This is a genomic window from Bradyrhizobium sp. CSA112, assembly GCF_029051645.1.
In the GTDB taxonomy this organism is placed as follows: domain Bacteria; phylum Pseudomonadota; class Alphaproteobacteria; order Rhizobiales; family Xanthobacteraceae; genus Bradyrhizobium.
In genome coordinates this window covers 1-55,862 of sequence record NZ_JAACFS010000036.1, presented here as the reverse complement: position 1 = coordinate 55,862, position 55,862 = coordinate 1, and the positions used below count along the sequence as shown (strand labels likewise).

Sequence of the window (55,862 nt, the reverse complement as noted above, 5' to 3'; positions counted from 1 at the left end):
GCCAGAAGGAAACTGCAGCGGGGTTGGTGCCTGGCGTCAACGGCCGGTATAGGCCGGCGGCCGGCTCCCGATCCACGCGGCGATGCCTTCGCCGAGATCGCCGGTCGGCACGACAGCGGCGAATTGCTCGCTCTCGACTTGCAGCCCTTCGGCGATCGCCATGTTCAGCCCGCGGGTCACCGCCGTGATGATGCTGCCGACCGCGAGCGGCGAGTGCCTGACGATGCGGCCCGCCAGCTCGCGCGCGGCCGGCAGCAGTGCATCGTGCGGCACGACGCTGTTGACCAGTCCGATCTCCAGCGCCCGCGCCGGCGAGAACGGATCGCCCGTCAGTAACAGTTCGAGCGCGCGCTTGCGGCCGGCAAGCCGCGGCAGCCGCTGCGTTCCGCCGAAAGTCGGCGGCATGCCGAGATTGATTTCCGGCTTGGCGAAACGCGCGCGCTCGCTGGCGACGGCGAGATGAACGGCCTCGGTGATTTCGCATCCGCCGCCGAACGCCAGACCGTTGATCGCCGCGATCACCGGCTTCCTGAACGCTTCGAGCCGCGCGGTCATGGCTTGTCCGCGCCGGACAAAGTCGCGGATGGCCGTATCGCGACCGCGACGGACGCTGCCGGCGAATTCGTGGATATCGGCGCCCGCGGAGAAGGCGCGTTCGCCCGCGCCGGTCAGGATCACGGCGCGCGCGGTGGTATCGGCTTCGATGGCGTCCAGCACCGCCATCAGGCGGTCGATCAGCGCATAGTTCAGCGCATTGAGCTTGTCCGGGCGGTTCAGCGTGATCAACGCGACACCGTCATTGACAACGAGCAGGATAGGATCGGACATCTTAAGGCTCCGCACAGGTCGAGTGGTCTCGTGCCCCGGACGCAGCGCAGCACCGCGAGTGATGCGCTGCAGAGCCGGGGACCATTCCCCGGCAACGGGGTCTCGGCCCTGCAGTGCGTCACTTCGTGCCACACCCGTGTCCGGGGCACGAGCGTGACACTCCACGACTTCACTGCGAACGACTTCCGCAACAGCGCCGGATTGCGGGATACCCTAGAAGTCCGGCTGCGTTGTGTATATTCACTGGTTAGTATACATATGCTGGATGGCACGATCCGGCGTCCCAACGCGTGAACGCATCATCTCTGCGGCAAGCGCGCTGTTCTACAATGACGGCATCCGCGGCGTCAGTGTCGATGCCGTGGCCGCGAAGGCCGGCGTCACCAAGCGGACGCTGTATTATCATTTCAGGAGCAAGGACGACCTTGTGGCGGCATATCTCGCCGCACGCGATCAGCCCAACCTTGCATTGTTCAGGCAATGGTTTGCTGAGGCCGACGACGGGCTACCGACCCAGGTCGAGCGTATCTTTCGCAACCTCGCGCGCTCGGCGCGGCATCCTAGATGGAAGGGCTGCGGATTCCTTCGCACTTCGGCCGAACTCGCCAACATGCCCGGCCATCCCGCGATGAAGATCGGTGCCGCGCACAAGAAGAAGTTCGAAGAATGGCTGCGTGTGACCTTCGAGACGGCGGGCATTGCGCAAGCCTCGCAGCTCGCGCGCCAGATACTGCTACTGCTCGACGGTTCGTTCGCTGTCGTGCTGCTGCATCGCGATCCCTCCTACATGGAAACGGCGGGCGAGGCGGCGCATGCGTTGATCGAGGCGGCGCTTCCTGTGCGGGCGAAGCGGCGACACGATAGGTCGCCGTCATTGCGAGGAGCGAAGCGACGAAGCGATCCACCTCACGGCAAGCGGAGAGATGGATTGCTTCGCTTCGCTCGCAATGACGGCTAGAATGAACGGCTGCCAAAACAACCGCGCTCGCGCAGCACCTCGAGCACGGCGCCGAGATCCGGCACGACGGCGGCACATCGTGCGCGCGACTCCTCCGTCGGCGTCACCATGTCGGGCACCATGATCGTGATCGCGCCCGCGGCATGCGCAGCCGTTACGCCGTGATTGGAATCCTCGACCGCCACGCAAGCCTCCGGCTTCAGGCCGAACCGCGATGCTGCTAACAGATAGAGATCAGGACTCGGCTTGCCGCAGGCGACATCGTCGCGGGTCAGGAGCGTTTCGAAGCGATGGCGAATGCCGGCGAGCCGCAGATGCGCATCTGCCGTGCGCAGCGATGAGGAGGTAACGATCGCCATCGGGCATTCGGCCGCCTGCAGCGCATCCAGGAGTTCGACCGCGCCGCTTTTCAGCGGCAGGCCAGCGCTTAAGATTTCATCGCGGTTGCTGACGAAAGCCCGGCTAACTTCCGCAAGCGGAAAGCTTTCGCCGTAGCGCGCATGCAGCATGGCCTCGCAGTCCGGCCCGGGCAGGCCAACCATCGCCTGGCACAGTGTTGTGGTGTCGTCGGTGAAGCCATGCGCAGTGAGCGCGGCGAGCAGGCTGTCGAAATAGACCCGCTCGGTGTCGAGCAGCGTGCCGTCCATGTCGAGCAGGACGGCACTGATGTTCCATGGCGCAGTCACGTTGACGCCGCAAGCCGGCCGCGCGCGGCTGCCTTTCGCAAACAGTCCGGGCAAAGACAATCGCTGCCGTCCACCGGCATCGGCAGCCGGAACGCCTCGTCGGAACACCAACAGGGGCCGGACAGGTTGCAGCCGAATTCGGTGCCGCAAGCAGCGCAGGCGAGGCGGCGCGGTGGTCGATTTTCCAAACGATTTGTCATCAACGAGGCCGCATCCTGACGTGGAATTAATCTCGGGTTCACACTGAGGCGCGTTATACTCCGCAGCCATTATATGCCCGGGAAGAACTCAAGGGAAATCCGATGGCCCGCGATTCGCAAGCCGCCCTCGTTGCGCTCAATCGTTTCGGTTTCGGTGCGCGTGGCGGGGCTTCGGGCGATTTTCTCAATGCGGCATCCGATCCGCGCGGCTTCGTCAAGGCGGAGCTTACTCGGGCCAACGGCGTGCTGCTCGAAGTGCCGGGGTTGCAGTCTACCCCGGCGCTCGGCAAGGCCGTGTTCGACTATCAGTTCGAGATTCAGCAGGCCCGCGACGCAGCCGCCAAGTCGGCGCCACCAGCGCCCGAAAGTCAACCGTCGCCGGATACGAAAGCGCAACGGCGGAACCTTTCGCTGAACAGCATCGCCATGGATATGGCGCCCAAGGAAGCGTCCAAGGAACAGACGGCGAAGCCGCCGGAAAATCCCGATGCGGCGATGGCGCCAGCCGAGACGATGCGGCCCAATGCGCCAAAGCCGCCACCGCCACCGCTCAATATCATCCAGAAAACCTTTCGGGCCGAAGCGCTGGCGCGACTGCAGCGGGCCGTCATCGCGGATTGCGGATTTGCCGAGCGGCTGGTGGTGTTCTGGTCCAATCATTTCTGCATTTCCGCCAACAAGGGCGGGCCGGCGCGGATGTGGGCCGGCTCGTTCGAGCGCGAGGCAATCCGGCCCTACGTGCTCGGGCGCTTCGCTGACATGCTGAAGGCGGTCGAGCAGCATCCGGCGATGCTGTTCTTTCTCGACAACCAGCAATCGCTGGGCCCGGATTCGCGCGCCGGGAAAAACCGCAACCGCGGACTGAACGAAAATCTCGCGCGAGAGATTCTGGAGCTGCATGCTCTCGGCGTCGGCGGCGGCTATTCTCAGGAGGACGTAACGTCGCTGGCGAACGTCATCACGGGCTGGACCTATGCGGGAAGGCTCGGCCAGTTGGGCCCGCCGGGCAGCTTCGTGTTCAATGCCAACGCGCATCAGCCGGGCGCGCAGCGGGTAATGGGAAAAATCTACGATGCCCCCGGCGTGGCGCAAGGCGAGGCGGTGCTGGCAGACATCGCGCGGCATCCGTCGACCGCGAAATTCATCGCCGGCAAGTTCGCGCGTCATTTCGTGGCCGACGATCCGCCGCCTTCATTGGTGACGCGGCTCGCCGATGTCTTCACGGAAACCGACGGCGATCTCAAGGCGCTGGCGACGGCGCTGGTGGATTCCGACGAGGCCTGGAAGGCGCCGCTCGCCAAGATGCGCTCGCCTTACGAATTCCTGGTCGCGTCCGGCCGATTGCTGGCGCAGATACCAAACGATCCCGGCCGCTATCTCAACGGCCTCAACGCGTTGGGCCAGCCGCTATGGGCGCCCGCCGGGCCGAACGGTTTCCCCGATACCAACGCGGCCTGGGCGGCGCCGGAAGGCATCAAGCTGCGGCTCGATATTTCCGCGCAGATCGCCTCACGGCTGGCGGAGGGCGTCGATCCGCGCGATCTGCTCGAACTCGTCGCCGCGGACGCGGCTTCAGCCGAGACGCGGCGGACTATCGAGCGCGCGGAATCGCGGCAGCAGGCGCTGGCGCTGTTGTTGATGTCGCCGGAATTCCAGAGGAGATGACGTCCATGGAAACGATAAGCGATTGCTGCGAAAGCCTGAGATCATCGGTCGCTTCGCGACGCGCGCTATTGCTCGGCGGCGCATCCTTTGCGGCGTGGGCATACTTGCCGAAATTCGCGCGGGCTGCCGACGGCCGCGATCCGCGGCTGGTGGTGATCATCCTGCGCGGCGCACTGGACGGGCTCGCCACCGTCGCTCCAACAGGCGATCCCGATTATGCCGGCCTGCATGGTGCAATCGCCTTGTCGTCGAGCGGGCCAAACGCTGCCTTGCCGCTCGACAATTTCTTTTCGCTGCATCCGGCGATGCCGGAATTTTCGCGGATGTATCGCGAGAAGAAGGCTGCCGTGATCCATGCGGTGGCGACGTCCTATCGCGACCGGTCGCATTTCGACGGCCAGGACGTGCTCGAAAGCGGCTTTGCAGGTCCCGGCCGGGTGCAGTCCGGCTGGCTCAACCGCGCGCTGGAAGGCCTGCCGAAAGGCGAGCGGGTGACGAGTGCGCTGGCGGTCGGCCCGACCACGCCCTTGGTGCTGCGTGGCGCGGCGCCGACGGTCGGCTGGGCACCGGTCGCAGTGCCGCAGGCTGCGGAAGATACCGCGATGCGGCTCCTCGAACTTTATCAACACCGCGATCCCGTGCTGGCGAGCGCGTTGAAGCAGGGTCTCGCCCTCGACAAGGCGGCGCAAGGCGACGATATGAAGCCGAAGCCCGGCACCACTGGCGCCGGGGCGATGCGGCTGGTGGCGCGCGGCGCCGCAAAGCTGATGGCCGCCGACGATGGTCCCCGCATCGGCGCGCTCGCCTTCGACGGCTGGGACACGCACGCCAACGAAGGCGGGCCGGTCGGGCGGCTGGCGCAATTGCTCGGCGGCCTCGACGGTGCACTGGCGGAATTCGAAACGGGGTTGGGGGCGCGCTGGCGCGACGCCGTGATCGTGGTCGCCACCGAATTCGGCCGCACCGCGCGCATCAACGGCACGCAGGGCACCGACCACGGCACCGGCACGGTGACGCTGCTCGCCGGCGGCGCGGTGAAAGGCGGCCGTGTGATCGCGGACTGGCCCGGGCTGAAGCCCGCCAATCTCTATCAGGGCCGCGATCTCGCCCCGACCACGGATCTGCGCGCGGTCATGAAGGGCGTGCTGAAGGATCAGTTCGGATTGGCGGAACGCGCGCTGGCGGAGAATGTGTTCCCGGACAGCAGCGCCGTGAAGCCGATGCAGGGGTTGGTGGCGTGATACACCGTCATTCCGGGGCGCATCGAAGATGCGAACCCGGAATCTCGAGGTTCTGGGTTCGTCCTTCGGACGCCCCGGAACGACACCGCTACTTCGTAATCTGATCCACTTCCGCCAGTTCCTCCGCGCTCAGTGTCCAGCCGATCGCGTTCACGTTCTGCTCGACCTGTTCGACGCGGGTGGCGCCGGCGATGACGCTCGATACCTGCGGGCGCGATGCCAGCCAGGAGAAGGCGAGTTCGAGCATGGTGTGGCCGCGGGCCTGTGCGAAGGCCTGGAGCTTTTCGACGATGTCTTCGTTGCGCGGCGTGGCGTAGCGGTCTTTCAGGGCAGGCGCCTTGGCGAAACGGGTGTCGGCGGGGGCCGCGGTGCCGCGCTGGTATTTGCCGGTCAGGAGGCCGCTCGCCAGCGGGAAGAACGGCAACAGGCCGAGCCTGTATTCCTGCGCGGCCGGCAACAGATCCCTTTCGATGCCGCGCACCACGAGGCTGTATTCGTCCTGGCAGGAGACGAAGCGGTTGACGTTCATCTGCCGCGCCATCATCTCGGCCTCGGCAATGCGCCAGGCCGGAAAATTCGAATTACCGATGTAGCGGACCTTGCCCTGGCGGACGAGGTCGTCCAGCGCGCGCAGCGTCTCTTCCATCGGCGTCAAGGGATCGTAATCATGCTGCTGGTAGAGATCGATGTAGTCGGTTTTCAGCCGCGTCAGGCTGGCCTCGACGGCGGACATGATGTAGCGGCGCGAGGCGCCCTGCTTGGTGCCGTCATTGCTCATGGGTTTGGCATATTTCGTCGCCAGCACGATGTCCTTGCGCCGATCGCCGAGCACGGTGCCAAGCACGGTCTCGGAGCCGCCCATGCCCGCATAGATGTCGGCGGTGTCGAACAGGGTGATGCCGAGGTCGATCGCCCTGTGGATCACCTTGCGCGAGGTTTCCAGATCGGTGCGCTGGCCGAAATTGTTGCAGCCGAGGCCAACGGCGGAAACGCGCAGGCCGGAGCCGCCGAGGTTGCGAATTTGCATGGATCGATCCTGTGGGATGGTCGCGGGAGGAGGCGCATTGTGGCCCGCGCCACTGCGCCCCGCAAGAAGCGGCACCTCCGGCGTTCGCGCTTGGCAGCTATGCGGCACAAAAAATGCGGCCCCGGCCAGACGCGGCGACTGACGGGGGCCGCTTGGGGCGCGTGATCTGAGACGGGGGGCCTGATCAGACGCAGGCGCAGCCTAGCCGCGCTTTGTTACGCCGCCGTGACGCGGGGACTTATCCACAGGCTCGATGTCGCCAGCCAACCCCCAGCTCTGACAATTCCGGCGCAATGAATTTTTGAATCTCAGGCGTCTCAAAAAGATTTCAAATAATACGCCCGGCGGGAGGCAAGGAGACAGGTTGTGCCGCCTATGCTAGGATGACCAAGGGTCGAAAAGCGCTTGGGGGGTCAAATGGTCTCCAGCTATCTCCGCCTTCTGGTCTGTGCGGTAGGTCTTTCGGCAAGTGGGGCGCAAGCCCAGCAGAGCAACGACGCAACAACGCTCTTCAACAACGTCAGAATATTCGACGGCAAGGGAACGTCGCTGTCAGAACCAACCAACGTGCTGGTTCGCGGCAATCTGATCGAAACAATTTCCCGAGCGCAGATCGCGGTCGACCGCCGCGCCGACACGCGCGTCATCGAAGGCGGCGGGCGCACGTTGATGCCGGGGCTGATCGACAATCATTGGCACGCGATGCTGGCGCGGGTGACGCCGGTGCAAGCGTTCGGTGATGTCGGCTTCAACAATCTCGTGGCCGGCGACGAAGCGACTGATACTCTGATGCGCGGCTTCACCACCGTTCGCGACGTGGGCGGGCCGGTGTTCGGTCTCAAGCGCGCCATCGACGAGGGCATCGTCAAAGGCCCGCGTATCTATCCGTCCGGCGCCATGATCACCGTTACGAGCGGCCATGGGGATTTTCGCCAGTTAACCGATCTGCCGCGGACGATCGGCGGCATGCTCACCCGCATGGAGCAGATCGGTGGCGCTATAGTTGCGGACAGCCCTGACGAGGTGCGCGTGCGCGCGCGCGAACAGCTCATGCAGGGCGCCTCCCAAGTCAAGTTGACGGCGGGCGGCGGGGTTTCGTCACCCTTCAGTCCGATCGACGTGACCACCTTCACCGAGGCCGAACTGCGCGCCGCGGTCGAGGCGGCCGAGAACTGGGGCACATACGTCACCGCGCATGCCTTTACGCCGAATGCGATCCGGGGGGCTATAGCAACTGGCGTGAAATGTATCGAACACGGCACCCTGATGGACGAAGCTAGCGCCAAGCTGATCGCCGAGAAGGGCGTTTGGCTCAGCCAGCAGCCGCTCCCCGACGCCTTGAGGCTGGGTTTTCCCGAGGGTTCAGTCCAGCGAGCCAAGGCGGATGAGGTCTGGCCCGGCATAGCCAAGTCCTACGAGTTGGCGAAGAAGTACAAGATTAAGACGGCGTGGGGCACCGACGTGCTGTTCTCCCGCGAGCTGGCGCAACAACAAGGGGCAATTCTGGCCTCGCTTACCCGTTGGTACACGCCCGCCGAAGCGCTGGTCATGGCGACGTCGACAAACGCCGAGCTGCTGGCGCTGTCGGGAAAGCGCAATCCCTATCCGGGAAAGCTCGGTGTCGTAGAGCAGGGCGCGCTCGCCGATCTGCTCCTTGTCGACGGCAATCCGCTGGAAGAGATCGGCCTTATTGCCGATCCTGCGAAGAACTTCAAGGTCATCATGAAGGACGGCGTGATCTACAAGAACACTCTCACCAGGTAAGAAATCTCCATCGATCCTTCGCTCGATCGAACGTCAGAACAGCTTGCGGTAAACGACGAAGCCGGAACGCTCCGCCACCTTGTCGTATAGCCGCATCGCGGTGTGGTTGGTCTCGTGCGTCTGCCAATAGACGCGGGAACATCCCGCGAGCTTCGCCTGCTCGTACACGCCGTTGATCAAGGCACGGCCGACGCCCTTGCCGCGCACCGCCGCGTGGGTGAAGAGGTCCTGCAGATAGCAGGTCGGCTCGATCGCGGTCGTAGAGCGGTGAAACAGGTAGTGCGTCAGGCCGAGCAGCTCGCCGCCGCTCTCGGCGACCAGCGCATGCACGGGCTCGTAGGCGTCGAAGAAACGCGCCCACGTCATCGCCGTGATCTCGGGCGCCAGCGCGGTCGGACCCGAGCGGCCGTAGAACACGTTGTAGCCCTCCCACAGCGGAAGCCATTGCGCATGGTCGGGGCGGGTGACGAAGCGGATGGTGAGGTCGCCGGACATTGCGCGTTTCCGTTTTGATGGGAGATGACGCGTCTGGGACGCGGAAGGATGTCTGTTCATTAGTACAGACGCACCTGGCAGCCATCAACTTCGCTGTGGCGCGCTTCTTCTCCCTCTCCCCGTTCTTCACGGGGTCGAGACAAGCGAAGCTTGCTCTTGGAGGGTCGGGGTGAGGGGCTTTCTCCGCGAGATTATCTCTATCGATAGACCTGTACCCCCTCACCCGGATTGCTTCGCAATCCGACCTCTCCCCGCAAGCGGGGCGAGGTTTGAGAGAGAGAGCCGCCGCTATTCTGCGGCGCCGAGGTGCCGGGCAAGGATGCGATAGTTGCCGCGTAGCGCGCGGTAATAGTCGGCGCTGGCCGGATCGTCGGTGTGGCGAACGAGATCGGTGACCGGCGTGTAGCTCAGCATGCGTCCGCCGTCGGGCAGCGCCGTGCAGATGAAGCGCAGCACCTGTCCGTCGGCGAGATCGATGTTGACCGGCGTGGAATCGCCGGTCCTTATCATCTCGGTGCGCTTGGCGATGAAGGCGCCCAGTTCGTCCTCCGGCAGTTGCCAGGCGCCGGTGTCGCGGCCGTGGTACATCAGCGCGATGAAGGGCGGCTTGCTGTCAGCCTGCTCGTCGGACAAAGCAAAATAGTCGCGGAAGGCGCGGTTGATGAATTCGGCGCGGGTATCGGAATCGAGCAGCACGATGCCGATATCGACCTGATCGAGCGCGGCCGACAGGCGTTCGGCCGTGGCATGATGCTTCTTCTCCCATGCGAACGCATCGACCCATTTCTGCCGTAGCAAGCCAGTGATGGCGCGGTGCCGGCGGCGGTGGCCGCCAGCAGCAGCATGCGCGCCAGGTCCGACATGTCGTAACCGGGCACGGCGCGGTGGTTGAGGAAGAACAGCGCGGAAGACGCTACCGCAATGACGGCACTGACCATCCCGGAGGCGATGCCGCCGATGGAGGCGGCAAAGGCGACGATGCAGACGAACAGCGGTGCGGGATTGGGGACGGGAACGACATGTCGATCGACGAGGAAGGCGATCAACGCCGTCGCTGTCGTAAGAGCCGGACCGGAGATTGCGTGCCAGTTTAACTGCATGCCCGTTCTCGCCACTTGCCGGGAATAAGACGCAAGCATGCCTGATTGTTGCGATTGTGCACGCCTTTCTGCCGCCAGTCTTAAGAAAGCGTTGCACAGATGCGGCGTGCTTTCGCATTTTTGAAATCAAATGATATTCGAAAGCCCGAGAAACCGGTTACGAAGCCCGCTGGTCAATCAATCCGCACGACATTTTGCAAGAGCACACCGATGCCCACTGTTTCCCCGACGCTGCTGCCGATCCTGATGCTGTTTGCCTCCAACGTCTTCATGACGTTTGCCTGGTACGGTCATCTGAAATTCAAGGAGAGCCCGCTGGCCCTGGTCGTGCTGGCGAGCTGGGGGATCGCCTTCGTCGAATACTGGTTGGCGGTGCCGGCCAACCGCTGGGGCAGCGCGGTGTACTCGGCGGCGCAGCTCAAGACCATGCAGGAGGTGATCACGCTGGTGGTGTTCGCCTGCTTCTCGGTGCTCTATCTGAAGGAGCCGCTGGCGTGGAATCACGCGCTCGGCTTTGCCTGCATCGCCTTTGGCGCGTTTCTGATCTTTCACAAATGGTGAGCGCTTTTGCGCAGATCATCGTCATTTCGCGGCCGGCGCCACCCGCAATACCCGTCCGTTCGAACTATCTGTGAGCAGCCACAGCGCGCCGTCCGGTCCCTGGCGGACGTCCCTGATACGCTCGTGCAGGTTTTGCAGCAGGCGTTCCTCCGAGGTGACGGCGTTTCCGTTCAGCGTCAGCCGCACCAGCATCGCGCTGCGCAATGCGCCGGTGAACAGGCTGCCGTTCCATTTCGGAAACAGTTTTCCGGTGTAGAAGGCCATGCCGGACGGCGCGATCGACGGCACCCAGTATTTCAGCGGCTGCTCCATGCCGTCCTTGGCCGTCGCGTTGTGGATCTTCGCGCCGGAGTAATCGATGCCGTAGCCGATCACCGGCCAGCCATAGTTCTTGCCCTTGCCGATCAAATTGACCTCGTCACCGCCGCGCGGGCCATGCTCGATTTCCCAGAGCTCGCCGGTGGTGGGATGGATCGCGAGCGACTGGGCGTTGCGATGGCCGTAGCTCCAGATCTCCGGTTTGGCGTCGGCGCGGCCGGCGAATGGATTGCCTGATGGCGCCGAACCGTCGGGCGCGATCCGGATCACCTTGCCGAGATGATTGCCGAGACTCTGCGCCTGATCGCGGTGGGCGAAGTGGTCGCCCAGCGTGACGAACAGATTGCCGTCGTCCGCCTGCACGATGCGGCAGCCGTAATGATTGCCCGATGACAACGGCCCCTGCTGGCGGAAGATGACCTTGACGTCGTCGAGCCGGCCCTTGCCGTCGTCGAGCTTGGCGCGCGCGATCGCGGTGCGTCCACCGCCCTCAGTCCGCTCGGCATAACAAAAATAGAGGGTCCTGTTCTGCGCGAAGGCTTTGTCGATGACGACATCGAGTAGGCCGCCCTGGCCCGACGCCCATACCTCGGGGACGCCCTTGAGCGGCGGCGAGACCTGTCCTTCCGCCGTGACGATGCGCATGCGGCCCGGACGCTCGGTCACCAGCATCGTTCCATCTGATAGAAACGCCAGCGCCCACGGATTGACAAGGCCCCTTGCGATGGTCCGAACCTCGAGTTCGCCCGCCGACGAGTCGAACGCCGGCTGTTCCCCGCGAGTGCCGGTGGCGATCAGGAACGAGACCGCAAGCAGGATCGCTGCCGTCAACGCGGCAGTCACAAGGCCGACAGGTGTTTTCATCCTGGTCGTCCAGTCGCGATGCTGATCATCGCGCGTTCGCTAATGATGCAAACAAAAAGCCGCAACCGTCACGGAATGGGCATCGCGACGGTGGCCTTGATCGACAGCACCGTCAAGGTGACCACGAGGCACAGCGACAGCGTGCCGATCGCGAGCGAGGTGGCGATCGCGCCTAGCAATCGGGAGGAAGCGATGGGCGCACGGCGGCTCTCGAAGCCGACTGTGCCAGGTGCCCGTGTCATGGCCTAAATCCTTGTAACGCGGGACGAATCACCCGCGACTCACCCGTCATCAGGAAAATCTTGCAATGATCACCGGCAATATTGCGGCGATGGGTGGCTGAAAATGGCGGAATAACGGCAAAGGTTAACGTTGTTCCCGCTATTGTTAACCTTTGGAGGCCTGCTCGCGCGAAAGTGAGATGTCGGCTGGCAGGCGCGGGCGGCGGTTATGCGCCGGCGGCGATGTCGGCCTGGTCGTCAATCTCGGCCTCCGGGCGCCAGTCCATGGTCACGAAACCAGGGGTCTGCTCGACCCGCCGCAGCCAGGCGCGGATGGCCGGGAAGGTTGCCAGATCGTAGTCGCAGCGGTCGGCGACGTGGGTGTAGCCGTACAGCGCGATATCGGCGACCGTCAGTTGCCCTGCGGCGAAATAGGCGTGGGTCTTGAGATGGTTTTCCATCACCTGCAGCGCGGCATAGCCGCGCTCCATCCAGTCCTCCAGCGCATGCGTCTGCAGGTCGCGGCCGCCCTTGACCAGCGACAGCCAGAAATAGGCGGCGCCGATATTGGGCTCGAGCGCGTGCTGTTCGAAGAACATCCATTGCAGCGCTTCGGCGCGCTCGACCCGTGACTCCGGGGCCAGCGAGGTGCCGCCGCAAACATACCAGAGGATGGCGTTGGACTCGGCGAGGTAGCGTCCCTCGGCGACTTCCAGCAGCGGCACCTGTCCGCTGGGATTTTTCTCCAGAAAATCCGGCGTGCGGCTTTCGCCTCTGAGAATGTCCACTTCGATTGCTTCATAGGGTGCGTTGAGCAGCGCCAGCGCAAGGCGAACCTTGTAGCTGTTGCCGGAGCGCTGCATCGAATAGAGCTTGTACATCGTCGTTGGGTTCACTCGGATCGAGGGGCGCGCGCTGCGGGCGAATTGCGGAAAGCTTTCGCGCCGCAACGCGGCTAAACAATGATGCCGATACGAATGTGTCGCAAGAGCTGCCGAATGGAAAAAGTCCAAAACCTCTACCGCACTGCACGCGCGCAGAATAATTCCATCAACACGGCGGAACAATAAAGATCACGCTTGCGCGACGCCGGGCGCATGGCTCACGCGGTCGAGCGCCGCACGTCGCAACACCACCCCAAAAAAGGCCAGCTCCACGAGCAGCGCGAGGGGGATGTAAGTGACGCCGGCGATACTGCGCGACAACAGCGGCACGATCCATGCCGCGGCGAGCAGGCTGATTTCGAAATCGCGAAAGCCGTGGCGCAAGCCATGCCGCACAAAGAATGCGATCGCGACCGCTAGCACCACGAGGTCATAGTCGAGCACGTAGGGCGTTGCGAGCAGGCAGCCCAACGCCAGCGCCGCGGCCTTGAGCTCGAAGGCGACGTCGCTGTGCCACAGCCACGCCAGGCTGGCGGCGAGTATGGCGAACAACGAGGCCTGCGCCGCATAGGCGGTCGGCACGTTCGCGCCGCATGCGCGGACCGCGGAGAAGATCGACTGGATCTTCTCCCAGCCGGTGCCACCCTGTTCGAGCACGACCGTCTGCGTGAAGTTCATGGAGTCGGCAAACGCCTGCCAGATGCCGCTGCCAAGCATGGCGAAGCTGATCGCAACTAGCGTGGCAACCGTAGCGGCAGCCGCGCCGACCGTGCGCCACCGTCCGCCCGCCAGGAGTGCAACCGGAATCAGAACGCCGAATTGCGGCTTGTAGGCCAGCAGCCCTATCAGCACGCCGGCAAGCCATGGCCGGCGATCGAGCCAGTGCAGGGCGCCGCCGAGCAGCGCCGCGGTGAGGAATCCGTTCTGGCCGTGGCCGACATTGACGAACACGGCCGGGAAGGCGGCCGCGACCAGCCAGTTTTCGTGACGCGGCAGGATGGCGCGGATCGCGGCGAGGTATGCGGCAAAACTCGCGACCAGCCAGAGCGCCAGGCCCCAGGCATAGGGAACGGCGGCGACGAGAACGGCCACCGCAAAGAAGAACGGCGGGTAGTGCCAGCCGTAGAACGGCACGTCGCGGCCGTCGAACACTGCCTTCTCCGCCGCATGCTGGAGCGCGGGCGCATAGGCGTCTGCAGCGCGGCCCTGCCAGGTCAGCGTGCCCGCGGCATAGACATTGGAAAAGTCGGTGCCGATCGGCTGGCCGTTGCTGCTGATGAGGCCATCGGAAACCGCGATCCATCCGGCAAACACCAGGACGAAGAGGCCGAGCAGGATAACGCTGTAGCCGCGCATGCGCGCCGCCGTCACCCATTCGCCGGATCGCAGCCCTTGCCAGATATGAGTCATTTCACCGCTGGATTTTTGCGAATATTGCGCCGTATTGCTCCGACCGTACCGAGCCGGCTTTAACGTTCCCTAAAGTTTGGCCCTAATCCGGCCAAGCTTCTTGCGATGCAGCGCGCAGCGTCTTAGGGTGCGCCGATCCCATCAGAAAGAGTCGTGCAATCCAGAGTTCACGACGTTTGCCAGGAGATGATGATGCCCTTCCTGTCTGCCTCGCTCGCCCGTGTGAAGCCGTCCGCGACGATCGCGGTCACGGATAAAGCGCGCGCGCTGAAAGCGGCGGGCCGCAACGTCATCGGCCTCGGCGCCGGCGAGCCGGATTTCGACACGCCCGCCAACATCAAGCTGGCGGCGATCCGCGCCATCGAGGCCGGCAAGACCAAGTACACCGACGTCGGCGGCATTCCCGAGCTGAAGGAAGCCATCATCAACAAGTTCCAGCGCGAGAATGGACTGACCTACAAGCCGAACCAGATCATCGTCGGCACCGGCGGCAAGCAGGTGCTCTACAACGCGCTGATGGCGACGCTTAACCCCGGCGACGAGGTCATCATCCCGGCGCCGTACTGGGTCAGCTATCCGGAAATGGTGGCGCTCGCCGGCGGCGAGCCGGTGCCGGTGGTGTGCCCGGCGTCGAGCGGCTTCAAGCTGCGGCCCGAAGATCTGGAAAAGGCGATCACGCCGAAGACCAAATGGATCATCCTGTGCTCGCCGTCGAACCCGACCGGCGCCGCCTACACGCGCAGCGAGTTGAAGGCGATCACCGACGTACTGGTGAAGCATCCGCATGTCTGGGTGATGACCGACGACATGTACGAGCACCTGGTCTATGACGACTTCCAGTTTGCAACGCCTGCGCAGGTCGAGCCGAAACTGTATGAGCGCACGCTGACGGTGAACGGCGTATCAAAAGCCTATTGCATGACCGGCTGGCGCATCGGTTATGCCGGCGGCCCGGCCGACCTGATCAAGGCGATGTCGACGATCCAGTCGCAGTCGACCTCGAACCCGTCGTCTATCGCGCAGTGGGCTTCGGTCGAAGCGCTGAACGGTCCGCAGGACTTCATCCCTGTGCACAACAAGGTGTTCAAGGAGCGACGCGACCTCGTGGTGTCGATGCTGAACCAGGCCAAGGGCATCGAATGCCCGAGGCCTGAGGGTGCATTCTACGTCTATCCGTCCTGCGCCGGCACCATCGGCAAGACCTCGCCATCAGGCAAGGTGATCGCCAATGACGAGGACTTCGTCACCGAGTTGCTCGAAAGCGAAGGCGTCGCCGTCGTGCAGGGTTCCGCGTTCGGGCTTGGACCGGCGTTCCGGATTTCCTACGCGACCAAAACCACCGACCTCGAAGACGCCTGCAAGCGCATTCAGCGCTTTTGTGGCAATTTGAGATAGAGCGTTTTCAAGCGAAGCCTGTCCCGCACTTGATGCGGGATGGCTTTTCGGTTCGCATCAAGAAAACGCGTCAGAAAAAGGGCTGTCAAATCACATCGCGCGTGACCTACAGCGCGATGTTTTGACGGCTTCTTGAGGAAGCGCCATGTTTTCGACACGGCGCTTCCATCCTGTCCGCTCCGCTGAATTTGTTCATCAACATGCGGAGACTGGGACACATGCGACTCCTGACATTGACACTCGCGACGCTTTCGCTGCTCGCGCCGATCGCAAGCGCTGACGCGGCGCCGGTGGTTCGCGCCGGCATCCTGCAATGCCAGGGTGGCCAGAATGTCGGGTTCGTGGTCGGCTCGGTGACGAGCCTCGAATGCGTGTTCCGCAGCGAAGGCCGCCGGCCTGAACCCTATATCGCCAAGGTGCAGCGCATCGGTCTCGATCTCGGCGTCACCGAGCAGACGCAGTTGTCCTGGGCGGTCAGTGCGCCGAACAGCCGGCTTGGGCGCGGCGAACTCGCCGGCAGCTATGGCGGCGTCGGCGCCAATGCATCGATCGGTGTCGGCGGCGGCGGCAACTTCCTGGTTGGCGGTCCCGCCAATGCCTACGCGCTGCAGCCGATCAGCGTGCAGGGACAGACCGGGCTGAACGTCACGGCCGGCATCGCCGGCCTCGAACTGCAGCCGTTCAACGGCTACGCTCCGCGACGGCACGTGCGCCGCCATCGTCACCGCGGCTGAGGATGACATGTTGAGGAAGAGGCCCGCGCGAGCGGGCCTTTTTTGTTGCTGTCATTCCGGGGCGGCGCGGAGCGACGAACTATGGTGCGCAACCTGAGAATCTCGAGATTCCGGGTTCGATGCTGCGCATCGCCCCGGAATGACGAGCGAAATGGAGACGGCTCGCCTTCAACTCCCGCCAATCTGGCACAGCCTGTGATGTTATGGCATAGAACGGCGAGCGCCGCGGGCACGGCCTTGTTATTGCTTCTCTGCTTGCATCACAGTTTTTCAGCCGGAGATTACTTCATGCGTCGTTTCTTCATCTTTGCCGCTGCCGCGCTCGCCCTGCTGGCTTTGTCGATCGGCGGCGCTGCCGCACAGCAGCAGCGCGTGCAGGTCGGCGTGCTGGAGTGCCGCGGCGGCGCCAGCGTCGGCTTCATCGTCGGTTCCGTCACCCATCTCGGCTGCGTGCTGCGCGCAGAAGGGATGCCGGAGGATCGCTATGTCGCCACCATCCGGAAAGTCGGGCTCGACCTCGGTATCACCCAGGAATCGGCGCTGGCCTGGGGCGTATTCGCGCCAGTGGCGCGGCTCGGGCCGGGTGATCTCTCCGGCGACTATGTCGGCGCCCAAGGCAGCGCGACATTCGGCGTTGGCGTCGGCGGCAACGTGCTGGTCGGCGGCTCCGCCAATTCGATCGCGTTGCAACCGCTGAGCCTGCAGGGCCAGGTTGGCGTCAGCATTGCTGCCGGATTGGAAAGCCTGGAACTGCGGCCGGGACGTTAATCGAGGCGGCTTCTTTCCGTCATTGCCTGCGACAAACGCGAAGCGTTTGCGCAAGGGAGCGAAGCGACGAAGCAATCCATCTATCCGCTCTGCCGCGAGATGGATTGCTTCGCTTCGCTCGCAATGACGGGTTAGGGGGACATCCGGGGCTTTATGGCTTGTCTGTTTCCGCGGATATCGTTGTGCTCACGCGGGCTGCTTGCTGGCTGCCCCCTCCGGCACCGGCTAACATAAATCATGAGTTCAAATCATCAGATTGCGTCCGGCCAAGCCAAGCTGGCTGTGAAAGTCGTCGGCCACGGCGACCCTATTGTCTTTCTGCACGCCGCGGTCTGCGATAGTCGCATGTGGCGCGCGCAACTGGATGCAGTCGGCGCAAGCAATAAGGCGATCGCGTATGACCGGCGGGGCTTTGGCGAGACTCGCGCGGAAAAGGAGGACTTTTCTGCAGTCGCAGATTTGCTGGCGGTGATTGACGCCGTCGGAAATGGCGCACCGACGATCCTTGTTGGGTGCTCTCAGGGTGGACGGGTCGCGCTCGACACCGCTCTTCTGCATCCATCCTATGTCCGCGCCCTCGTTCTCATTGCGCCCGCCGCGGGCGGCGCGCCTGAGCCGATCTATCCGCGTGAGATCGACGGCCTGATGGCCGGGCTTAAGGACGCCGAACAAGCCGGCGATCTGGATCGGGTGAACGCAATCAAGGCTCATCTTTGGCTTGACGGTCCACTACAGCCCGAGGGGCGTGTCACAGGTGAGGCGCGCCGGCTGTTCCTCGATATGAACGCCATTGCGCTACGGTCGCCGCCGACCGGGTCGAACCTCGATCTCGCGCCCACCTTCCATCGTCTCGGCGAGATATCGGCGCCGTCGCTCGTAATCTGGGGTGATCTCGATTTCCCGCACATTCAGGAACGATGCCGTCATATCGCAACGACGATGTCGAACGGGTCGGGCCATATATTGACCGGCGCTGCCCATCTGCCGAGCCTGGAGCGGCCAACTGAGATTACGGGCCTCCTCGCGGAGTTCATCGATGGCTGTTCCGAGCGTCGGGCATAGCAATCGGCGCGCAGGGCAGCGCCATGTTCGGTGTTGGCAGTCGGCGGCTACCCCAATTCGATCGCGCTGCGCTGCGCGTGCAGGGCAAGGTTGGCGTCAGCATTGCTGCCGGATTGGAAAGCCTGGAACTCCGGCCGGGGCGGTAGTCAAGTCTCCCCGTCGTTGCGAGCGAAGCGAAGCAATCCATAATCTCTCCGCGGAGATAGACTGGATTGCTTCGTCGCTGATGCTCCTCGCAATGACGACGAAGTTAACCGCTCGATTCCATCACATCGCAGCGCAGCGAATTTTTCCCGCTTGCCAAAATCAAGAGACAGGCGGAGCATCAGAAGTCGCCGACCCAATCACGGGCCGAGCTCCAAAAAAAGGGAGGCGGCAATGGGACAAGACGTCAGAAGTCCCCGCGGTCCACGGTGCATTGCGCTGGTGGGCCCTTTCCAGAGCGGGAAAACCACACTTTTGGAGGCGATATTGGCGCGAACGGGCGCCATTAAAAATGCCGGCAGCGTCGATGCAGGAACTTCCGTCGGCGATGCCAGCCCCGAAGCGCGCCATCACAAGATGGGCGTCGGCCTGACCGCCGCCACCACCACCTTCATGGGCGACAGCTATACCTTTATCGATTGTCCCGGCTCGATCGAGTTCGCGCATGACATGCGCGCCGCGTTGCCCGCGGTCGATGCCGCGGTCGTGGTCTGCGAGGCGGACGAAAAGAAACTGCCGCAACTGCAGATCATCCTGCGCGAGCTGGAGGATCTCGGCATTCCGCGTTTTCTGTTCTTGAACAAGATCGACCGCGCCAACAAGCGGATCCGCGAAACGCTGTCGACGCTGCAGCCGGCCTCGCGCGTGCCGCTGGTGCTGCGGCAGATTCCGATCTGGAACGGTGAGTTGATCGAAGGCTTCGTCGATCTCGCTCTGGAACGCGCCTTCGTCTATCGCGAGCACAAGCCGTCCGAAGTCATGGCATTGGAGGGCGGCAATCTCGACCGCGAGAAGGAAGCGCGCTTCTCGATGCTGGAAAAGCTCGCCGACCACGACGACGCGTTGATGGAGCAGTTGCTGGAGGACATCCAGCCGCCGCGCGACGCGGTGTTCGACGATCTCGCCCGCGAGTTGCGCGAAGGCCTGATCTGCCCGGTGCTGCTCGGCGCGGCCGCGCGCGAGAACGGCGTGTTGCGGCTGATGAAGGCGCTGCGGCATGAAGCGCCCGGCATTACCGAGACAGCGAAGCGCCTCGGCGCGTCGTCGCAAAAGGATGCGCTGGCGTACGTGTTCAAGACGCTGCATCTGCAGCACGGCGGCAAGCTGTCGCTGGTGCGGCTGCTTGCCGGCCATCTCGATGATGGCGCGACGCTGCAATCCTCCTCCGGCGAGGCCGGGCGTGTTTCCGGCATTCTCGCAGTCAACGGCGCGCACGATACCAAGCGGGCCGCGGCGGAGCCCGGCGACACCGTCGCACTCGGCAAGCTCGATGCGATCAAGACCGGCGACACGCTGTCGAGCGGCAAGACCGCGCCGCAGGCGCTGGCAGCGATTACGCCGGCGCCGCCGGTGCTAGCGATGTCGCTCGCGGCGACCGATCGCAAGGACGACGTCAAGCTCGGCCAGGCGCTGCTGCGCCTGAACGAGGAGGACCCGTCGCTGACGATGATCCAGAATCAGCGCACCCACGACATCGTGCTGTGGGGGCAGGGCGAGATGCATCTGCGCGTCGCGCTCGAGCGCCTGCGCGACCGCTTCGGCGTCAATGTCAAATCGCAGCCGCCGGCGATCGGTTATCAGGAGACCATCCGCAAACCGATCACCCAGCGCGGCCGCCACAAGAAGCAATCCGGCGGCCACGGCCAGTTCGGCGACGTGGTGCTGGAAATCAAGCCGATGCCGCGCGGCTCGGGCTTCGAGTTCCACGAAAAGGTGGTCGGCGGCGCGGTGCCGAAAAATTATATCGGCGCGGTTGAAGAGGGCGTGGTCGACGGCCTCGCTAAGGGGCCGCTCGGTTTTCCCGTCATCGATGTTGAGGTCACGCTTATCGACGGCTCCTATCACAGCGTCGACTCGTCCGATCTCGCGTTCCGCACCGCGGCCCGTATCGGCATGACCGAGGCGCTGCCGCAGTGTCAGCCGGTGCTGCTGGAGCCGATCCACATGGTGGAGATCGTCTGCCCGACCGAGGCGACGGCGAAGATCAACGCCATCCTGTCGGCGCGGCGCGGCCAGATCCTGGGCTTCGATACCCGTGAGAACTGGCCGGGATGGGACTGCGTGCGCGCCACCATGCCGGAGGCGGAGATCGGCGACCTGATCGTGGAATTGCGCTCAGCCACCGCCGGCGCCGGGAGTTTCACGCGGACGTTCGACCGCATGGCCGAGGTCACCGGCCGCGCCGCCGATCAGATCATAGCTGCGCATCGCGTTGCGGCGTAGCTCCCCGCAGGATTGCCGCGGCTTGACCAGCCGCGGTAGCCTGCGTTCGGCTTGACACAGCACAGCAGAAGATAAATTGATCGTCGTGGCCGGGTTTATCCCGGCCATCGACGTCTTTGGGAGATTTCTGCCGTGACCAAGCCCCGCGCCGCCTGCCTGATCGGATGGCCGGCCGCGCATTCGCGCTCGCCCTTGATCCATCATTACTGGCTGCGCACGCTCGGCATCGAGGGCGGCTATGTGATCGAGGCGGTGCCGCCCGACGAGTTCAAGGATTTCGTCTTCCGGCTGTCGCTCCGCGGCTTCGTCGGCGCCAACGTCACCATTCCGCACAAGGAGCGGGCGCTTGCGTTGTCGAAGCCGGACGACCGCGCCCGCGCGGTCGGCGCGGCCAATACGCTGTGGTTCGCCGATGGCGAGCTGTGCTCGACCAACACCGACGTGGAAGGTTTTATCAACAATCTCGATGCCTGCGCTGATGGTTGGGACAAGTGCGACGAAGCGCTGGTGCTGGGCGCCGGCGGCTCATCGCGCGCCGTACTGTTTGGGTTACTCGACCGCGGCATCAAGCGGGTGCATCTCGCCAACCGCACCATCGAGCGGGCCCACGCGCTGGTGGATCAGTTCGGCACGAGCATTGTTCCCGTAGCATGGGACGCGGTCAGTGATCTTCTGCCGCGCGTAGGCCTGCTGGTGAATACGACATCGCTCGGCATGCGCGGCCAGCCGCCGCTTGAGCTCGATGTCGGACGGCTGCCGTCACACGCCGTCGTCGCCGACCTCGTGTACGTGCCGCTCGACACGCCATTGCTGGTGGCATCACGCGCGCGCGGGCTCAAGACCGCCGATGGACTCGGCATGCTGCTGCACCAGGCGGTGCGCGGCTTCGAATTGTGGTTCGGACGGCGCCCGGAAGTGACGCCGGAACTTCGCGCGCTCGTCGAGGCCGATCTCACAAATACATGATCGAGTGATCGCGGAGACTTGAGCCGGAATTTTTTTGAAAGGCCGGGGTCAATGGCTACGTCAGAGCCGCCATTGGAGATACCCGCATGTCCATCCGTCACTATCAGCTCGTTCGCTCGCTTGCCGCCGTCGCGATGGTCGCCGGCTCCACGCTCTACGCAATTGCCCAGCAGCCGCCCACGCCGACGCGCGTTCGCGGCACCATCGAAGCCGTCGATGGCGACGTGCTCGCCGTCAAGTCGCGTAGCGGTGAGGACGTCAAGCTGCATATGACCGGCGATGTCAACGTGGTGGGGATCAGCAAAATCTCGCTGTCCGACGTCAAGGTCGGTTCCTTCATCGGCACCACCACGGTGCCGGGACCGGACGGCAGCCAGAACGCTGTTGAGGTGCATGTGTTTCCGGAAGCCATGCGCGGCACCGGCGAGGGTTCGCGGCCCTATGATCTGCGTCCCAACTCCACGATGACCAACGCCACGGTGGCGGAGTCCGTGGTCGGCAATGACGGTCACACCCTGATGGTCAAATACCGGGGCGGGGAGAAGAAAGTCGTGGTCTCCCCGGAGACGCCTGTTGTGACCTACGTTCCCGCCGGCAAGTCCGACCTCAAGCTCGGCGCCAAGGTGATCGCCTTCATGAAGAAATTGCCGGACGGTACGCTCGAGACCAATCGCGTCAGCGTCGGCCGGGATGGGCTGACTCCGCCGATGTGACGCGAAGCGTCATTCCGGGATGGTCCGAAGGACCAGACCCGGAATCTCGAGATTCCGGGTTCGCGCTTGGCGCGCCCCGGAATGACGAAACCTCAGGACGGCATCGCGGCGTCATCGCTATGGAATACCCCCTCCCGTGCGGTGTTTGCGTTGAGTTGGGCGCCAAAACACCTCGGGAGGAACACCATGCTGAAATCGTCTTCATGGCCGCGCATGCTCGCGGCCTCGCTGGGCCTTGTCGCTCTGTTTGCAACGGACGCCTCGGCGCAGCAGCCGCCGACGGTCCGCATTCGCGGCACCATCGAAGCGGTCGACGGGCCTATGCTGTCGATCAAGTCGCGCGAGGGCACCGACATGAAAGTCCGCGTCACCGACAATGTCGCGGTGTTCGGCGTGGCCAAGACCGAACTGTCGGAAATCAAGGAAGGCTCCTATATCGGCGTTACCGGGATGCCGGAGCCGGACGGCACCCAAAAGGCGGTCGCGGTGCATATCTTCCCCGAGAACCAGCGCGGCGCGGCCGAAGGTTTCCGGCCCTGGGACCAGCGCCCGAACTCGACCATGACCAACGCCACCGTCGCCCAGACGGTGAAGGGCACCGATGGCCAGAACATTCTGGTGAAATACAAGGACGGTGAGAAGAAAGTTGTGGTGCCGGAGGGTACGCCGGTCGTTACCTTCGTCGCCGGTGACAAGTCCGAACTGAAACCCGGCGCGAAGATCATCATCTTCGGCGCAGTGAAGAAGGACGACGGCACGCTGGAAGCGGCTCGCGTCAATGTCGGCCGCGACGGGATTACACCGCCGATGTGATCGGAAGAGCCTCTCTTCTTCCTTCTCCCCTTGTGGGAGAAGGTGGATCGCTGACGCGAAGCGGCAGCGAGACGGATGAGGGGTCTGTCTCCGCGGAGAGAACCCCTCATCCGGCACGGACTTCGTCCGCGCCACCTTCTCCCACAAGGGGAGAAGGAAGAAGGGAACCCCGCTTGTCCGGGACGACGGAGAGCGAGGGTTAAACCGCCAACACGTTGTCGTCGATCTCGGCAATCGTGTTCACGCCGCACAATCCCATGGTGGTCAGCATTTCCTTGGCGAGGATGTCGAGCGCCTTGGCGACGCCGGCCTCTCCGCCGGCGCCCAGGCCATAGGTATAGGCGCGGCCGATCATGCAGGATTTGGCGCCGAGCGCGAGCGCGCGCACCACGTCCATGCCGGTGCGGATGCCGCCGTCGAACATGATCTCCACCTGCGAGCCGACGGAATCGACGATCTCCGGCAGCACCTCGATCGAGGACGGCGCGCCGTCGAGCTGGCGGCCGCCATGGTTGGAGACCACGATCGCCTGGGCGCCGGTCTTGGCAGCGAGCTCGGCATCCTCGACATCGAGAATGCCTTTCAGGATCAATTTGCCCGGCCAGATGCTGCGGATCCAGTCGATGTCCTTCCAGTTCAGCGAGGTGTCGAACTGCGAGGCGGTCCATTCCGACAGTTTGGTGAGGTCCTCGGTGCCTTTGACGTGGCCGACGATGTTGCCGAAGCTGCGGCGCTTGCCGCGTAGCACGCCGGCGACCCATGACGGCTTGCTGGCAAAGTCGATCAGCTTCGCCAGCGACCATTCCGGCGGCACCGTCATGCCGTTCTTGATGTCCTGGTGGCGCTGCCCGATCACCTGCAGGTCGACGGTCAGCACCAGCGCCGAGCATTTTGCCGCGATCGCGCGCTCGATCAGCGCCTTGATGAAGCCGCGGTCCTTCATCACGTAGAGCTGGAACCAGAACGGCTTGTCGACGCTAGCTGCGATATCCTCTATCGAGCAGATCGACATCGTGCTTTGTGTGAAGGGAATGCCGGCCGCCTGGGCCGCGCGGCAGGCGTGGATCTCGCCGTCGCCATGCTGCATGCCGAGCAGGCCGACCGGCGCCAGGATCAGCGGCATCGCGGCCGGCTCGCCGAGGATCGTGGTGGAGAGATTGCGCTTGGAAACGTCGACCAGGATGCGCTGGCGGAACTTGATCTGCTGAAGATCCTCTGAATTGGCGCGCAGCGTGTCCTCGGTGTAGGAGCCGCGGTCGGCATAGTCGAAGAAGGCCTTGGGAACGCGCCGCTTGTGCAACTGGCGCAAATCTTCGATGCAGGTGATATGCTTCATGGAGGTCCCGGCCCCTTCTTGAATTTCCTGGCGATGTCGTCATCTAGCATGGTTGGATGGCCGGCCAAATCGCATCTCTTGGGCGCCATTCCGACAGGGAGGACATCCCATGACGGGACCGCGCAGAGCTGCCCCTGACGATGCCGGCTCGGCCGTTTCAGAGGAAAAGCGCCGGCTCGACGACGCCCTCGAGGAGGGGCTGGAAGAGACCTTTCCGGCGTCCGACCCCGTCAATGTCATCCAGCCGCCGCCCTCGAAGGGGGACCGCCACGTCAAGCGCGGGAACTAGGCACTTAGGGCGCGCGCCCTCTTTTCCTTGGAAAATGCCATTTATAACAAACAGTTACATGCCGATCGCGGTCGCTTTTGGCCGTAATGATTCATCATATTTTTTGAAGCCATTTTAGCGGCCGAGGGATTATAACCGCTGCACGATACGATGGTGGCGTTCGGGGAGTCGTGGCCTTGGTGGCCTGAAGAAGACCTGGAACGGCTGGGGGTCACATGAGTCGCAAATATTTCGGTACCGACGGAATTCGGGGCCGCGCCAATGGCTTGATTACGCCTGAGCTCGCGCTCAAGGTGGGACAGGCGGCCGGGCTGGTGTTTCATCGCGGCGACCACCGTCACCGCGTCGTTATCGGCAAGGACACCCGCCTCTCCGGCTACATGATCGAATACGCCATGGTGGCCGGCTTTACTTCCGTCGGCATGGACGTGCTGCTGCTCGGCCCGATGCCGACGCCGGCGGTTGCGATGCTAACGAAGTCGATGCGCGCCGACCTCGGCGTGATGATCTCCGCCTCGCACAATCTGTTCGAGGACAACGGCATCAAGCTGTTCGGCCCGCAAGGCTTCAAGCTTTCCGACGACGTCGAGAAACAGATCGAGCAACTGCTCGACGAGCCGATCGACCGCCGCCTTGCGCAGAGCGCCAGCCTCGGGCGCGCCCGCCGTATCGACGGCGTCCATGACCGCTACATCGAATTCGCCAAGCGCACGCTGCCGCGCGAGCTCTCGCTTGACGGCCTGCGTGTCGTGATCGATTGCGCGCACGGCGCGGCCTACAAGGTTGTGCCGGAAGCGCTGTGGGAACTGGGCGCCGACGTCATTGCGATCGGCGTCGAACCTGATGGATTCAACATCAACAAGGAATGCGGCTCGACCTCGCCGGAAGCGCTCGCCAAGAAGGTGCGCGAAATGCGCGCCGATATCGGCATCGCGCTCGACGGCGACGCCGATCGCGTCATTCTGGTCGATGAGCGCGGCCATGTGGTCGACGGCGACCAGTTGCTCGCTGTGATCGCGCAAAGCTGGAAGGAAGACGGCCGTCTCGCCAAGCCCGGCATAGTCGCCACCGTAATGTCGAACCTCGGGCTCGAGCGCTTCCTCGAAGGACAGGGTCTCGGCATGGTGCGCACGCCGGTCGGCGACCGCTACGTGCTCGAGCAGATGCTGACGCAGGGCTACAATCTCGGCGGCGAGCCCTCGGGCCATATCATCCTCTCCGACTACGCCACGACAGGCGACGGCTTCGTTGCCGCGTTGCAGGTGCTGGCGGTGGTGCAAAAGCTTCGCCGTCCGGTGTCGGAGGTCTGTCACCGTTTCGATCCGCTGCCGCAGATTCTGAAGAACGTGCGCTACCGCTCAGGCAAGCCGCTCGACCATGCCGAGGTGAAATCGGCGATCCTGGACGGCGAGAGCCGCCTCAACGGCCACGGCCGGCTGCTGGTCCGTTCGTCCGGCACCGAGCCTGTGATCCGCGTGATGGGTGAGGGCGACGACCGCGTCCTGGTCGAGGACGTCGTCGATCAGATCGTCAACGCGCTCGGCCACGCTGCGGCGGCATAAGCTAGCTTTATCCAGACAGTGCGGAAGCGTTGATCGGCGGTGCGTGGTAACGCATCGCAGCCATAAGCTATTGATGCTGGTCGCGACGATGGCCCGGTCGTAGAACGCGAGACATTGCCTGTCCGCGATTCTTTTTCGGAAACTGCGCCCTTGAACAAGCCCGTCATCGTCTCAGAGGAAACGTCGACCGCGCCGGTCGTCGTGCAGGATGCGGCGCCGGGCCTCGCCGCCAGGGCGGCCGTAGCAGGGCCGGCCTATGTCGTGCTGGCCGGCATCAGCTTCTCGCATTTCCTCAACGACACCATGCAGTCGCTGATCGCGTCGGTCTATCCGATCTTGAAGGATGCTTACGCGCTCGACTATGCGCAGATCGGCATGATCACGCTGGCGTTCCAGTTCACCGCGTCACTGCTGCAGCCATTGGTCGGGCATTTCACCGACAAGAAGGCACAACCGTTTTCGCTTGCGATCGGCATGGGATTCACCTTCTTCGGTTTGCTGCTCCTGAGCGTTGCGCATCTCTACCCGATCATCTTGATCGCCGCGGCGCTGGTCGGGCTTGGCTCGGCGGTGTTCCATCCGGAGTCGGCACGGATCGCGCGCCTTGCCTCGGGCGGCCGCTACGGTTTCGCGCAATCGGTGTTTCAGCTCGGCGGCAGTTTCGGCACGTCGATGGGGCCGGTGCTGGCGGCCCTGATCGTGGTGCCGTTCGGCCAACCCTCGATCGCCTGGTTTTCATCGATCGCGTTTCTGGCGATGGTGATCCTGTGGCGGATCGGCGTCTGGTACAAGCCGCAGATCACGACGAAGAAATCGGCTGCGGTGGAGCGTCATCGGGACCTGCCGGATTCCCGGCGCGTCAGAATAGCGCTCGTGGTGCTGGTCGCGCTGCTGTTTTCAAAACAGCTCTACGTGTCGAGCTTGTCGAGCTATTACATCTTCTATCTGATCGACAAGTTTCAGGTGTCGACACAGGCGGCTCAGCTCTACCTCTTCCTGTTTCTCGCCGCCAATGCGGCGGGCGCTTTCTTCGGCGGCCCGCTCGGCGATCGCTTCGGACGCAAATACGTCATCTGGTTCTCGATCCTGGGCGCGTTGCCGTTTACACTGGCGCTGCCCTATGCCGGCCTGATCGGAAGTGCCGTGCTGACAATATTCATCGGACTGATCATTTCCTCGGCGACGTCGTCGATCATCGTATTCGCACAAGAGCTGATGCCGCACCGCTTCGGAATGATCTCAGGCGTGTTCTTCGGCGTCGCATTCGGCATCGGCGGACTTGGCGCCGCGGTGCTCGGCAAGCTCGCCGATCACGCTGGCATTGGCTTCGTCTATCACCTCTGCGCGTTTTTACCTGCGCTCGGTCTGCTCGCGGTGTTCCTGCCGAAGATGCCAATGCACGCGCGCTGAGCGCGCGCCGAGTTTCTGTGGGGTAGGGATGCGTCGACCACGTCAACAAAATCTTAATGGCGCGGTGGCGAGCGGATTTCTCTCAATACATCGTTAGGACGTGTGGCGGTTTCGCCGTTTCTCGTGTTTGCAAAATGCACTCGCGTCCGCAAAACCGCGCGAGGAAAAAGTCAGAGATTGTCAACCTTAATAATTAGGGTTAAGCGCCGCTTAAGCATTTAATGCCATCGTCCGCCCCGTGAGTTTTTGAAGTGGGGCCTTTGTATTCAGCCTCACCGGACAAAGGACGAAGCCAATGCGTAGCGTTAAGTCTTTCATTGCCGCCGGTGCGGCCACTTTGTTGTCCCAGGCGGCGCTTGCTGCCGACATGGCGATTGCGCCTCCTCCAGCATATGCACCGGTCGTGGTCGAGGATTTCGGCGGCTGGTATCTGCGCGGCGACATCGGCTTCAGCAATCAGAGAGTGAAGGACGTTCACTATGGCCGTGAATCCGCCTACTCGCAGCTCACCTCGTTCGAACAGCAGTCCGCATTTGACGCTGCTGGCATCTTTGGTCTCGGTGTCGGGTACCGGGTCAACAACTGGTTTCGGGCTGACCTGACCGGGCAGTATCGTGGCAACGCCAATTTTAAGGCGACCGACCGTTTCACCGGAACTGCCGCGGGCGTCCCTTATAATGGGATCGACAACTACGGTGGCAGCAAGTCCGAGTGGCTGGTGATGGCCAATGCCTATGTTGATCTCGGCACCTGGTGGTGTATCACCCCGTTCATCGGCGCCGGCGTTGGAGGCGCGCGCGTGACGATCTCGAATTTTACGGATACGGGAACGAACGACCTGCCATTCACAACGACGAGTTTTGCGAGCGCGCCGGCCGGCTCGAAGTGGAATTTCGCGTGGGCAGCCCACGCTGGTCTTGCTTATCAGGTCAATCCGAATCTCGTGCTCGAACTTGCCTACAGCTATGTCAATTTGGGCGAAGGACAGACCGGCGTCCTCTCGGACTTCACCGGGGCGACCACCAACAATGTTTTCAAGTTCAAGGACATTACCTCTCATGACCTGAAGCTCGGCGTGCGCTGGGATCTGACCAGCCCGCAGGTCTACGCACCGCCGCCGCTGATCCGCAAAGGTTAATCGCGGCTTCCATTCGTTAACGGTTGCGAGACGGCGCGGGGCATCTCCCGCGCCGTTTGCTTTTTGCGCATCGCGACGCAAGGCTGTGATCGCACGAAAATGTTCAGCGATTTTCCGACAAGATCGTGCCTAATCGGTGCACGCGACAACGATTGGTTAAGGTTAACAGGCGATGATCAACGCAAGTTCAGAGTGTCCGATGGAGCGTTGCGATGCGTCGATTGTTGCTGGTGGCTGTGATGTGCGGAGCGGCGAATGTCGCCCAAGCGGCTGATATGCCGGACCTGCCGTTTCTCCGCGGCAGCTTCTCCGACGGGCTGAGCACCAGCACAGTGAACTGGCAAGGCGGCTACATCGGTGGACATGCCGCCTATGGCACTTCCAACATGAATTTTGCGAGTTCGACGAGGACCATCGCGGCGCGCCTGTTGGACGGCACGGAGATGGAGCAAGTCCAGCGAATATCCGAGTGGCCGATCATGGGAAAAGTTTCGGCCCACGGAGAGGGGTTCGGCGGATTCGTCGGCTACAATTTCCAGTGGACCGACGTTGTCGTAGGCGTTGAACTGAATTACACGCACGGCAAGTTCGGCGGCTCGCAGACCGGCAGCATGTCGCGGATCTTCACGCTTCCCTCCGGGTACACAGATAGCGTCACCTATCAAGGGACTGCGCGAATGAATATTTCCGACATGGGAACGCTTCGCGTCCGCGGCGGCTATGCGTATGGCTCGTTCCTCCCTTATATGTTTGCCGGCATCGCGCTCGGGCAGGCCGATATCATTCGCACCGCCCGTGTTTTCGGAACTCAGGTCAATCCGGCCGCCGCGCCGGTATTCCAGAACATACCATTCGATGTCAGCGCAACCGACGCCCAGTATAGCCATTTGATCTACGGCTATTCGTTCGGCATCGGTACCGAAGTGATGCTGATATCGGGCCTGTTCCTGCGCGCGGAATGGGAATACGTGCGCTTTGCCTCTTCGGTTGACACCAGCATCAACACGGTGCGCGCCGGCCTCGGCTACAAGTTCTGATCTCGCCACGGCGGCGCCGCTCCGGGCGCCGTTGACAGATCTGCCGCCGCCTGTTGCACTGTCGCCCTAACGAGGGCGGCGGCGCATGAAGGTCTACGGCGATACCAATTCCGGCAATTGCCTGAAGGTGAAGTGGGTGTGCGACCATCTCGCGCTGCCCTACACCTGGATAGCGGTCGATACGCTCAAGGGCGAGACGCGGACCGCTGAATTCCTCAAGCTCAACGGCGCCGGCCAGGTGCCGGCGATCGAACTCGCCGACGGCCGCACGCTGGCGCAGTCCAACGCCATCATCCGTTATCTTGCCCGCGGCTCCCGTCTCATTCCGCAAGATGCGTTCGCCGAAGCGAAGATGGACGAGTGGCTGTTCTGGGAGCAGTATAGCCACGAGCCGTACATCGCCGTATGTCGCTTCCTGATGTTCTATCTGGGCAAGCCGGCTTCCGATCTCGACCCCGACAAGGTCAAGCGCGGCTATGCGGCGCTGGCGCGGATGGAGTATCAGCTCGCCATCACGCCATTTCTGGTCGGCGACGCCGTCACGCTCGCCGACATATCGCTCCTGGCCTATACGCGCGTCGCCCATGAAGGCGGCTTTCATCTTGACGGCTATGCCGCGGTGCGCCGCTGGATCGGCGAGACCGAAAAATTCCTTGGCCTGCCGCCGGCGCGCTGACTTCACCGGAAATTGTCATGCCTGCCATCTCAGAGGTCACCATCCGCCGCGCACGCCGCGAGGACGTCAGCGCCATCGTCGCCATGCTGGCGGACGATCCGCTCGGCGGCGGCCGTGAGCGGATCGAGGATCCGCTGCCGCAATGCTATTTCACGGCGTTCGCGACAGTCGACCGCGACCCGAACATCCAGCTCGTAGTCGCCGAGGACGGCGAGGGCGCCGTGGTCGGTTGCCTGCAGCTCTGCATTCTGCCGGGGCTGAGCTCGCAGGGAGCCTCGCGCGGCCTGATCGAGGATGTCCGCGTCGCCTGCCACTGCCGCAGCCGCGGCATCGGCGAGCAGATGGTGCAGTGGGCGATTGCAGAAGCACGCGCCAACGGATGCAAGCTGGTCGAATTGCTGACGCACCACACCCGCGTAGATGCGCAACGGTTTTATGAGCGGCTGGGCTTTGCACGCAGCCATGTCGGCATGACCTTGCGATTTTGATCGCATGGCGTTTTCGAGCGAAGCCTGTCCCGCACTTGATGCGGGATGGAATCCGGTTCGCGTAAAGAAAATGCGCCAGGACAAAGATCAGCAACTGCGGTTGAGGCGCATCGGCGACGAATGCCTGAGGTAGTCGTCACTGTACGATCCGGTTAACAACCGATAAACTACGCGTGCGTCCGTGATTTTACGGGCAGGAACGTCTCCGCTATGCCGGCGTCTCCCATCGGGCTTGGGGCAGCTTTGGGGATCTCCAATGAAGAAATATTCGATTGTCCGGATCGGAAGCGAATATGTCGTGCAGGCCGGAGAGACCAGCATTTTGAAGGTCTCGAGCCGGCGACAGGCCGACAAACTGGTCACCGACGCCGCCGAACTTCTGCAGCAAGGGCCGGCGTCTTCCGAGGGCGAACAGCCATCAATCGGGCGTGAAGCTTCCGAAGTTTCTTGACGATCGGGCCCGTTTACCTTATGCACCGCGGTGGGACACCTCCCCCCAACGGGAGGCTTACTATCTGGAAGGATAGATCATGACTGTAGCGAAGCCCGCTTCGCGGCCGAACGTGCCGCATTTTTCTTCCGGCCCCTGTGCCAAGCGCCCCGGCTGGAATCCCCAAAATCTAAAGGACGCAGCCCTCGGCCGCTCGCATCGCGCGAAGATCGGTAAAGCCAAGCTCAAGCTCGCGATCGAACTGACGCGCGAAGTACTTGAAGTGCCGGCCGACTACAAGATCGGCATCGTGCCGGCGTCCGATACCGGCGCGGTCGAAATGGCGCTGTGGTCGCTGCTCGGTGCGCGGCCCGTCACCACGATCGCCTGGGAATCCTTCGGCGAGGGCTGGGTCAGCGACATCGTCAAGGAATTGAAGCTGAAGGACGTCATCAAGCTGCACGCCGGCTATGGCGATCTTCCCGACCTGAGCAAAGCCGATCCGGCTTCCGACATCGTCTTCACCTGGAATGGCACGACCTCGGGCGTGCGCGTGCCCAACGCCGACTGGATCAGCGCGACCCGCGAAGGTCTCACCATCTGCGACGCGACGTCGGCCGCTTTTGCGCAAGCACTCGATTTCGCAAAGCTCGATGTGGTGACGTTCTCCTGGCAGAAGGCGCTGGGCGGCGAGGCCGCGCATGGCATGCTGATCCTCTCACCGCGCGCGGTGGAGCGGCTCGAGACCTACAAGCCGGCCTGGCCGTTGCCGAAAATTTTCCGCCTGACCAAGGGCGGCAAGCTCAACCAGGGTATCTTCGAAGGCGAGACCATCAACACGCCGTCGATGCTGTGCGTCGAGGATTATCTCGATGCGCTGAACTGGGCGAAATCGATCGGCGGCCTCAAGGCGCTGATCGCGCGGGCCGACGCCAACACCAAAGTGCTTTCGGACTGGAAGGCGAAGACGCCGTGGATCGATTTCCTGGCGAAGGATGCCTCGATCCGTTCCAACACCTCGGTGTGTCTGAAGTTCACAGATCCCGCGATCACCTCGCTGACGGCGGATGCGCAGGCGGAGTTCTCCAAGAAGCTGGTCGCGCTGGTGGAGAAGGAAGCCGCCGGTTACGACTTTGCCTATTACCGCGATGCGCCTGCGGGCCTGCGGATCTGGTGCGGCGCCACCGTGGAAGCCTCCGACGTTGCGCTGTTGACGCAGTGGATCGACTGGGCGTTCGCCGAGGCCAAGGCCGCGTTGCCGAAGGCCGCTTAATCGTCACCCTCCCCTGGAGGGGGAGGGTCGACGCATCCGAAGGATGCGTCGGGGTGGGGTGATATCTCCGCGCCCGACGCACGCAGAGTTCGCAGCGACAGTTTCACCCCACCCCGGCGCTTCGCGCCGACCCTCCCCCTCCAGGGGAGGGTGTGAAGGATCACTCCAATGTCCAAACCCAAAGTTCTCATTTCCGACGCACTCTCTCCTGCTGCCGTTCAGATCTTCAAGGATCGCGGCATCGAGGTCGACTTCCAGCCCAATCTCGGCAAGGACAAGGACAAGCTCGCCGAGATCATCGGCAATTACGACGGTCTTGCGATTCGTTCCGCGACCAAGGCGACCGCGAAGATCATCGAGAAAGCAAAGAAGCTCAAGGTGATCGGACGCGCCGGCATCGGCGTCGACAATGTCGAGATTCCCGCGGCCACCGCCAAGGGCATCATCGTGATGAATACGCCGTTCGGCAATTCGATCACGACCGCCGAACATGCGATCACGCTGATGCTGGCGCTGGCGCGTGAAATTCCGCAGGCCGACGCCTCGACGCAGGCCGGCAAGTGGGAGAAGAACCGCTTCATGGGCGTCGAGATCACCGGCAAGACGCTGGGCGTGATCGGCTGCGGCAATATCGGCTCGATCGCCGCCGACCGCGCGCTTGGTCTGAAAATGAAGGTGGTCGCGTTCGATCCGTTCCTGTCGCCGGAACGCGCCAAGGACATCGGCGTCGAGAAGGTCGAACTCGACGAACTGCTCAAGCGCGCCGATTTCATCACGCTGCACACGCCGTTGACCGAGAAGACCAGGAACATCATCGACGCGGCGGCGATCGCCAAGATGAAGAAGGGCGTGCGTATCATCAACTGCGCCCGTGGCGGCCTGGTCGACGAGCAGGCGCTGGTCGAGGCGCTGAATTCCAAGCATGTCGCCGGCGCCGCCTTCGACGTGTTCGTCGAGGAGCCCGCCACCAAGAACGTGCTGTTCGGCCATCCCAGCGTGATCTGCACGCCGCATCTCGGCGCCTCCACCACGGAAGCGCAGGAAAACGTCGCGCTGCAGGTCGCCGAGCAGATGTCGGATTACCTGCTGACCGGCGCGATCTCGAACGCGGTGAACTTCCCCTCGATCACGGCGGAGGAAGCGCCGAAGCTGAAGCCGTTCATCGAACTCGCCGAAAAGCTCGGCTCGTTCGCGGGCCAGCTCACCGAGAGCGGCATCCTGAAGACTGAGATCACCTATGAGGGCCATGTCGCCGAGATGAAGATCAAGGCGATCACCTCGGCGGTGCTGTCGGGCCTGCTGCGGCCGATGCTGGGCGAAGTCAATGTGGTCTCCGCGCCCGTCGTCGCGAAAGAGCGCGGCATGGTGGTGGACGAGATCGTGCGCGCGGCGCAGAGCGATTACGAAAGCCTGATCACGGTGACCGTCACCACCGAACGGCAGGAGCGTTCCGTCTCCGGCACCGTCTATCACGACGGCAAGCCGCGGCTGGTCGACATCAAGGGCATCCGGGTCGACGCCGAGTTCGGCAAGTCGATGATCTATGTCACCAACGAGGACAAGCCCGGCTTCATCGGCAGCTTCGCCGGCCTGCTCGGCGACGCCAAGATCAACATCGCCACCTTCCATCTCGGCCGCGTCAAGCAGGGCGGTGACGCCATCGCGCTGGTCGAGATCGATGGGCCTGTGCCGGCGGAGGTACTTGCCAAGGTGCAGAAGCTGCCTCAGGTGAAGCAGGCCAAGGCGCTGGCGTTCTAGTCCCGTCGTCCTTTTCCCCTCAGAGAGGGGATTGCTTATCCTTCGCCGCGGTCCCGCCGCGGCGAAGCCACATGGTATTCCCAATCGAACCAGTTTCTTCCTCGCTGCGTCTCATGACCGGGAGTGGTGGGCGTTGTTGCGCGTTGCCATCCGGCGAATGGTTCAGGAGGGTATCCATGCGATTGATTGCGAACGTTTTTTTGACGACGAGCCTCGTCGCGCTCACGGCGCTTGCCGCCGGCCCGGTGCGCGCGGCCGAATTGGGCGCCAGTTCGGCGGTCGATGCGGTTACCGTCTATCCCGACGGCGCCAGCGTCACGCGGATCATCTCGCTCGATCTGCCGGCCGGCGAGAACTCAGCCGTTCTCAAGGATTTTCCGCTAACGCTGGATCCGTCATCCCTCCGGGTCGAGGGTGAGGCGGGCGCGAAATTCACGATCGGCGCGATCGACGCAAAACCGCCGCGCGCGGCGCCGCCGGTCAATCTGCCCGAGCTCGATAGGCGCATCGAGGCCCTGAAGGACGAGCGGGCCAATCTCCAAGGCGCAATCGATGCGGCGAAAGCGCGGCGCAAGTTCGCAGAACGCTTTGCCGATACGTCTCCCGCAGGGATCGGCGACAAGGGTGAGGCGCGGCCGATTGCCGAATGGCGCGCGGCCTTTGCCGCGGTCGGCGAGGAAATTGGCAGCGCCGACGCGGCCATCCGCGACGCCGAACGCAAGCAGCGCGAACTCGACCGCGAAATCGTGCGTCTCGAACAGGACCGGGCGCAGAAGCCGCCGAGTAAGCTGGAAGTTAAGATCGAACTCGCCGCTGCGGCCGCGACGAAAGCGACGTTGCGCGTCACCTATACCGTGCGCAACGCGCGCTGGATGCCGCTCTATGATGCCCGTCTCGACACCGGCACCAAGGACCGCAAGCCCGCGCTCGAACTGGTGCGCCGCGCCGAAATCACGCAAGCCACCGGCGAGGATTGGTCCAACGTTGCGCTCAGCGTCTCGACCGTGCGCACCGCGCGCGGCGGCAGCGCGCCCGACCTCAATTCGCTGATTGTGCAATATCCGCAACCGCCGCGTCCTGCTCAATCGGCCAGCGGCGGCTTGATGGATAATGCGAAGCCGCTGCTGCGCTCAGCACCGGCGCCCCAGGTAGCGGAGGCGCTCGCCGGGAAGGCCGAGGAACAGCAGGCCACTGCTGACGTCAGCAGCTTCCAGATGGTGTTCAAAATTCCCGGCCGCGTCAGCCTCAGCGCCAGCGAAGGCGCCAAGAGCCTGCGTGTTTCCACCGCGACCATTGCTCCCGATCTCGCCGTGCGCGCCGCGCCGGTGAAGGATCCGACCGCGTTCCTCGAAGCGAGCTTCAAGCAGAACGAGGACGCGCCGCTGTTGCCGGGCCGGGTCGCGATCTATCGCGACGGCGTCTTCGTTGGCCGTGGGCACATGGCTGCTGCGGCTAAGGACGAGACCGTGCGGCTCGGATTCGGCGCCGACGACAAGATCAAGATCGAGCGCACCGTCCTCAAGCGCAACGAGGGATCAGCCGGCCTGATCGTGACGACGTCGAAGACCGACGAGCGCGCGTTCAAGACCACTGTACGTAACGGCCATGATTTCCCGCTTCGGATCGCGATCGAGGATCAACTGCCGGTCAGCGAGAATGAAGAGATTCAGGTCGAAATGCTGCCGTCCACGACGCCGCCGACCGCGAGCAACCTTCGCGACAAGCGCGGCGTGCTGGAATGGGCTTTTGAGGCCAAGCCCGGTGAGGTCAGGGACATCAACTTCGCCTGGCGAATACGCTGGCCGAAGGACAAGGGCGTCGTGATGGTGCCGGCGGGCTGAGGCTCGCTGTCGCGGATAGTCTCCCTCTCCCCGTTCTTACGGGAATAGGGCAGGGGTGAGGGGCTATTTCCGCAGACTCAATCAGCAGTGATTACGCGGATAGAGCCCCTCACCCCGACCCTCTCCCCGCGAAAGGGCGGGGAGAGGGAGGGCACAGGCCATTACTTCGCCTTCAGGAACTCGCCGACTTCCAGCAGCACGAACTCATTATCGTCGGCCTTGTTCGGCTCGCGGCTGGACGAGAACGGCAGATTGTTGTCGTTGCCGACGATGATATGGGTGTCGTCGACCCGATCGACATTCTCGATGGTGAAGAACGGGAAGGTCAGCACGCCGTCGTTGAGCGGCTTGCGGGCCTTCTTGTCGGGATCCTTGATCTTCATCAGGTCGACATAGGCGATCTTGCGCACCGGCTTGCCGACATTGGCGTCGGAGAGTTCGATCTTGTAGACGCGCTTGAATTTCGCGAGGTCCGCAAAACAGTTCTCGCCGCGCTGGCCGGCCGGGCAGGCCTTGTCCGCGGTGCCTTCGCCATTGTCGCGCTCGATGATCAGGCCGCTCGTCGCGTCGATCATGTTGAAGTCGCCGATGGCGTGACCGTTGTGCTCGAACACGTAATGCCAATGGCGGCCGGTGAATTTTTCCGCAGCAACGTCGAATTCGAGGATCCGCGCGGCTTCCTTGCCGTCGACCTTTTCAACGTCCTTCTTCTCGGCATCCCACAGCGGGCCCTCGAGCAGACCGTACAGGAATTTGCCGTCCTTCGAGGCGGCAAAACCTTCATAGCCCTTGGAGCGGCGCAGATTGACCGTGGTGTAGCTCGCGCCTGGCGCGGCCGGCGACTGCACAAACCAATGATCGGGCGAGCGCACCGGCTTGCCGTCGGCGCTGGTTTCGAACACGGCGAGGATCTTGCCGGTCTTGTCGGTCTTCAGCACATAGGGCCCGAACTCGTCGCCGATCCAGAAGGTGTCGCCGACGATCTGAAAACCTTCGGTATCGAAATCGGCGCCGGTGAGATAACGCTTTGCGGTGTCCTCGTGCAGGATGCGGAACGGCACCTTCTTGTCGGGATCGTGCAGGAAGATGGTTTCCTGGCGCTCGATCTTGCCGGTCGCCCAGTCGATCTTGTGGCGGTTCAGATACAGCATCGAATCCGCCGAGTTGTAGCGCGAGCCCATGCCGTTGTCGGTGAGCACCCAGAACGAACCGTCCGGCATCACCTTGATGCCGGAATGGCCCTGCAGCGGCTGGCCCTTGAACGGCAGCGAGACGCCGGTCGGCCGCTCGTAGGATTTGCCCATCACGGTGCCGACGGCGTCGACGCGGCGGCCGGTGGTGTATTTGCCTGCGGTCTTGAGATCGCTAGGTGCATCGGCGGGCGCATCGATGAAAGTCTGCGCCGGCAGCACCGCATGGCCTTTCAGCGTTGCGGGAAACTCACCTTCGCCCTGGGCGAAGGCGGCGCCGGCCAGAAAAACAGACGCGACAGAGCAGAGCAATGACACGCGCATGGCGGATCTCCTGTGAGTGACGATGCGCCTGTCTTTGCGGAGGGGTGTTACAGTTGGCTGACAGTTCCGTGAACAACCTGTAACGCCGTTGGAAAAGCCTTGCGGCGTTATGCCGTCGGCGCGCCGGCCGGACGCATGGTCTGCGGCAGCAGGAACGGCACGCCCTGCTCGGTGTAGTCGATCGTCACGTCGACCTCGAAGATCCTGCGGATGGTTTCGGCCGTGATCGCGTCCGTGCGGCCGCCGTCGACGGCGAGCCGGCCGCGGTGCAGCAGCACGATCCGGTCGGCGAAGCGCATCGCCAGATTGAGATCGTGCAGCACGGCGATCACGGCCGTGCCGTTCTGCGCGCGCCGTTTCGCCGTTTCCACCAGATCGATCTGGTGGCGCATGTCGAGGCTGGAGGTCGGCTCGTCGAGCAGCAGAAGGCCCGGGCCATGCTGTTCTTCACCGCAGGCGAGCTGCACCAGCACGCGGGCGAAATGCGCGCGCTGCTGTTCGCCGCCGGAGAGCGTCGGCAATTGCCGATGACTGAAATGGGCGAGATCGACCTCGCCGAGCGCCGCATCGACCAGCCGCTGCGCGGCGGCGCGGCCGGTATCCCCCGCGCCCATATGGACGATTTCATCGACCGTGAACGGGAAGGTGACGTTGACGTGCTGCGACAGCATCGCGCGATGATGGGCGAGAAGGCGCGGCGGAAAGCTAAGGATGTCGCGCTGCTTCAGCCTGATCTGCCCCCGCGTCGGCCGGAGATCGCCGGACAACATCCGCAGCAGCGTCGATTTGCCGGCGCCGTTGGGGCCGACAATCGCGACCATCTCGCCGGCTGCGATGCGCAGATCGATGCCATCGACCAGCGTGGCGCCGCCGACCGTCATCGAGACCGACTGCGCTTCGAGAATGGCGGTCATAGCGAAACCAGCCCGCGCTGGCGGAGCAGCATGCCTAGGAAGAACGGCGCACCGATGGCAGCCGTCAGGATGCCGATCGGCATTTCCGCAGGCGCCACGATGGTGCGGGCCAGCGTATCGGCGCCGACCAGCAGCACTGCACCCAATAGCATTGAGGCCGGCAGCAGCAGCCGGTGCGCAGGCCCGATCACCAGCCGCAACAGATGCGGTACCACGATGCCGACAAATCCGACGACGCCGCAGACAGAGACGGCAACGCCGGTCATCGCCGACACCAGCACGATCGAAATCCGCTTCAATCGTTCGACATCGACGCCGCTGTGAAATGCCTCGGCCTCGCCCAGCACCAGCACATCGAGCCCGCGCGCAATCGAGAGGCAGGCGATCGCTGCCAGGCCCAGCACCGGCGCCAGCGTGGCGAGCTTGGGCCAGGTCGCGCCGCTCAGCGAGCCCAATAGCCAGAACGTGATGTCACGCAACTGGCGGTCATCGGCGATGAACACGAGTAGCCCTATGCCGGCATTGGCGATGGCCGCGATGGCAATGCCGGCCAGCAGGAAGATCGCGATCGACGTCCGCCCCGAGCGGCTCGCGATCGAGTAAAGGATGATCGTGGTCACCAGCGAGCCTGCGAAGGCCGCAATCGGCAGCAAGTGATTTTGCATGAAATGAAGGCTTTGGCCGATCTGGCTGTCGGTGATGACGATCGCCGCGGCGGCTGCAAATGCGCCGCCGGAGGAAACGCCGACCAGCGCGGGGTCGGCGAGGGGGTTGCGGAACAGCCCCTGCATGATGGCGCCCGATGCCGCGAGCAGCGCGCCGACCATCGCAGCGGCGCCTATCCGCGGAATCCGGATCGACCACAGCACGAGCTGGTCGCGCGCGAGCGATGAACTGGCTGAGGCGTCCGCCCACAGGCCGAGCGCGGCCGGCAACCGCGCCAGCGGAATTCCGGCGGCGCCCACCGTGAGTGCGACCAGTGCCGCACCGGCAAGCGCGGCGAGCAGGCAGATGAGGGTCAGCGAAGCCGGCGGGCGAAACGCATATCCGCTGCGGCGCTTCGCGCCTGCCTCAGTGACAGCGGTCATTGCCGGCAATCGGCGGTGAGTGCCGCCGGCTTGAACTCCTCCGCCTGCGGCGCCAGCGCCGGATAGAGCTTTACCGAGAGGTCGCGCGCTGCGGCTGCCGTGCGCGGGCCGAAGCCGAGCAGATAGAGGCCTTCCATGGAGATGAAGGTCTTGTTGGCCGCGACCGGGGTCAGCGCGAAGGCGGGATGGACATATACGGCTTCCGCTTCCACCGAGTCCTTGCCGCGCTGGATCGAAAGCACGACGTCGGGCTTTGCCGCGACGATCGCCTCGTCGTTGATGATCTTGTAGCCGTCATAGCCGTCGATGGCGTTGACACCACCGGCGAGCGCGATGATCTCATTCGCCGCGGTATTTTTTCCGGCGGCCATCGCGCGGCCGTTCAGCAGCGACATCACGAACATCACGCGGACCGGCTTGGTCACCTTGGCGCGCAGCTCGCGAAGTTGGGCCAGATCGCCGGCGACCGCCGCCGTCAGGCATTCGGCGCGCTTGTCCGCGCCCATGGCGTGACCGACCAGCTTGATCTTGTCGATCAGGCCCGCTTCCGAAAAGGTTTCCGGCACCAGCACCAGCGGCACCTTGGCTGCCTCCAGCACGTCCATGGTTTCCTTCGGCCCGGATCCCTGCACTGCCAGCACCAGCGAGGGATTGAGCCCAAGAACGCCCTCGGCCGAAAGCTGGCGCATATAGCCGACGCTCGGTTTGTCGCGCAGCGCTGCGGGCGGATAGAAGCTGGTGGAGTCGACGCCGGCCAGCCTGTCCTCGAAGCCCAGGGCATAGAGAATTTCGGTAATCGCGCCGCCGATCGAGACGATCCGCGCGGGATCTGAGATCGTGACGTCGCGGTTACGGGCATCATGCACCGTAATGCCCGCAGCGACCGCGACGCCGCTGAGCAGGAAACAGCCCGCGGCGGCGGACAATGCGAGCGTGCGACAAATTGCCATTGCCGGGTCACCTGGTTGAGTTCGCTTGGTCAGGTTCACTTGGTCAGGATCAGCTTGTTCTGCGACGTCAGCCGCAGGCGATAGCTGTCCTCGCCATGCGCGATGATGATCTCGCGCTCGGTCGCGAACAGTTCGCGGCTGTCGATCCGGTTGCCGTTGATAGCGAGCGATCTGGCGGCGGACTTACCGGCTTGCGTCCGGGCACCTCCAACTTTGTCTCCTGTTGTTGCGGACATCTGGTTTGTGGCGCCCCGAAAGCTCTGTCTGATGCCATGTTTGTACAGTTGCGGTGTGCCGCAATCCAACCGTGGCAATTTACAATTGATATAAAGTGCCTGATGCGGTTCTTGACCGCCTGGAACCTGCCACGTAACCAAGTATGACACGATGCGGGCACGTGCCTGCGTTGCGAATGTGGCAGCCAGCAAGCAGCTCGCGATTAACACGCGGCGCCCGCCAGCCAGACCCAAGAGCAGATATTGGCGGGGTTGGGGTTGCATGGCTGACGGGGCTAGGATTTCGCGCGCCCTCTTGTTGGGCGCGTCGGTGGTTTCAATTGCATTGCTGGGTGGGGAAGCCGGCAACGCGCAGACGGCGGATAGGCAGGCTGCCAGCGGCTCGTCCGAGCGGCAGAAGCAGTCCCGGCGCAAGCCGGCGGAGCCGCCGCAGGATCAGCAGGCAAGCGCGCCGGCGATGAATGCGCGGGCGCAGATCGGCAGCGCACCCGTGCAGTCGCTCGATACGATTACGGCGGTCGCGACCAAGACCGAGGAGCGCGCGATCGATGCGCTGGCGCCGGTCAGCGTGGTGACGTTGGAAGAGATTCAGGGGCGCCAAGCCAGCACGCTCGGCGGCCTCCTCTACAATATTCCCGGCGTGTGGGTGCAGGATCGCGGCGACGAGCCGTCGACCTCAATCAATATTCGCGGCTTGCAGGACTTTGGTCGCGTTGCCGTGGTGGTCGATGGCGCACGGCAGAACTATCAGCGCACCGGCCATTTCGCGAACGGCTCCTTTTTCCTCAACCCGGAATTGGTCAGCAGCATCGACATCGTGCGGGGGCCGACGGCCAACATCTACGGCTCTGGCGCGATCGGCGGCGTTGCGTCATTCCGCACCAAGGACATCGACGACGTTGTTCGCCCGGGCGAGCGTTGGGGTGTCGACGCAAAGACCATACTCGGAACCAATCAGGGGCGGGCCCTTGGTTCGCTGTTCGGCGGTGTCCACGTCACTCCGGACGTGGATTTCTTTGCCGGCGGCACCTACAGCACGCAGGAAAGCTACAAGGACGGCACTGGTTTCGAAGTCGCCAATACCGGAAACCGGCTCACCGCAGGCCTTGCCAAGGTGACGGTGCGCCCTGCTGACGGGCACGAAGTCAAGCTCGGCACAATATTCCAGGAAGACCTTTACAGCGTGGGTCAGCCGCCGCGCCGGGCCGGTGATCCCAATTCCACCAATCCGAACGGGACCAATAACCTCAACGGCACGTCGATCTACAGGACCGACGTAAAGAACTACACGACGACGCTCGGCTGGAAATACTCGCAGCCGGACGACAAGGTTTTCGATTGGGATGCGAAGGTCTACTGGAATCGCACCGAGAACGACCAGATCAAGACGTTCCACACCAGCGTGACTCCCTCCGCATTTTGCGGCGGCGTGCCGGGCAATCCGGTCTCCGGCTGCATCGGCGACAACCGCGGTTACCTGCTCGATACGGTCGGTTTCGACGCGCACAACACCTCGCGCTTCGAGTATGCGGATTGGCACCATGCGGTCACGTACGGCGCCGATGCGTTCCAGGACAACGTGAAGACGGCCGACCGGCGCGGTACCTCGGATGTCACGACTCCGGGCGGAAGGCGTACGGTGTCCGGCGGGTTTGTCCAGTGGAAGGCGACATACAGCAACCTGCTGGAGACGATCAGCGCACTTCGCTACGACAACTACAGCCTGGAGTCGGGTGCAACATCTTCGGGGGGCGACCGGCTGTCGCCGAAGATCACGGTTGCTTTGATGCCAGTGGCGGTGGTGACGCCCTATGCCAGTTATGCAGAAGGCTACCGCGCGCCGTCGATCACGGAGACGCTGGTCAATGGCCCGCATGCCGGCGCTACCGCCTTCGATTCATTCTTCCGTTGTCCGTCAGGTACGCCGGGGCCGGGCGCGGACTCCACCTTCTGTTTCCTGCCTAATCCGAACCTGCGTCCCGAGGTCGGCAAGAACAAGGAAATCGGCTTCAACATCCGAAAGAACGATCTGTTCATCGCCGGTGACAGCTTCCGCGGCAAGATCAACTTCTTCCGAAACGATATCACGGACTTCATCGACCAGGTTGCGTTCGGTACGCCGCACCCGATTTTCCGCGCCCTGCCGTTCCTGCAGTATCAGAACGTCGCGTCGGCACGAATTCAGGGCTTCGAGGCCGAGACGATGTATGACGCCGGCCTCTGGTACGCGGGGATTTCCGGCTCCTTCCAGGATGGCAAGAACCTGCAGACGGGGTTTGGACTGTATAGCGTCCCGCCGCAGAAGATCACGACTACGGCCGGTGTCCGGCTGCTCGACAGAACGCTCATTCTTTCCATGCTGTGGACGTCGGCGATCGCAAACCGGAACATTCCTCCGACCTACACGCCGGCTACCTCGTACGACCTCGTCAACCTGTATCTGCAGTATCAGCCGACGCGGGATCTCACCTTCAATTTCTCGGTCGAGAACCTTCTCAACCAGTACTATCGGCCGTACGCTATTCCGGTCGGGAGCGCGGGCGACTCGCAGAACGACGTCAAATGGGCCAGCGCTGGCGCCGGCATCGTCTTCAAGGGCGGCCTCAGATATCACTTCGGAGGAACCTGACACGAAGAATCCACGGTCTCGCGCGAGGCCATCACCTCCGAACGCACCGGGCCGCGCTGCTCAAGCGCGGTTTCGGCGCGTTTCATGTTTCCAACCAAGTCAAATGGTACGCCAGGCGCACCCAGCAACCCAGCAAGGAGATTTCAAAATGTTCATCGCGATGAACCGGTTCCAGGTGAAGATTGGCTCTGAAGCGGCCTTCGAAAATGTCTGGCGCTCACGCGAGTCCTATCTCAGCAACATGACCGGCTTCGTCGAGTTTCACCTGCTCAAGGGGCCCGTCGCCGAGGATCACACGCTGTATTCGTCGCACACGGTCTGGGTCGACAAGGCGGCGTTCGAAGCTTGGACCAAATCGGAAGAGTTCCGCCGTGCCCACGCCCGCGCCGACAACCAGACCGGCGAAAGCCTCTACCTCGGCCATCCCAAGTTCGAAGGGTTCGAGGTGATCCTGAGCGAGCGCAAGTCCAGCGCTGCCGCGTGACGAGGAGGGCTGTCATGTTGAGCACGGAGCTTGCCGAACTCAAGGCCCATATGGCTGATAATCCGGGCGCGGTGATCGAGGACGTGGCGCGGGAGCGCAAAGTCGCGCCGCGCGCTGTGCTCGAGGCGCTGCCCGACACGATGGTGCGCTTCGGCCCCGGTGGTGAATTCGCCGCCGCGATGAACGATGTCGCGCAATGGGGCGAGGTGACGCTGATCGTCCATACCGATGATGCGATCTTCGAATTCACCGGCAGCGTGCCTGCGGGAGAGATTGGCCGCGGCTATTTCAACCTGATGCAGCCGAAAGGGCTGCACGGCCATCTCCGGCATGGTCGCTGCGCGGCGATCGCCTTCGTCGAGCGGCCCTTCATGGGCAAGTCGTCGGCCTTCATCGCGTTCATCAATGTGGACGGCGGCATCATGTTCAAGGTGTTCGTCGGCCGCGACGAGACGCGCGCGCTGCGCAGCGACCAGTTGCAACGCTTTCACGCGCTTGCGGAAAGGATCGCGCCCGCCCGCGCGGCGTAGCCGATCCCTAATTGTCAGCCCGGGAGACGACCATGCAGCGAACAGTGCTCGACGTTATGATTCGTTGGTGTGTCGCGGCCGGCGTAGCCGCCTTGCCGGGTGCGGCGCTCGCCGCCACCGACGTGGCGCTGTTGCCGCGCAACCTGTCGCCCTGGAACATGTTCGTGAATGCGGACGTGGTGGTGCAGGGGGTGATGATCGGGCTCGCCTTCGCCTCCCTGGTGACGTGGACGATCTGGCTGGCAAAAACCGTCGAGATCCGCCGCAAGACCGCGACTGCCAAACGGCGCTTGAGCCTGCTGGAAACCGACACTGTGCTCGCCAAGGCCGAGCTGGAAAGCCGCGGCGGCAATGACGCCGTGGCGCAGATCATCCAGTCCGCCGCGCGCGAGGCCAGCCTCTCAGGCGGCCATTTCGACGATGGTCTCAAGGAGCGGGTGGCGCTGCGGCTGGAGCGGGTCGAGGCCGCGATGTCGCGGCAGATTGCCCGTGGTACCGGCGTGCTCGCCACCGTCGGCGCCACCGCGCCGTTCGTCGGCCTGTTCGGAACGGTCTGGGGCATCATGAACTCGTTCATCGGCATTTCCGAAGCCAAGACCACCAACCTTGCCGTGGTCGCGCCGGGCATTGCGGAAGCCTTGCTGGCGACCGCGCTTGGTCTGGTCGCGGCGATCCCGGCGGTCGTGATCTACAACCATCTCACCCGCACGATCGCAGCCCATCGTGCGTTGCTCGGCGATGCCTCGGCGCTCGTGCTGCTGCTGATCAGCCGCGAGGGCGACCGCGGCTCGTTCCGGCTTGCCCGCGCCGCGGAGTGAAGCGATGGGCGTGAAGCTCGGTCAAGCAGTCGGCGCACGGGCGCGCGGCGGCAGCGACGATCTTGTCGAGTCTCACGAGATCAACGTCACGCCGTTCATCGACGTGATGCTGGTGCTCCTGATCATCTTCATGGTTGCCGCGCCGCTCGCAACAGTCGATCTCGGCGTCGATCTTCCCGCCAGCGCCGTCGAGCCGTCGCCGCGCCCGGACAAGCCGGTGTTCGTCACCGTGAAGCCGGATCTTTCGATGGCGGTTGGCGAGGACATCGTCGCGCGCGATACGCTGACCGCGACCCTCGATGCCGCCACCAAGAGCGACAAGAACGAGCGCATTTTTCTGCGCGCCGACAAGGCCGTTAGTTATGGCGACCTGATGGAGGTGATGAACCTCCTGCGCAACGCCGGCTACCTCAAGATCGCACTGGTCGGCCTCGACGGCCGCAGTTAACCGGTCATGAACGCCTTCGCCTTGCATGATGTCTCCGACCAGGCCGCCGTCCGGCGCTGGGGAGTTTCGGCGATGGCGATCGTCGCCGCCCATGCCGCGCTGATCGCATTGGCTATGAACTGGTACACTCAGCGGCCCGAGCCCGGCGTGGCGGTACCCACCATCATGGTCGATCTCGCGCCCATTACGTCGTCCCCCGAAGCGGCACCGATGGACATGATGCCGGGACCTGAGATGCAGCAGGCGGACGCGTCGCCGCCCGAGCCCGCGGCCGCAGAGGCCGTGCCGGAGCAGATCGAACCGACCCCGCCGCAGGAGAAACCGGAAGTCGTTGCGCCGCCGGAGCAGAAGCTGCAGCCCACGCCGCAAGAGCTCGAGCCGGCGCAGATCGTCCCGGACCGGAAGCCGGTACCGGTGAAGCCGAAAATCGTCCGGCCAGACGCCAAGAAGCCTTCGGAGGCACCGGCGCCGCGTACCAGCGCGCCGCCGCGCGCCGAGCGTCAGGCACCTGCCGCATCGGCGATCAGCGCGGGTGCCTCTGCCTCAGCGATGGCGACCTACACTCAGCGGGTCCGCGCGCATTTGTTGCGCTTCCATAAATATCCATCCGGCGGCAACGGCCAGCGCGGCGTCGTCAGGCTGTCCTTCACGCTGGGCCGCGGCGGTCAGGTACTATCGAGCCGCATCGGCGGCTCTTCGGGAGTTCCTGCGTTCGATGCGCTGGCCATGGCATTGGTTCGCCAAGCTCAGCCATTCCCTGCATTTCCGCCCGAGATCGCTTACGGGTCGATGCCCATTAACGTCCCGGTGGAGTTCAAGCCCAAATAGGGGGACGGCACGCAGCGGTGCCTTACTCTTTCACCGCGCCCGTCAGCGACGACACGTAGTAATCCACGAACAGCGAATAAAACAGCGCGACTGGCAGCGAGCCGAGCAGGGAGCCTGCCATCAGCGCGCCCCACTGGTAGACGTCGCCGGTGACGAGCTCGGTCAGGATCGCGACTGGCACCGTCTTGTTGGCGCCGCTCTGGATGAAGGCGAGTGCGTAGATGAACTCGTTCCACGACAGCGTGAAGGAGAAGATGCCAGCCGAGATCAGGCCGGGCACGGCGAGCGGCAGCGTGATCCGCCGCAGGATCTGCAGCCTTGTGGCGCCGTCGACCAGCGCGCATTCCTCCAGCTCATACGGGATCGATTTGAAATAGCCGATCAAGAGCCAGGTGCAGAACGGCACCAGGAAGGTCGGATACACCAGGATCAGCGCCATCGGAGAGTCGAACAGGCCGAACTGCACGATCACGGTTGCCAACGGAATGAACAGGATCGAGGGCGGCACGAGATAAGCGAGATAGATGCCGAGGCCCACGTAAGGGCTGCCGCGGAAGCGTAGGCGCTCGATCGCGTAGGCGGCAAGCGTCGAGGCAAACAGCGACAGGAAGGTGGAGCCGATCGCCACGAACATCGTGGTCTTCAACCAGGTCGGATAGGCGGTGTTGAACAAGAGATGCTTGATATGCGCAAGCGTCGGCGAGGAGATCCAGAACGGGTTGTGCTCCCTGTAGTTCAGAAGCTCCGCGTTCGGTTTGAACGAGGTGATCGCCATCCAGTAGAACGGGAACAGCAGGATCAGCACGAAGCAGGACAGCGGCAGGTAGATCATCATCACCCGCCGCGCACGGGAATCCCACGCCATGGTGTCCGGCGTGGCGCTGCCGACATTGGTGGATTGGGCGGCTGCGTCAGTCATTGGCTTCTCCCTGCTGCCATTTGCGGCGCGCGAGGCCGAAGTAGCTGAACAACGTCGCGAACACGAGGAACGGGACCATCGACACCGCGATCGCGGCGCCCTCGCCGAGCTCGCCGCCGGCGATGCCGCGCTGGAAGGCAAGTGTCGCAAGGAGATGCGTGGAGTTGACCGGCCCGCCGCGGGTGATGGCGTAGACGAGCTGGAAGTCGGTGAAGGTGAAGATGATCGAGAACGTCATCACGATCGCCAGGATAGGCAGCATCATCGGGAAGGTGATGTAGCGGAAGCGCTGCCAGGCGCTGGCGCCGTCGAGCATCGCCGCCTCATAGAGCGACGGCGAGATGGTCTGCAGCCCCGCCAGGAGCGAGATCGCCACGAAAGGAATGCCGCGCCAGATGTTGGCTACGATCAGCGAGAAGCGCGCCGGCCAGGGCGTGCCGAGGAAGTCGATATAGGTGGTGCGGATATGCAGCACGTCGACCAAAAGATAGGAAATGATGGAGAACTGCGGATCGTAGATCCACCAGAACGCCAGCGCGGACAGCACCGTCGGCACGATCCATGGCAACAGCACGATGGCGCGGAGCAGACTCTTGAGCGGGAAGTGGTTGTTGAGCAGCAGCGCCAGCCAGAAGCCGAGCGCGAATTTCCCGAAGGTCGCGATCCCTGTGTAGAAGATGCTGTAGAACACCGCGCCCCACCACAAGGGATCGGTCCATAGATACTGGAAATTCTCCAGGCCGATATAGATGCCGCGCTGGCCGATCGTGGTGTCGGTGAAGGCGAGCCAGACGCCGAGGCCCAGCGGGTAGGTGAGGAACACCGTCAATAGCCCGATCGCCGGCGTGAGGCACATCACGATCAGGAACGGCTTGTAGTCGAACAAGCGCGCGACCCAGCCCGGTTGCCGGAGCGCGATGCCGCGCGATGGGAGGGTTGTTACAGACATCGGATTCCTGACCTGTCAGACTTTCAAGGTCATTCCGGGGCGATGCAAAGCATCGAACCCGGAATCTCGAGATTCCGGGTCTGGTGCTTCGCACCATCCCGGAATGACGGCGTGTCAATCGCTCCTAAGCAATGACGGTTGACCAGATTTGCGGTTCAGCCGCGGCCCTGTCGCCGGAAGTACCGCTTCGCGCGCTGCTCCGCTTCCGCGGCTGCGGCCTCCGGGGTCGAGGCGCCGGTGGCAACCGCTGCGCACATCTGGATCAACACGTAATCGGCGCTGACGGCACCGGTTGCCGTCGAGATCGGGCCCTTGTAGCCGTCGTAATAGGTGCTGTTCATGGTGTTCTTGAAGATCTTGACCTTGGGATCGCTGGACCAAACAGCGGCGTCGGCATAGGCCGCAAGCGGCTGCGACCAGTAGCCTGAGTTGGCGTTGAGCCACGGCTCGTACTGGTCCTTTTCCAGCATGAATTGCAGGAACGCCTTTGCGGCGTTGGGATACGGGCTGTGCTTGAACAGCATCGCGTTCAGCGTCAGCCCCGCCATCGGTGAAATCTTGGCGAGGCCCTTCGGAAGAAGCTGGTGTTCGCTGTCCTCGGCGATTGCGCGGGTCGCCGGATCGTTTTTCAGCGAGAAGTACAGCGATACGCCGTTGGCGGTCAGCGAGATTTCCTGCGAGGAGTAGGCGCGGTTGTTGCTGACGTCGTTCCACGACGGCGTGCCGGCGATGAAGGTCGGGTACAGCTCCTTGACCCAGTTCAGCGCGGCGATGGTCTCCTTGCTGTTGATGACGATGTTACCCTCTTCATCGAGCAGGGAAGCGTTGTGCGACCACAGCGCCCAGTTGGCAAAACCGTTTCCGTCGCCCTTGGCATTGCCGAGCGCGAAGCCGGCCGGCTTGCCGGCCTTTTGCAGCTTGCGGCACAGGTCCAGAATTCCGGCATGATCCTCCGGAACCTTGTCGAAGCCGACCGATTGCAGCACCGATTTGCGGTAGATCAGGGGGCCGGCGGTGGCGCCGAACGGCAATCCGATCCAGGCGTCGCTCTTGTTGCGCTTGCCGTATTTCTGCGCCAGCGCCTGCCAGCCGCCATAGCGTTTGCCGAGATAGTCGGCCACGTCGGTCATCTCGACCAGCTTGTCGATGTAGATGTGCGGCGCATCGGAGAAGCCGATGATGATGTCGGGGCCGGCGCCGGAGTTCGAGGTCACCGCGGTCTGCTGGCTGATGTCCTCCCATCCGACGAAGTCGACCTTGACCTCGACGCCGGTCTCCTTGGAGAATTTGGCGGCATTGGCGCGGAACACGTCCTCGTCGGCCTGCACGAAGCGCACCGGGCGCAGCATGCGCAGGCTCGCGCCTTTTTCGATCGCAAGCTTGGGGGCGGGAACGTCGGCGGCCTTGATGGCGGATGCGGTTTGCGCCGATGCGCCGGTCGCGGCCAGCGCAGCGGCGGAAACGCCCAAAGCCAACGCTTCACGACGGGTGATGTCGTTCTTCATGCTTCTCTCCCTGTTCTGGTTCCCGGCGTTGATCGCCAGTGAACGTCGTTCGCAATACTTTTCCGGCGCCTCTAGCTGTTCGGGCCGCGATCCATGCTGACAGGCTGCCAGCGGCGGAGCGAGGTGTTTTGCAGCACCGACGGATTGACGCAGCTTACCGGCCACATCCCCTGCAGGACCAGTGACAATTCGTAGCCCACGCGGCGCTTGCGCGCCTCGTCGAAACGTGCCGAGGCCGAGGCCACATGGGCGGTCAGGGTGACGTTTTCCATCGAAAGCATCGGGTTGTTGTGGGACGGCGGCTCCTTTTCCAGCACGTCGAGGGCGGCATGGGCAATCCAGCCTTCCTGCAGCGCCTTGATCAGCGATTCCTCGTCCACCGTGGCGCCACGGCCGGTATTGATGAAGACGGCGGATTTTTTCATCTGGCGGAAATGCTTCTCGGTGAGCATGTGATGCACTTCGGGGCGCGCCGGCGCATGCATCGAGACGAAGTCCGACTGCGACAGCACCTCCGACAGCGTCGCCGGCATCACGCCGTGATCGTACATCAGCGTTTCCTGGATGAAGGGGTCGTAGGCCATCATGCGCAACCCGAACGGGGCGGCGCGCTTGGCGACTGCGCGGGCCACCCGGCCGAAGGAGATGAAGCCAAGCGTCTGGCCCATCAGCCGCGGGATCTTCAAAAGCGCAGGCCGGCCTTCAGACCAGCGGCCGGTGCGCACCATCTTGTCCTGCTCGACCAGCCGCCGAAAACCCGCCAGCAAAAGCATCATGGCGTGGTCGGCGACCTCCTCGATGAAGGTGTCGGGGATGTTGGTGACGGGAATGCCGCGGGCCGTGGCGGCCTTGACGTCGACTGAGTCGACCCCGACGCTGCCGAGCGTGATCACCTTGCAGTTTTCGAGGGCGTCGATAATCGCTTTGGTGATCGGCATGCCCTTGGCGTAGATCGCGTCCGCAGTCTTGGCTGAGGCGATGAATTCCGCCTCGTTGGCCGGCGCCTCGATGATTTCGGCCCCGATCGGATCGAGCGCTTCGTTCTCATAATCGTAGCCGCCGCCGGCGACCGTGAAGCTTGCGCCCTTCGGCGTCACTACCCTGAATTTCGGCATTTCCTGCTCCCGATTTCATTCTTCGGTGTTAATTTAAGGCGGCGGGCGCCGCCCCTTTTCTTTACGCGACTTCATCTTTTACGCGACCTGACCGCTGCCCGCTACAATCGCGGGTTGCCGCCTCAAGCGGAAGCGGCGTTTCGGCCGCACTTCCGCTGGTCTTCGTAACAAAGCGCTAAAGGGTCTCACGATATTGTGCGCCGAATCAATCGGCCAATCGCGTGCCACGCGCCAATTTCCGGAGACCCCCGTGAAGCTGACAAATCTGAAGATCACCCCCAAGCTCGGCATTCTGGTGGGAGTGACCCTGCTCGGCCTCTGCGTGGCCGGCGTGCTGGCGGGCTATTTGATGCAGCGTGAGATGCTGAATGCGCGGATCGAGCAGACCAAGGCGATCGTCGACATGGCGCGCAACATGGCGCTCGGCCTGCAGAAGCAGGTCGCCGCGGGTCAGATGACCAAGGAAGCGGCGATTGCCGAGTTCAGCAAGCGCGGCAATACGCTGACCTTCGACAACGGCAACGGCTACGTGTTCGCCTACACGATGGATGGCGTCGCCGTGCTGGCGCCGGTTCCCAGCCAGATCGGCCAGAACCGCATGGACATCGACACGGGTGGCAGAAAACTCGTGCGCGAACTGCGCGACGGCGTCGCGGCGAACGGCGAAATCATGCTGCGCTATGAATTCCGCAAGCCGGGACAAGAAGAGCTGATCCGCAAATTCTCCTATGCGGTTCCGATCCCTGGCTGGAACATGTTCGTCGGCACCGGCGCCTATCTCGACGATCTCGACACCAAGATGAAGCCGATCGCCGCAGTGCTCGGAATTGCCGTTCTCGGCATCGCCGTGATCGCAGGCGGCATCGCCTGGATGATCGGACGCAGCATAGCGAAGCCGCTCGGCCAGCTCGGAACTCGCATGCAGGACCTCGCCGAGGGCCGGCTGGACGGCGAAATTCCCGGCATCGGCCGCGGCGACGAGATCGGCGCAATGGCCGCGACCGTTCAGATTTTCAAGGACAACGCGCTGCGCATCCGCGGGCTTGAACAGAAGGAAGCCGAGGTGCAGGCGCGCGCCGAGGCCGAACGGCGGGCGGCGATGGACAGCATCGCCAGCGACTTCGAGCGCAGCGTGACCGGCATTGTGCGCTCGGTATCGACGGCGGCCGCCGGCATGCAGACCACCGCGCAATCCATGACCACGACCGCCAGCGATGCCAGCGCGCGCGCGGCGACCGTCGGCGCGGCGTCGCAGCGCTCGTCCGACAATGTCGGCACGGTGGCGTCGGCTGCGGAAGAGCTCTCCAGCTCGGTGACCGAGATTTCCCGCCAGGTGGCGCGCTCCAGCGAGATCGCCACCAAGGCGGTCAGCGACGCCGAGCGTACCAACGCCACCGTCAGCGCGCTCTCGACCGGCGCCGAGAAGATCGGCGAAGTGGTCAAGCTGATCCACTCGATCGCGGCGCAGACCAATCTGCTCGCGCTCAACGCCACTATCGAGGCGGCGCGCGCCGGCGATTCCGGCCGCGGCTTCGCGGTCGTGGCGTCGGAAGTGAAGGCGCTCGCCAACCAGACCGCGAAGGCGACCGAGGAGATCTCCTCCCAGGTCGCCGCCATGCAGTCCTCGACCAGCGAGGCGGTGGCGTCGATCGGCGGTATCACCGAAACCATCGCCCAGATGAGCGAGATCACGGTCTCGATCTCGACCGCCGTCGAGCAGCAGGGCGGCGCCACCCGCGAGATCGCCCGCAACATTCAGTCGGTGGCGGCCGGATCGAACGAGATCTCCGCCCATATCGGCGGCGTCACCACGGCGGCGGCCGCGACCGGCAAGGCGGCGTCCGAGGTGCTGGCGAACGCCCGCGAGCTCGACACCCAGTCCGGCATGCTGCGCAACGCGGTCGACGAATTCCTCGGCAAGGTAAGGGCGGCGTAGTCAGAGTTGTCATGCCCCGCGCAGGCGCGCATCCAGTACGCCGCAGCGTCAATGATGAATTGCGGACGGCACGGCGTACTGGATCGTCCGCCTTCGCGGACGATGACGACCTTATGGCCAGAAGGGCCGTAGGGTGGGCAAAGCGAAGCGTGCCCCCATTCACAAAGACGGTCCAACGCATAGATGGTGGGCACAGGCAAGTGCGCCTTTGCCCACCCTACGCACCTACGCGGCGCGGCATCTACTGCTTCTCGATTCCCGCGCCTTCAATCAGCTTCTCCCACACCTTGAGCTGCTCCTTCACGAAGGCGTCGAACTCTTCCGGCGTGCCGGAGAATGCTTCCATGCCGCGCTCGGCGAGTTGGCTCTTGATGTCGGGGCGCTCGACGACCTTGCGGATTTCCGCGTTCAGCCTGGCGACGACATCCTTCGGCATGCCAGCGGGGCCGAAATAGCCTTGCCACGAGGTGATGTCGAAACCCTTCACCGTGTCGTTCATGGTCGGGAGATCGGGCAACAATGCCGAGCGCTGCTTGGTGGTGACCGCGAGCGCCTTCAGCGCCTTGGCGTTGACGTGGGGCAGGCCGGTCGGGACGTCGATGAACATCATGGAGACGCGGCCGGCGATCAGGTCGGTCAAGGCGGGCGGCGAGCTCTTGTAGGGGACGTGAAGCAGATCGATGCCGGCGAGGCGGGCAAACGTTGCGCCGGAGACGATCGCAGCCGAGCTGCCGCTGGCATAGGAGTATTTGCCCGGCTCCTTCTTCGCCAGCGCAATCAGTTCTGCCACCGAGTTCGCCGGGATATCCGGGTGAATCACCAGCATGAAGGGCAGGTCGCCGCTGCGCGCGATCGGCGTGAAGTCCTTGACCGGGTCGTAGGTCATGTTCTTCATCAAATAAGGATTGGCCGAATGCGGTGTGTTGGTTGACACCATCAGCGTGTAGCCGTCCGGCGCGGAGCGGGCCACCTGGCTTGCCGCGAGCGAGCCGTTGGCGCCCGGCTTGTTTTCGATCACGATGCCAGCGCCGAGCGCGGTGCCGAGCTCCTTCGAGATAATGCGCGTCGTGGTGTCGGTGCCGCTGCCGGCAGCGAACGGCAGCACCAGCGTGATGTTGCGGTTCGGGTAGGGCGCCTGCGCGGAAGCCGTGGCGATGAGCGCCAACATCAGGGGGGCCGCCACGGCAACGTGCCGGTACCACTTCAAAGTTGCGAACATTTAGTCGTTTCCTCAGCTCTTTTTGTGTTGGATTGGCGGGCAAGCTAGCCTGCCGAGATCGAAAGTGGAAGCCGGTAAGACGGCTCACTACGTATCGAATGGTGCCCCGGGCGCGTCGCATCATAAAATGATGCGACGTTGAACCGGGGCCCATCGCGCTGGGTCCCGGCTCTGCGGAGCAGCGCTGAAGTAGCGCTGCACCGCGTCCGGGACACGCAATCCCTCACACCTTGCTTGCCGAAGCCCGCCGTGACGCGATCACCACGCCGGCCAGCACCAGCGCGTAGCCCACCAGATGGAATAACCGCAACTGCTCGCCGAGCAGGAGGATCGCCATCGCCGAGCCGAACACCGGCACCAGATGAAAGAACGGCGCCGCACGATTGGGCCCGATCAGCGCCAGCCCGCGGTTGAAGAACAGGTAGGCCAGCGTCGAGGGAAAGATCACCGCATAACCCAGCGTCGCCATCGAGATCATGTCGAACTTCAGTGTGGCACCGGTCGAAAACTCCCAGATCGAGAATGGCAGCAGCATCAGCGCGCCGCAGCAGGTGGTGAATGAAATCAGCGACAGCGCGTGCGTCACCGGCCGGCGCGGGATCAGCGCCGAATACAATCCGAACGACACCAGCGAGCTTGCAAACATCAGGTCGCCGCGGTTGAAGCTGATGCTGGCGAGCGCGCTGAAATCACCGCGCAGGATGATGGTCAGCACGCCCGCGAGCGAGATGGTGATGCCGGCGAGCTGCGCGCCGGTCAGGCGAATCCCGAACAGCGCCAGCGACCATAGCGCGACAAACAGCGGCCCCGCCGACTGGATCAAAAGCGCGTTCAGCGCCTCGGTATATTGCAGAGCCCAATAGGAGATCGCGTTGTTGTAGGCGAACCCGACCAGCGACAGAAACAGCATCATCGGCAGATGTGCGCGCAGCACCGGCCAGTCCTGCTTCAGATGCGACCAGGCAAAGGGCAGCAGGATCAGAAAGGTGCCGATCCAGCGGACGCAGGACAGCGTCAACGGCGGCACATGGCCGGCGACATGGCGCGCCAGCACGATGTTGCCGGCCCAGAACAGCGAGGTCAGGCTCAATAGCAGATAAGGCTGGTTGTTCAGCCACCGGACGGGACGAAAGGACGGCGGCGCTGGTGCGGGCTGGGTCATGGTCGCGAGGCGAGTAGGGCCGGATTTTCCGCAACGCGACAAGTCCCGTGCGCGCAATGCTACAATGTTCTGCGCATTATCCGGTACCGATGATCAAGGCCCGGGGCGGCACGCTGCTGTGGACCGGCGAAGCCAAGGCGGTCGCGCGTACCCGTAGATGGGGTAACGGGCCCGGTCTGCCCTCCAAGCAAGCCGCGCTTGCTACGGCGCTGTTGAATGCGCGCTTCGCGCGGCTTGCTTGGAAGGCGGGCGGTCGTCCCTCACATGGATGGTGTTACGG

The 55,862-nt window shown here is 63.5% G+C and carries 52 protein-coding genes and 2 pseudogenes; 32 read left to right on the top strand and 22 right to left on the bottom strand.

Going from position 1 to position 55,862, the window contains the following annotated elements; all coding sequences use genetic code 11:
* Positions 1-36 precede the first annotated feature (36 nt).
* Positions 37-828, bottom strand: a complete 792-nt coding sequence (locus tag GWE18_RS34665) for a crotonase/enoyl-CoA hydratase family protein (RefSeq protein WP_275190169.1) — start codon at positions 826-828, stop codon at positions 37-39.
* A 265-nt stretch (positions 829-1,093) separates the two neighbouring features.
* Between GWE18_RS34665 and GWE18_RS34660 the strand changes: the two genes are divergently transcribed.
* Positions 1,094-1,786 carry a TetR/AcrR family transcriptional regulator gene (locus GWE18_RS34660; protein ID WP_275190168.1) on the top strand — a complete coding sequence of 231 codons (693 nt, stop codon included), beginning with the start codon at positions 1,094-1,096 and terminating at the stop codon, positions 1,784-1,786.
* On the opposite strand, the gene GWE18_RS34655 is transcribed toward GWE18_RS34660, so the two are convergent.
* Both GWE18_RS34655 and GWE18_RS34650 read right to left on the bottom strand, forming a co-directional pair.
* Positions 1,783-2,472, bottom strand: a complete 690-nt coding sequence (locus GWE18_RS34655) for an HAD family phosphatase (RefSeq protein ID WP_275190167.1) — start codon at positions 2,470-2,472, stop codon at positions 1,783-1,785. The genes GWE18_RS34660 and GWE18_RS34655 overlap by 4 nt on opposite strands.
* Positions 2,469-2,672 (bottom strand): cysteine-rich CWC family protein, encoded by a 204-nt coding sequence (locus GWE18_RS34650; RefSeq protein WP_275190166.1) that lies wholly within the window; start codon positions 2,670-2,672, stop codon positions 2,469-2,471. Before GWE18_RS34650 ends, GWE18_RS34655 begins: the two co-directional genes overlap by 4 nt.
* A 102-nt stretch (positions 2,673-2,774) precedes the next feature.
* Here GWE18_RS34650 and GWE18_RS34645 point away from each other — a divergent pair, with 102 nt between their 5' ends.
* Together GWE18_RS34645 and GWE18_RS34640 are read left to right on the top strand one after the other, a co-directional pair.
* Entirely contained in the window at positions 2,775-4,337 is a 1,563-nt protein-coding gene (locus tag GWE18_RS34645) for a DUF1800 family protein (RefSeq protein WP_275190165.1), read from the top strand.
* Entirely contained in the window at positions 4,334-5,578 is a 1,245-nt protein-coding gene (locus tag GWE18_RS34640) for a DUF1501 domain-containing protein (RefSeq protein WP_275190164.1), read from the top strand. Before GWE18_RS34645 ends, GWE18_RS34640 begins: the two co-directional genes overlap by 4 nt.
* Before the next feature lie 88 nt (positions 5,579-5,666).
* Here the strand turns inward: GWE18_RS34640 and GWE18_RS34635 are convergent, their stop codons facing one another.
* The gene (locus GWE18_RS34635) at positions 5,667-6,605 is read right to left on the bottom strand and encodes an aldo/keto reductase (protein ID WP_275190163.1); all 939 of its coding nucleotides are present in this window, start codon (positions 6,603-6,605) and stop codon (positions 5,667-5,669) included.
* 417 nt (positions 6,606-7,022) lie between these two features.
* On the opposite strand from GWE18_RS34635, the gene GWE18_RS34630 reads away from it, so the two are divergent.
* Positions 7,023-8,369 (top strand): amidohydrolase family protein, encoded by a 1,347-nt coding sequence (locus GWE18_RS34630; protein ID WP_275190162.1) that lies wholly within the window; start codon positions 7,023-7,025, stop codon positions 8,367-8,369.
* 33 nt (positions 8,370-8,402) lie between these two features.
* On the opposite strand, the gene GWE18_RS34625 is transcribed toward GWE18_RS34630, so the two are convergent.
* Both GWE18_RS34625 and GWE18_RS34620 read right to left on the bottom strand, forming a co-directional pair.
* On the bottom strand, positions 8,403-8,864 hold the full coding sequence (locus GWE18_RS34625) for a GNAT family N-acetyltransferase (RefSeq protein ID WP_275190161.1): 462 nt from the start codon (positions 8,862-8,864) through the stop codon (positions 8,403-8,405).
* Between the two features lie 288 nt (positions 8,865-9,152).
* Positions 9,153-9,964 (bottom strand): annotated as a pseudogene (locus GWE18_RS34620) (PAS-domain containing protein).
* Between the two features lie 210 nt (positions 9,965-10,174).
* Here GWE18_RS34620 and GWE18_RS34615 point away from each other — a divergent pair.
* Positions 10,175-10,525 (top strand): DMT family protein, encoded by a 351-nt coding sequence (locus GWE18_RS34615; protein ID WP_275190160.1) that lies wholly within the window; start codon positions 10,175-10,177, stop codon positions 10,523-10,525.
* 21 nt (positions 10,526-10,546) lie between these two features.
* Here the strand turns inward: GWE18_RS34615 and GWE18_RS34610 are convergent, their stop codons facing one another.
* The 4 genes from GWE18_RS34610 to GWE18_RS34595 form a co-directional block, all read right to left on the bottom strand.
* Positions 10,547-11,707: a PQQ-dependent sugar dehydrogenase gene (locus GWE18_RS34610; RefSeq protein WP_275190159.1), complete on the bottom strand. Its 1,161-nt coding sequence runs from the start codon at positions 11,705-11,707 to the stop codon at positions 10,547-10,549.
* Positions 11,708-11,775: 68 nt separating this feature from the next.
* Positions 11,776-11,949 carry a hypothetical protein gene (locus GWE18_RS34605; protein ID WP_275190157.1) on the bottom strand — a complete coding sequence of 58 codons (174 nt, stop codon included), beginning with the start codon at positions 11,947-11,949 and terminating at the stop codon, positions 11,776-11,778.
* Between the two features lie 206 nt (positions 11,950-12,155).
* Positions 12,156-12,809 (bottom strand): glutathione S-transferase family protein, encoded by a 654-nt coding sequence (locus GWE18_RS34600; protein WP_275190156.1) that lies wholly within the window; start codon positions 12,807-12,809, stop codon positions 12,156-12,158.
* A 192-nt stretch (positions 12,810-13,001) separates the two neighbouring features.
* Positions 13,002-14,222 carry a glycosyltransferase family 87 protein gene (locus tag GWE18_RS34595; protein WP_275190155.1) on the bottom strand — a complete coding sequence of 407 codons (1,221 nt, stop codon included), beginning with the start codon at positions 14,220-14,222 and terminating at the stop codon, positions 13,002-13,004.
* Positions 14,223-14,414: 192 nt separating this feature from the next.
* On the opposite strand from GWE18_RS34595, the gene GWE18_RS34590 reads away from it, so the two are divergent.
* From GWE18_RS34590 to GWE18_RS34555, 8 genes are all read left to right on the top strand, one after another.
* The gene (locus tag GWE18_RS34590) at positions 14,415-15,617 is read left to right on the top strand and encodes a pyridoxal phosphate-dependent aminotransferase (protein ID WP_275190154.1); all 1,203 of its coding nucleotides are present in this window, start codon (positions 14,415-14,417) and stop codon (positions 15,615-15,617) included.
* A gap of 218 nt (positions 15,618-15,835) precedes the next feature.
* Positions 15,836-16,351, top strand: a complete 516-nt coding sequence (locus tag GWE18_RS34585) for a DUF992 domain-containing protein (protein WP_275190153.1) — start codon at positions 15,836-15,838, stop codon at positions 16,349-16,351.
* A 288-nt stretch (positions 16,352-16,639) separates the two neighbouring features.
* On the top strand, positions 16,640-17,119 hold the full coding sequence (locus GWE18_RS34580) for a DUF992 domain-containing protein (protein ID WP_275190152.1): 480 nt from the start codon (positions 16,640-16,642) through the stop codon (positions 17,117-17,119).
* A gap of 237 nt (positions 17,120-17,356) precedes the next feature.
* Positions 17,357-18,181 (top strand): alpha/beta hydrolase, encoded by an 825-nt coding sequence (locus tag GWE18_RS34575; protein ID WP_275190151.1) that lies wholly within the window; start codon positions 17,357-17,359, stop codon positions 18,179-18,181.
* A gap of 378 nt (positions 18,182-18,559) precedes the next feature.
* Positions 18,560-20,608: an elongation factor G gene (locus tag GWE18_RS34570; protein WP_275190149.1), complete on the top strand. Its 2,049-nt coding sequence runs from the start codon at positions 18,560-18,562 to the stop codon at positions 20,606-20,608.
* Positions 20,609-20,740: 132 nt separating this feature from the next.
* Positions 20,741-21,574, top strand: coding sequence for a shikimate dehydrogenase (locus tag GWE18_RS34565; RefSeq protein WP_275190148.1), 834 nt, complete (start codon positions 20,741-20,743; stop codon positions 21,572-21,574).
* Positions 21,575-21,708: 134 nt separating this feature from the next.
* On the top strand, positions 21,709-22,287 hold the full coding sequence (locus GWE18_RS34560; RefSeq protein WP_275190196.1) for a hypothetical protein: 579 nt from the start codon (positions 21,709-21,711) through the stop codon (positions 22,285-22,287).
* A 186-nt stretch (positions 22,288-22,473) separates the two neighbouring features.
* On the top strand, positions 22,474-23,100 hold the full coding sequence (locus GWE18_RS34555) for a hypothetical protein (RefSeq protein WP_275190147.1): 627 nt from the start codon (positions 22,474-22,476) through the stop codon (positions 23,098-23,100).
* A gap of 199 nt (positions 23,101-23,299) precedes the next feature.
* On the opposite strand, the gene GWE18_RS34550 is transcribed toward GWE18_RS34555, so the two are convergent.
* Positions 23,300-24,436 (bottom strand): alpha-hydroxy acid oxidase, encoded by a 1,137-nt coding sequence (locus GWE18_RS34550; RefSeq protein ID WP_275190146.1) that lies wholly within the window; start codon positions 24,434-24,436, stop codon positions 23,300-23,302.
* 109 nt (positions 24,437-24,545) lie between these two features.
* Here GWE18_RS34550 and GWE18_RS34545 point away from each other — a divergent pair, with 109 nt between their 5' ends.
* The 11 genes from GWE18_RS34545 to GWE18_RS34495 all read left to right on the top strand — a co-directional run bounded on the left by GWE18_RS34545 (position 24,546) and on the right by GWE18_RS34495 (position 36,338).
* On the top strand, positions 24,546-24,725 hold the full coding sequence (locus GWE18_RS34545; protein ID WP_275190145.1) for a hypothetical protein: 180 nt from the start codon (positions 24,546-24,548) through the stop codon (positions 24,723-24,725).
* Between the two features lie 215 nt (positions 24,726-24,940).
* A complete protein-coding gene (glmM, locus tag GWE18_RS34540; protein ID WP_275190143.1) occupies positions 24,941-26,287 on the top strand; it encodes a phosphoglucosamine mutase in 1,347 nt (448 codons plus the stop codon).
* A 150-nt stretch (positions 26,288-26,437) separates the two neighbouring features.
* Positions 26,438-27,697: an MFS transporter gene (locus tag GWE18_RS34535; protein ID WP_275190142.1), complete on the top strand. Its 1,260-nt coding sequence runs from the start codon at positions 26,438-26,440 to the stop codon at positions 27,695-27,697.
* Between the two features lie 295 nt (positions 27,698-27,992).
* A complete protein-coding gene (locus GWE18_RS34530; protein ID WP_275190141.1) occupies positions 27,993-28,835 on the top strand; it encodes an outer membrane beta-barrel protein in 843 nt (280 codons plus the stop codon).
* A gap of 212 nt (positions 28,836-29,047) precedes the next feature.
* Positions 29,048-29,872: an outer membrane beta-barrel protein gene (locus tag GWE18_RS34525; protein WP_275190140.1), complete on the top strand. Its 825-nt coding sequence runs from the start codon at positions 29,048-29,050 to the stop codon at positions 29,870-29,872.
* Between the two features lie 85 nt (positions 29,873-29,957).
* Positions 29,958-30,548 carry a glutathione S-transferase family protein gene (locus GWE18_RS34520; protein ID WP_275190139.1) on the top strand — a complete coding sequence of 197 codons (591 nt, stop codon included), beginning with the start codon at positions 29,958-29,960 and terminating at the stop codon, positions 30,546-30,548.
* A gap of 17 nt (positions 30,549-30,565) precedes the next feature.
* Positions 30,566-31,036, top strand: a complete 471-nt coding sequence (locus GWE18_RS34515) for a GNAT family N-acetyltransferase (protein WP_275190138.1) — start codon at positions 30,566-30,568, stop codon at positions 31,034-31,036.
* Between the two features lie 256 nt (positions 31,037-31,292).
* A complete protein-coding gene (locus GWE18_RS34510) occupies positions 31,293-31,487 on the top strand; it encodes a hypothetical protein (RefSeq protein WP_275190137.1) in 195 nt (64 codons plus the stop codon).
* A 79-nt stretch (positions 31,488-31,566) separates the two neighbouring features.
* Positions 31,567-32,739 (top strand): phosphoserine transaminase, encoded by a 1,173-nt coding sequence (locus GWE18_RS34505; RefSeq protein ID WP_275190136.1) that lies wholly within the window; start codon positions 31,567-31,569, stop codon positions 32,737-32,739.
* 168 nt (positions 32,740-32,907) lie between these two features.
* Complete coding sequence (gene serA, locus GWE18_RS34500; RefSeq protein WP_275190135.1) at positions 32,908-34,497, top strand: phosphoglycerate dehydrogenase; 1,590 nt, start codon at positions 32,908-32,910, stop codon at positions 34,495-34,497.
* Positions 34,498-34,673: 176 nt separating this feature from the next.
* On the top strand, positions 34,674-36,338 hold the full coding sequence (locus GWE18_RS34495) for a mucoidy inhibitor MuiA family protein (protein WP_275190134.1): 1,665 nt from the start codon (positions 34,674-34,676) through the stop codon (positions 36,336-36,338).
* Positions 36,339-36,499: 161 nt separating this feature from the next.
* Here the strand turns inward: GWE18_RS34495 and GWE18_RS34490 are convergent, their stop codons facing one another.
* The 5 genes from GWE18_RS34490 to GWE18_RS34470 all read right to left on the bottom strand — a co-directional run bounded on the left by GWE18_RS34490 (position 36,500) and on the right by GWE18_RS34470 (position 41,040).
* A complete protein-coding gene (locus tag GWE18_RS34490) occupies positions 36,500-37,852 on the bottom strand; it encodes an esterase-like activity of phytase family protein (protein WP_275190133.1) in 1,353 nt (450 codons plus the stop codon).
* A gap of 107 nt (positions 37,853-37,959) precedes the next feature.
* Positions 37,960-38,766, bottom strand: coding sequence for a heme ABC transporter ATP-binding protein (locus GWE18_RS34485; protein WP_275190132.1), 807 nt, complete (start codon positions 38,764-38,766; stop codon positions 37,960-37,962).
* Complete coding sequence (locus GWE18_RS34480) at positions 38,763-39,854, bottom strand: iron chelate uptake ABC transporter family permease subunit (RefSeq protein ID WP_275190130.1); 1,092 nt, start codon at positions 39,852-39,854, stop codon at positions 38,763-38,765. Before GWE18_RS34480 ends, GWE18_RS34485 begins: the two co-directional genes overlap by 4 nt.
* The gene (locus GWE18_RS34475; RefSeq protein WP_275190129.1) at positions 39,851-40,804 is read right to left on the bottom strand and encodes a hemin ABC transporter substrate-binding protein; all 954 of its coding nucleotides are present in this window, start codon (positions 40,802-40,804) and stop codon (positions 39,851-39,853) included. The genes GWE18_RS34480 and GWE18_RS34475 overlap by 4 nt, the downstream gene beginning before the upstream one ends.
* Positions 40,805-40,839: 35 nt before the next feature.
* Positions 40,840-41,040 (bottom strand): hemin uptake protein HemP, encoded by a 201-nt coding sequence (locus tag GWE18_RS34470; RefSeq protein ID WP_275190128.1) that lies wholly within the window; start codon positions 41,038-41,040, stop codon positions 40,840-40,842.
* A 262-nt stretch (positions 41,041-41,302) separates the two neighbouring features.
* On the opposite strand from GWE18_RS34470, the gene GWE18_RS34465 reads away from it, so the two are divergent.
* From GWE18_RS34465 to GWE18_RS34440, 6 genes are all read left to right on the top strand, one after another.
* Entirely contained in the window at positions 41,303-43,669 is a 2,367-nt protein-coding gene (locus tag GWE18_RS34465) for a TonB-dependent hemoglobin/transferrin/lactoferrin family receptor (protein ID WP_275190127.1), read from the top strand.
* 148 nt (positions 43,670-43,817) lie between these two features.
* Entirely contained in the window at positions 43,818-44,153 is a 336-nt protein-coding gene (locus tag GWE18_RS34460) for an antibiotic biosynthesis monooxygenase (RefSeq protein WP_275190125.1), read from the top strand.
* 14 nt (positions 44,154-44,167) lie between these two features.
* Positions 44,168-44,683, top strand: coding sequence for a heme utilization cystosolic carrier protein HutX (gene hutX, locus GWE18_RS34455; RefSeq protein WP_275190124.1), 516 nt, complete (start codon positions 44,168-44,170; stop codon positions 44,681-44,683).
* A 32-nt stretch (positions 44,684-44,715) separates the two neighbouring features.
* The gene (gene exbB, locus GWE18_RS34450; protein ID WP_275190122.1) at positions 44,716-45,501 is read left to right on the top strand and encodes a tonB-system energizer ExbB; all 786 of its coding nucleotides are present in this window, start codon (positions 44,716-44,718) and stop codon (positions 45,499-45,501) included.
* 4 nt (positions 45,502-45,505) lie between these two features.
* Positions 45,506-45,949 carry a TonB system transport protein ExbD gene (gene exbD / locus GWE18_RS34445; protein ID WP_275190120.1) on the top strand — a complete coding sequence of 148 codons (444 nt, stop codon included), beginning with the start codon at positions 45,506-45,508 and terminating at the stop codon, positions 45,947-45,949.
* Positions 45,950-45,955: 6 nt separating this feature from the next.
* Positions 45,956-46,777, top strand: a complete 822-nt coding sequence (locus GWE18_RS34440) for an energy transducer TonB (protein WP_275190119.1) — start codon at positions 45,956-45,958, stop codon at positions 46,775-46,777.
* Between the two features lie 22 nt (positions 46,778-46,799).
* Here GWE18_RS34440 and GWE18_RS34435 read toward each other — a convergent pair whose 3' ends face one another.
* The 4 genes from GWE18_RS34435 to GWE18_RS34420 all read right to left on the bottom strand — a co-directional run bounded on the left by GWE18_RS34435 (position 46,800) and on the right by GWE18_RS34420 (position 51,265).
* Positions 46,800-47,696 carry a carbohydrate ABC transporter permease gene (locus GWE18_RS34435; protein WP_057853366.1) on the bottom strand — a complete coding sequence of 299 codons (897 nt, stop codon included), beginning with the start codon at positions 47,694-47,696 and terminating at the stop codon, positions 46,800-46,802.
* Positions 47,689-48,645: a sugar ABC transporter permease gene (locus GWE18_RS34430; protein WP_275190118.1), complete on the bottom strand. Its 957-nt coding sequence runs from the start codon at positions 48,643-48,645 to the stop codon at positions 47,689-47,691. Before GWE18_RS34430 ends, GWE18_RS34435 begins: the two co-directional genes overlap by 8 nt.
* A 155-nt stretch (positions 48,646-48,800) precedes the next feature.
* Positions 48,801-50,150 carry an extracellular solute-binding protein gene (locus tag GWE18_RS34425; protein ID WP_275190117.1) on the bottom strand — a complete coding sequence of 450 codons (1,350 nt, stop codon included), beginning with the start codon at positions 50,148-50,150 and terminating at the stop codon, positions 48,801-48,803.
* A 71-nt stretch (positions 50,151-50,221) separates the two neighbouring features.
* Complete coding sequence (locus GWE18_RS34420) at positions 50,222-51,265, bottom strand: C-terminal binding protein (protein WP_275190116.1); 1,044 nt, start codon at positions 51,263-51,265, stop codon at positions 50,222-50,224.
* A 250-nt stretch (positions 51,266-51,515) separates the two neighbouring features.
* Here GWE18_RS34420 and GWE18_RS34415 point away from each other — a divergent pair, with 250 nt between their 5' ends.
* The gene (locus GWE18_RS34415; RefSeq protein ID WP_275190115.1) at positions 51,516-53,201 is read left to right on the top strand and encodes a methyl-accepting chemotaxis protein; all 1,686 of its coding nucleotides are present in this window, start codon (positions 51,516-51,518) and stop codon (positions 53,199-53,201) included.
* A gap of 241 nt (positions 53,202-53,442) precedes the next feature.
* Here the strand turns inward: GWE18_RS34415 and GWE18_RS34410 are convergent, their stop codons facing one another.
* The gene (locus GWE18_RS34410; protein WP_275190195.1) at positions 53,443-54,369 is read right to left on the bottom strand and encodes a tripartite tricarboxylate transporter substrate binding protein; all 927 of its coding nucleotides are present in this window, start codon (positions 54,367-54,369) and stop codon (positions 53,443-53,445) included.
* Between the two features lie 274 nt (positions 54,370-54,643).
* Positions 54,644-55,582 carry a DMT family transporter gene (locus tag GWE18_RS34405; protein WP_275190114.1) on the bottom strand — a complete coding sequence of 313 codons (939 nt, stop codon included), beginning with the start codon at positions 55,580-55,582 and terminating at the stop codon, positions 54,644-54,646.
* An 89-nt stretch (positions 55,583-55,671) separates the two neighbouring features.
* Here GWE18_RS34405 and GWE18_RS34400 point away from each other — a divergent pair.
* Positions 55,672-55,862: pseudogene (locus GWE18_RS34400) on the top strand (hypothetical protein); the annotation flags it as partial.

What these genes read in the sequence shown, in the direction of transcription:
- GWE18_RS34665 (WP_275190169.1), bottom strand. Translation starts at nt 828, where the DNA reads ATGTCCGATCCTATCCTGCTCGTTGTCAATGACGGTGTCGCGTTGATC.
- GWE18_RS34660 (WP_275190168.1), top strand. Translation starts at nt 1,094, where the DNA reads ATGGCACGATCCGGCGTCCCAACGCGTGAACGCATCATCTCTGCGGCA.
- GWE18_RS34650 (WP_275190166.1), bottom strand. Translation starts at nt 2,672, where the DNA reads ATGACAAATCGTTTGGAAAATCGACCACCGCGCCGCCTCGCCTGCGCT.
- GWE18_RS34645 (WP_275190165.1), top strand. Translation starts at nt 2,775, where the DNA reads ATGGCCCGCGATTCGCAAGCCGCCCTCGTTGCGCTCAATCGTTTCGGT.
- GWE18_RS34640 (WP_275190164.1), top strand. Translation starts at nt 4,334, where the DNA reads ATGACGTCCATGGAAACGATAAGCGATTGCTGCGAAAGCCTGAGATCA.
- GWE18_RS34635 (WP_275190163.1), bottom strand. Translation starts at nt 6,605, where the DNA reads ATGCAAATTCGCAACCTCGGCGGCTCCGGCCTGCGCGTTTCCGCCGTT.
- GWE18_RS34630 (WP_275190162.1), top strand. Translation starts at nt 7,023, where the DNA reads ATGGTCTCCAGCTATCTCCGCCTTCTGGTCTGTGCGGTAGGTCTTTCG.
- GWE18_RS34625 (WP_275190161.1), bottom strand. Translation starts at nt 8,864, where the DNA reads ATGTCCGGCGACCTCACCATCCGCTTCGTCACCCGCCCCGACCATGCG.
- GWE18_RS34615 (WP_275190160.1), top strand. Translation starts at nt 10,175, where the DNA reads ATGCCCACTGTTTCCCCGACGCTGCTGCCGATCCTGATGCTGTTTGCC.
- GWE18_RS34610 (WP_275190159.1), bottom strand. Translation starts at nt 11,707, where the DNA reads ATGAAAACACCTGTCGGCCTTGTGACTGCCGCGTTGACGGCAGCGATC.
- GWE18_RS34605 (WP_275190157.1), bottom strand. Translation starts at nt 11,949, where the DNA reads ATGACACGGGCACCTGGCACAGTCGGCTTCGAGAGCCGCCGTGCGCCC.
- GWE18_RS34600 (WP_275190156.1), bottom strand. Translation starts at nt 12,809, where the DNA reads ATGTACAAGCTCTATTCGATGCAGCGCTCCGGCAACAGCTACAAGGTT.
- GWE18_RS34595 (WP_275190155.1), bottom strand. Translation starts at nt 14,222, where the DNA reads ATGACTCATATCTGGCAAGGGCTGCGATCCGGCGAATGGGTGACGGCG.
- GWE18_RS34590 (WP_275190154.1), top strand. Translation starts at nt 14,415, where the DNA reads ATGCCCTTCCTGTCTGCCTCGCTCGCCCGTGTGAAGCCGTCCGCGACG.
- GWE18_RS34585 (WP_275190153.1), top strand. Translation starts at nt 15,836, where the DNA reads ATGCGACTCCTGACATTGACACTCGCGACGCTTTCGCTGCTCGCGCCG.
- GWE18_RS34580 (WP_275190152.1), top strand. Translation starts at nt 16,640, where the DNA reads ATGCGTCGTTTCTTCATCTTTGCCGCTGCCGCGCTCGCCCTGCTGGCT.
- GWE18_RS34575 (WP_275190151.1), top strand. Translation starts at nt 17,357, where the DNA reads ATGAGTTCAAATCATCAGATTGCGTCCGGCCAAGCCAAGCTGGCTGTG.
- GWE18_RS34570 (WP_275190149.1), top strand. Translation starts at nt 18,560, where the DNA reads ATGGGACAAGACGTCAGAAGTCCCCGCGGTCCACGGTGCATTGCGCTG.
- GWE18_RS34560 (WP_275190196.1), top strand. Translation starts at nt 21,709, where the DNA reads ATGGTCGCCGGCTCCACGCTCTACGCAATTGCCCAGCAGCCGCCCACG.
- GWE18_RS34555 (WP_275190147.1), top strand. Translation starts at nt 22,474, where the DNA reads ATGCTGAAATCGTCTTCATGGCCGCGCATGCTCGCGGCCTCGCTGGGC.
- GWE18_RS34550 (WP_275190146.1), bottom strand. Translation starts at nt 24,436, where the DNA reads ATGAAGCATATCACCTGCATCGAAGATTTGCGCCAGTTGCACAAGCGG.
- GWE18_RS34545 (WP_275190145.1), top strand. Translation starts at nt 24,546, where the DNA reads ATGACGGGACCGCGCAGAGCTGCCCCTGACGATGCCGGCTCGGCCGTT.
- glmM (WP_275190143.1), top strand. Translation starts at nt 24,941, where the DNA reads ATGAGTCGCAAATATTTCGGTACCGACGGAATTCGGGGCCGCGCCAAT.
- GWE18_RS34530 (WP_275190141.1), top strand. Translation starts at nt 27,993, where the DNA reads ATGCGTAGCGTTAAGTCTTTCATTGCCGCCGGTGCGGCCACTTTGTTG.
- GWE18_RS34525 (WP_275190140.1), top strand. Translation starts at nt 29,048, where the DNA reads ATGCGTCGATTGTTGCTGGTGGCTGTGATGTGCGGAGCGGCGAATGTC.
- GWE18_RS34520 (WP_275190139.1), top strand. Translation starts at nt 29,958, where the DNA reads ATGAAGGTCTACGGCGATACCAATTCCGGCAATTGCCTGAAGGTGAAG.
- GWE18_RS34515 (WP_275190138.1), top strand. Translation starts at nt 30,566, where the DNA reads ATGCCTGCCATCTCAGAGGTCACCATCCGCCGCGCACGCCGCGAGGAC.
- GWE18_RS34510 (WP_275190137.1), top strand. Translation starts at nt 31,293, where the DNA reads ATGAAGAAATATTCGATTGTCCGGATCGGAAGCGAATATGTCGTGCAG.
- GWE18_RS34505 (WP_275190136.1), top strand. Translation starts at nt 31,567, where the DNA reads ATGACTGTAGCGAAGCCCGCTTCGCGGCCGAACGTGCCGCATTTTTCT.
- serA (WP_275190135.1), top strand. Translation starts at nt 32,908, where the DNA reads ATGTCCAAACCCAAAGTTCTCATTTCCGACGCACTCTCTCCTGCTGCC.
- GWE18_RS34495 (WP_275190134.1), top strand. Translation starts at nt 34,674, where the DNA reads ATGCGATTGATTGCGAACGTTTTTTTGACGACGAGCCTCGTCGCGCTC.
- GWE18_RS34490 (WP_275190133.1), bottom strand. Translation starts at nt 37,852, where the DNA reads ATGCGCGTGTCATTGCTCTGCTCTGTCGCGTCTGTTTTTCTGGCCGGC.
- GWE18_RS34485 (WP_275190132.1), bottom strand. Translation starts at nt 38,766, where the DNA reads ATGACCGCCATTCTCGAAGCGCAGTCGGTCTCGATGACGGTCGGCGGC.
- GWE18_RS34480 (WP_275190130.1), bottom strand. Translation starts at nt 39,854, where the DNA reads ATGACCGCTGTCACTGAGGCAGGCGCGAAGCGCCGCAGCGGATATGCG.
- GWE18_RS34475 (WP_275190129.1), bottom strand. Translation starts at nt 40,804, where the DNA reads ATGGCAATTTGTCGCACGCTCGCATTGTCCGCCGCCGCGGGCTGTTTC.
- GWE18_RS34470 (WP_275190128.1), bottom strand. Translation starts at nt 41,040, where the DNA reads ATGTCCGCAACAACAGGAGACAAAGTTGGAGGTGCCCGGACGCAAGCC.
- GWE18_RS34465 (WP_275190127.1), top strand. Translation starts at nt 41,303, where the DNA reads ATGGCTGACGGGGCTAGGATTTCGCGCGCCCTCTTGTTGGGCGCGTCG.
- GWE18_RS34460 (WP_275190125.1), top strand. Translation starts at nt 43,818, where the DNA reads ATGTTCATCGCGATGAACCGGTTCCAGGTGAAGATTGGCTCTGAAGCG.
- hutX (WP_275190124.1), top strand. Translation starts at nt 44,168, where the DNA reads ATGTTGAGCACGGAGCTTGCCGAACTCAAGGCCCATATGGCTGATAAT.
- exbB (WP_275190122.1), top strand. Translation starts at nt 44,716, where the DNA reads ATGCAGCGAACAGTGCTCGACGTTATGATTCGTTGGTGTGTCGCGGCC.
- exbD (WP_275190120.1), top strand. Translation starts at nt 45,506, where the DNA reads ATGGGCGTGAAGCTCGGTCAAGCAGTCGGCGCACGGGCGCGCGGCGGC.
- GWE18_RS34440 (WP_275190119.1), top strand. Translation starts at nt 45,956, where the DNA reads ATGAACGCCTTCGCCTTGCATGATGTCTCCGACCAGGCCGCCGTCCGG.
- GWE18_RS34435 (WP_057853366.1), bottom strand. Translation starts at nt 47,696, where the DNA reads ATGACTGACGCAGCCGCCCAATCCACCAATGTCGGCAGCGCCACGCCG.
- GWE18_RS34430 (WP_275190118.1), bottom strand. Translation starts at nt 48,645, where the DNA reads ATGTCTGTAACAACCCTCCCATCGCGCGGCATCGCGCTCCGGCAACCG.
- GWE18_RS34425 (WP_275190117.1), bottom strand. Translation starts at nt 50,150, where the DNA reads ATGAAGAACGACATCACCCGTCGTGAAGCGTTGGCTTTGGGCGTTTCC.
- GWE18_RS34420 (WP_275190116.1), bottom strand. Translation starts at nt 51,265, where the DNA reads ATGCCGAAATTCAGGGTAGTGACGCCGAAGGGCGCAAGCTTCACGGTC.
- GWE18_RS34410 (WP_275190195.1), bottom strand. Translation starts at nt 54,369, where the DNA reads ATGTTGGCGCTCATCGCCACGGCTTCCGCGCAGGCGCCCTACCCGAAC.
- GWE18_RS34405 (WP_275190114.1), bottom strand. Translation starts at nt 55,582, where the DNA reads ATGACCCAGCCCGCACCAGCGCCGCCGTCCTTTCGTCCCGTCCGGTGG.